Genomic DNA, 57671 nt, shown 5'->3' on the forward strand with positions numbered 1-57671 from the left:
CCGCCAGCGATAAAGGCCGCGTCCCCCGCCAGCTCTCCTGCACAAGGTCCCCACCTGGCGGAGACCGCGCTTGTGCCGGACGCTGCCCTGACGCTCGACCTCGCTGCCGCGCGCATGAGCGCGACCCTCGTGAATGCCTCGCTTTCCTATCGGCTGGTGCTGTCCGCCTCTGCGCAAGCGCGCGACGTGGTGATCGTTGGCGGAATGACGGCGGCGCACGCCTCGCGGCCAGCGCAGGACCAGCTCGACCCGCGCAATGCGCCCGAGTTGCATACGATTCGGTCAATAGGCGCTGGCGAGATCATCGAAGTTGCGGGCGAAATACGCCTGCCCCTCGCCGAAATCACACCGATTCGTCATGGCAATGCCGCCTTGTTCGTGCCACTCGTCAGACTTGAAATGACGGCCACCGTCGACGGACGACCGTTCACCATGCGCGCGGCCTTCGTCGTCGGCCTGGAAGAAGGTGCAGCGGGGCAAAGGCTGCAGCCCTTCCGGCTTGACCTCGGCCCGCGCATCTACCCGAACATCAGCCAGCGCGCTCTCACCGTTCCCGCCTTTGCGTGAGTTCATCGGGAAAGGTCGCGCGGCTGTCCGTTTTTGTGGTCGACGCACCCGATTGCCGCGTCTAGTCTTGGCCTAACGAACCCGCGCCAGACGGGTCGCACAGCAGGCAGGAGCACGATTAACCATGGACTCACTGGTTTCGACCCAGTGGCTCGCGGACGAAATGGGCGCGAGCGATCTACGTATTGTCGACGCTACGGCATTCTTGCCAGAGCATGGTCGCGTGCCGCGCCTCGAATATGAGGCATGCCACATTCCCGGTGCAGTCTTCATGGATCTGGCCGAACTGGTCGATGCGGCCTCGCCCGTACCCAACACACTTCCGTCGGCCGAAAAGTTCGCCAGCCGAATGCAGACGCTCGGCCTTGGCGACGGCAGCCGCATCGTGATTTATGACGACAGCCCGGTGAAGACATCGACCCGTGCCTGGTTCATGCTGACCAAGTTCGGTGCCCAGAACGTGGCGCTGCTCGATGGCGGGATCGCCAAGTGGAAGGCGGAGGGCCGCAAGTGCGCGCAAGGTGTTGAAACCTTGAGGCAACGCCACTTCACGGTGTGGTCTGACGAGAGCCATGTGCGTTCGAAAGCCGATGTGCTGGCCAATCTCGACAGCAACGCCGAGCAGGTCATCGACGCGCGTGGCGCCGGGCGCTTTACTGGCGAAGTGCCGGAGACCAACCCTGCGCTGGCGAGCGGCCATATACCCGGCGCGCGGAACCTTCCTTATTCGAGCCTGTTCAATCCCGATGGCACGTGGAAATCGCCTGACGCGATCCGCAGCCTGTTCGAGGCAGCCGGCATCGACCTTTCGCGCCCGCTGATCTCCTCGTGCGGCTCGGGAATGACGGCCAACGTGCTGATTTTCGCGGCACATCTGATCGGCAAGGAAGATGTCTCGCTCTACGACGGATCGTGGAGCGAATGGGGGATGGACCCGGCAACCCCCAAGGCAACCGGCGCGGCCTGAGGTTCCTGTCAGCGATCATTGCTGCTATCGCCCGAGGCCATGAGCAGTTCTGACGATTTCGAGAATTATGGGGCGGCGACGCGGGGCGTGCTGGCTGGACGGCGCGAGGAGTGGACCGGGACGCCGGGGCATCCCGGGGCCGTCGTCAACCCCGCCGTCTGGCGCGCTTCGACGCATCTTTATCCTGATATGTCAGCACTCAGGGCCCATCCAGCCAACGAGGACGGGCGGTTCTATTATGGGCGCAGGGGATCTCCAACTCAGTGGGGACTCTCCGAGGCATTGACCCAACTCGAGGGGGACTCTGCGGGAACTGTGCTCTATCCCTCAGGCGTCGCGGCAATAGCCGGAGCGCTGCTCACGGTGCTGCGTCCCGGCGATGTGCTGCTGATGACGGACAATGCCTACGAACCCTCGCGCATCATGGGACGGGGGCTGCTGAAGGACTTCGGGATCGAGACGCGCTGGTTCGATCCGACCGACCTTGCCTCCTTCGAAGCGGCATGTTGCGAACGGACGCGCTGCGTGCTGCTGGAAAGCCCGGGCAGCCTGACCATGGAGGTGCAGGACGTGCCCGCCATCGCAGCGGCGGCCAAGGCACGCGGGATCGTCAGCGTACTCGACAATACCTGGGCCTCGCCGCTCGGCTTTCAGGGACTGCGCCATGGTGTGGACATCGTGGTGATGAGCCTGACCAAGCACGTTTCCGGCCATTCCGACTGCATGATGGGCAGCGCCAGCGCCGGGCCGGAGTGGTATCGCAAGCTGCGGCTGCGCTCGCAGGGCATGGGGACAGTGGTCTCGCCCGACGATGCCGCGCTGATGCTGCGCGGCCTTCGGACGATGAAGCACCGGCTCGAGGCGGAGACGGCATCGGCGCTGGGAATCGCACAGTGGCTGGAGGGGCGGCCGGAGGTGGCGCGGGTGCTGTGCCCGATGCTGCCGGGATCGCCCGGGCATGAGCTTTGGCGCCGGGACTTCACCGGCGGCTGCGGATTGTTCAGCTTTGTGCTGAAGGGCGGCACGAGCGCGGCGCGCGATGCGCTGATCGATGCGCTGACGCTGTTTGGCATCGGCTATTCATGGGGCGGTTTCGAGAGCCTGGCAACGCCGGTCGATCCGGCGGGCATCCGCACGGCAAGCCAGTGGCCGCTCAAGGGGATGGACGCCGAGGATCGTTTCGGCGTGCGACTTTCCATCGGGCTTGAAGATAGCACCGACCTGATTGCCGATCTCGAGCGTGGGCTTGCCGTGTGGGCAGGAGCGACCGCATGAACAGCTTCAGGCAGCAAGTGGCCGACGTGATCGGGGTGCTGAACGAGATCGGGTTCGATCTGGGGACCTACCACATCTCGGTCTGGGGCGCGCTGCGCATCGTGATCGTGATGCTGCTGGTGATCGTCGCGGCGCAGCTGATCGGCAAGCTGGCGCGGCGCACGTTCCGCCGGTTGACCAGCCTTGACCGCACGCAGCAACTGCTGGGCGAGAAGATCGCGACGATCGTGGTCTGGGGCATCTCGATCCTGGTCGGGATCGACGTGCTGGGCATCAGCCTGACCGCGCTGACGGTATTTTCCGGCGCGTTCGGCCTGGCCATCGGTTTCGGCCTGCAGAAAACCTTCGGCAACCTGATCGCCGGGATCATCCTGCTCATGGACCGCTCGATCAAGCCGGGCGACGTGATCGCGGTGAACGACGGCAAGGGCAATTCGTTCGGCGAGGTCAAGAAGATCGGCATCCGCGCGGTTTCGGTGACTACGCGCGACAATCGGGAATACCTGATTCCGAACGAAAACCTGATGACCAGCCAGGTCGAGAACTGGTCGTACTCCTCGCGCGAGGTGGCGATCAACATTCCCGTTGGCGTGGCCTATGGAAGCGATCTGGAGCAGGTGGAAAAGCTGATGCTCGATGCCGTGGCCGGCGTGCCGCGCGTGCTGAGCTTCCCCTCGCCCGGCGTGCTGCTGAGCGCGTTCGGGCCGAGCAGCATCGACATGACGATCGTGGTGTGGATCGACGATCCCGAGGGTGGCGTAGGTAACGTGCGGTCGGACATTCTCAAGGCGGTGTGGCGCCTGTTCCGGGACCACGGGGTTCAAATTCCGTTTCCGCAGCAGGATCTGAACCTTAAGGACAGCGAGGGTTTGCGGATGCTGGTAGAGGCTTTGCGGGGCGAAGGTTCCCCTCACTCTCCACCGTCACCCCGGACTTGACCCGGGGTGACGTTAGATCTTGGAGATCGTGTAACCAAGGTCCAGCGCAGCCGCTAAAGAACATCTAGGCGGGGGGAAAAGCATTCTCGCTGGTGACTTGGGCTCACCGCGCCCATCTGCCCCCCTATGAGCAATCCCTCTTCAAGAGTCGGAACCGTATTCCTTGTCGGCGCGGGGCCCGGTGATCCGGACCTGCTGACGCTGCGTGCGGCGCGGCTGGTGATGAATGCGCGCGTGCTGGTCCACGACGGGCTGGTCGATCCGGCGATCCTTGCCATGGCGCCCAAGGGCTGCCGGATGATTTCGGTGGCCAAGCAGCGTTCGCGCCACACCATGCGTCAGGAAGAGATCAACGCCCTGCTGGTGCGCGAGGCCCTGGCCGGGAATGACGTGGTGCGTCTCAAGGGCGGCGATCCTTTCGTGTTCGGGCGTGGTGGCGAGGAAGCGGAAGACTGCTTTGCCGCTGGTGTCCCGGTGCAGGTCGTGCCCGGAATCAGCGCCGCCATGGGCGCGGCTGCTTCGGCGATGATCCCCCTCACCCACCGCGACGCGGCAAGCATCGTCTCGTTCGTGGCAGGCCAGTGCAAGGGGCTGACCGATCAGAACTGGGCTGGCCTGGCCGGGGTTGGCAGGACGCTGGTGATCTATATGGGCGTGGCGACTTCGGAAGCGATTGCCGAAAAGCTCATGGCAGACGGGCTCGCGCCCGACATGCCGGTGGCAGTCATCGAGAACGCGGCGCGCCCGCAGATGCGCGTGCTGCGCGGAACGCTGGCGGCTCTCGGGCCGCTGGTATCGGAAAACAAGGTCAAGAGTCCTGCCCTGATCGTGATCGGCGAAGTGGCAGGCCGGGGAGACATGATGGAATTGAAGCAAGTTTTGGAGGCAGTGCAGTGAAGATCATCACTGGAAGTGATCTGCGCACCGGCGACGTGATCTGGTGGACCGGCGAAGGCTGGTCGCGCCATGTCAACGATGCGGTGGAAGCAGGCGAACATGCCGAGGCGATCATCGCCCGCGAGAACGCCAAGCAGATTGTCACCGACACGCAGGTGATCGAAGCGACGCTGACCGACGAAGGCGTGCGCCCGGCGCACATCAAGGACCGCATCCGCGCCCTCGGGCCGACGGTCCGCCTCGACCTTTCCCTCAAGCCTGCCGACCCCAATGCCGGCACCTGGGTGATCTGAGATGTATCAGTACGACCAATACGACCAGGCAATGGTCGATGCCCGCGTTGCGGAGTTCCGCGACCAGGTGGAGCGCCGCCTTGCGGGAGACATCACCGAGGACCAGTTCAAGCCGCTGCGCCTGAAGAACGGCCTTTACCTGCAGCTTCACGCCTACATGCTGCGCGTGGCCATTCCCTATGGCACGCTGAGCAGCCGCCAGATGCGCATGCTAGGCGATATCGCCGACAAGTATGACCGCGGCTATGGCCACTTCACCACGCGCCAGAACATCCAGTACAACTGGATCAAGCTGCAGGACGCGCCCGACATTCTCGCCGATCTGGCTTCGGTCGAGATGCATGCGATCCAGACCAGCGGCAACTGCATCCGCAATACTACCGCCGACCAGTTCGCCGGTGCCGCCGCGGACGAGCTGGTCGATCCGCGCCCCTATGCCGAACTCCTGCGCCAGTGGTCGACGTTCCATCCGGAGTTCGACTACCTGCCGCGCAAGTTCAAGATCGCGATCATCGGTTCGGAAACCGACCGCGCAGCGATGAAGCTGCACGATATCGGCATCCAGCTGGTGCAGAACGATGCCGGCGAGATCGGCTGCCGCTTCTACGTCGGCGGTGGCATGGGCCGTACGCCGATGATCGCTCCAGTGATCGGCGATTTCGTGCCGCCGCTGCAGATGATCTCGTACCTCGAAGCGTGCCTGCGCGTGTACAACCGCTATGGCCGCCGCGATAACAAGTACAAGGCGCGCATCAAGATCCTCGTCCACGAGATCGGCGCCGACGAATACCGCCGCCAGGTGGAAGAAGAGTTCAAGCACATCCTGACGCTGGGCCTCGAGCCGCCAGCGGCCGAGCTGGAGCGCATCAAGGTCTACTTCGAGCAGCCGGGCTTCGATGCGAATGCATCCGACGAACTCGACCTGTCCGATCCCGACTTCGCGCTGTGGGTGGACCAGAACGTCCATGCCCACAAGCAGCCGGGCTACGCCATCGTCAACATCAGCCTGAAGCCCGTTGGCGGCATTCCGGGCGATGCCACGGCTGACCAGATCCGCCTGATGGCCGACCTGGCGCTTGAGCATTCGTTCGACGAACTGCGCGTGACCCATGCGCAGAACATCGTGCTGCCGCATGTGAAGAAGGCTGACCTCTATGGCCTGTGGCAGAAGCTGGACGAAGCAGGCCTTGCCTCTGCCAACCTCGACCTGATCGGCGACATCATCGCCTGCCCGGGTCTGGATTACTGCGCGCTGGCCAATGCGCGGTCGATCCCGGTGGCGCAGAAGATCTCGGAGCGCTTTGCCGACCTCGGCCGTCAGCGCGAGCTGGGCGAGCTGAAGCTGAAGATTTCGGGCTGCATCAATGCCTGCGGGCATCACCACGCAGGCCACATCGGCATCCTCGGCGTCGACCGCAAGGGCGTGGAGAATTACCAGCTCCTGCTCGGCGGCTGCGAGGGCGCGGACACCTCGCTCGGCACGATCACCGGCCCCGGCTTCAACGAGGACGGCATCGTCGATGCAGTCGAGAAGGCAACCGATGTCTATCTCGCCCAGCGCGCCGAAGGGGAGCGTTTCGTCGACACCTTCCGCCGCATCGGCATGGCCCCGTTCAAGGAGGCGATCTACGCCAAGGAGACCGCCAATGGTTGAGCAGAACCTGCGTTTTCGCGATGACGAGCCGGTCGGCGATCCTGCGGTGACGGTCGACGCCTTTGCCGACCAGTCGAACGCAACTGCCGTGCGGATCGAACCGGGCGACGATGCCCGCGCGCTGCTGCCGCATCTCGATCGGCTGGCGCTCGTGGAAGTGAACTTCCCGGCCTACACCGACGGGCGCGGCTATTCGGCGGCGCGTATCCTGCGCGAGCATGGCTATCAGGGCGAACTGCGGGCCGTGGGCGATGTCCTGCTCGACCAGCTTTCGCACATGCGCCGCTGCGGGTTCGACAGCTTTGCGCCGAACCAGCCGATCAGCGTGGAGGCCGCCGAAAAGGCCTTCGCGACTTGGCCTGAAGTCTACCAGAAGACCGTCGACGGACGCCCGGCAATCTGGGCGAAGCGTCACCCCGCCTGAGCTGCGGGAAAAGGACTTAGAAGTATGGACAGCACCGTGAACCGCAAGATCGACCTGATCGATGTGCGCCCGCGCTTTACCGAGACGGACGCGATCCGCCTGAACAACCTGTTCCGGGGCACCGACACGCACGAGATGCTGCGTTCGGTGATCCGCGACGGGCTGGCGGGCGACCTTGCGGTGGTTTCGAGCTTCGGCGCGGAAAGTGCTGTCCTGCTTCACCTTATTGCCGAGGTCGATCCTTCGGTGCCAGTGCTGTTCCTTGAGACGGGCAAGCACTTCCCCGAGACGGTAGCCTATCGCGATGAGCTGATCGGGTTTCTGGGGATGACCAATCTCCAGATCATCGAGCCCGATCCGGAAGTGATCGCCAAGAAGGACGAGAACGGCCTTCGCTGGTCGTGGGATCCCGATGGCTGCTGCGAGATCCGCAAGGTCGAGCCGCTGGCCAAGGCGCTGCTGCATTTCGATGCCTCGCTGACCGGGCGCAAGGGCTTCCAGTCCAAGACCCGCGCCGGCCTGCCTCGCTTCGAGATCGACCACTCCGACGCGCAAGGGCGGCTCAAGATCAATCCGCTGGCATCGTGGGACAAGACCGCGCTCGAAGCCTACTTCGCGCAGCACGGCCTGCCGGCGCACCCACTGGTGGCCCAGGGCTATCCGTCGATCGGATGTGCGCCCTGCACCAGCAAGGTCGCCCCCGGTGAAGATCCCCGGTCTGGCCGGTGGAAGGGCTGGGACAAGACCGAATGCGGCATCCATTCGCCGACGGATGCCAGCAAGCCGGGCGACGAGCTGCCACCGGGCTACGATCCGATCTTCTGATCGGCATTTGCCAGTCGCGACAGTGCTCTGCTAGGTCCCTGCGCCGGGACATGGGGGAGTAGTCGGTTGGCAGTGGATGCGCGCAGGATCGGGTTCTGGGCCGGACCGCTGGGGTTTGCCGTAACGCAACTGGCGGCAGCACCGGCAGGCATGCCCGATGCGGCATGGAGTGCGGCGGGCCTTGTCTGGTGGATGGCAGCCTGGTGGATGACCGAGGCGATGCCGCTTTCGGCAACGGCATTCCTGCCTTTCCTCGTGCTGCCGCTGACCGGCGTGGCGGATGCCAACAAGACGGCTGCCGCCTACTACTCGCCGATCATGTTCCTTTTCGTAGGTGGCGCCTTTCTGGCGCTGGCAATCGAGCGGACCGGGCTCCACCGGCGGCTGGCGCTGTTCATAATGGGCCTGGCCGGTGCAAGGCCGGGGCAGTTGCTGCTGGGCGTGATGACCGCGACGGCAGTGCTTTCAAGCTTCATTTCCAACACATCGACGGCCCTCATCATGATGCCGATGGCGATTGCCATGCTGCGTGCGGGCGGCGTGCGCGAAGGGGAAACCGGGGGCATGGCCGGAGCGCTGCCGATGGGCATTGCCTTTGCCGCATCCATCGGCGGGCTGGCGACATTGATCGGCACGCCGACAAACGCCATCGCGGCAGGACTGATCGAGAAGGCGCTGGGGACCCGGGTCACGTTCCTGCAATGGGCGATGTACGGCGTGCCGATCGCCGTTGCCGCCGTGCCGATTGCCGCGTGGATCATCGCGCGGGTGCAGAAGCTGAAGGAGGATGCGTTCGATCCTGCGGCTGCACGCGATGCCATTGGCCATTCCGCGCAATGGAGCGTGGCCGAGCGGCGGTTGCTTCCGGTGGTGCTACTGGCCTTCCTGGCGTGGGTGTTCCAGCCGCTGATCGAAGGGGTGTTTCCGAAGGGTGGCTTCACCGATGGCACGGTGGCTGCGATCGCGGGGCTGGTCCTGTTTTTCCTGCCCGACGGCACCGGCCGCCCGATGCTGACCTGGCCCGAGGCCAATCGCGCACCGTGGGACGTGGTGCTGATGTTCGGCGGCGGCCTTGCCATGGCGATGGGCATGACCGAAAGCGGGCTGACCAAGTGGATGGGCGAGATGCTGCTGCCGCTTGCCCATGTGTCACTTCCGGTGGTTGCACTGGTCCTCGTCGGGTTCGTGATCGTGGTGACAGAATTTGCCAGCAACATCGCGGCGGCGAGCGGAATCATGCCGGTCGTGGCAGCGCTGGTGGCGGCGCTGGGGGCCGATCCGATCCTGCTGGCTCTTCCGGCAGCCTTCGCCGCGACCTGGGGCTTCATGCTGCCGGCAGGAACCGGCCCCAATGCGCTGGCCTGGGCAACCGGGCACTGTTCGATGCGCGCGATGGTCAAGGCAGGCTTCGCGCTCGACGTGGTCGGGGTGTTCCTGCTGGTCGGCGTAGTCTGGACCGTCGCCGCCTTTTCATGATTATGTTACGTAGTCTTGCTTGATTTGGGCTTCACCAATCGGTGCAAAATAGTCTAACATCGAACAAACAGGCCTCCCGCTGACTCCCTGTGAACCAGTTCACAGCAGACGGCGCAGAATGAGGCGAAAGAGTGGTCGCACGTTCTTTCGTCAGAATTCGCAGTGGGGAGATTCGCCGTGCGCCGCATTTTCAAGACATTGCTGGCGGGCAGCGCCGGGGCCGCCAGCCTCGCCGCGCTGATGCTGGTGCCGACCGGCGTCGCGACAAGCGCCGACCACCTCGATCCGCCGAGCCGCACCGACGGCGGCGTAGATCCCAACCCGGATATTCCGGCCGACATCGCCGACGTGTTTGCCTGGCATTCGAATGGCACGACCAAGATCGCGATGACCTTTGCAGGACCCGTCTCCGCCGCCGCGACGACGCCGCTCTATTATGACCGGGACGTGCTCTACAAAATCAACATTTCGACTGCGGCACCGGGCAATACTCCCGAGTTCACGATCAAGTATCGCTTCGGGCCGGGCCAAAATCCTGGCGAATGGGGAGTACGAATCGAAGGCGTGCCCGGCGTTAACGGCGTGATCGAAGGTCCGGTCGAGCAGAACCTCCAAAAGGATGGCGTGAAGGTCCGCGTCGGCCTGTTCGACGAACCTTTTTTCTTCGACCTAATCGGTTTCCGCGAGACGCGATCCACCGGCACATTGAAAATCCGCAACGACCGCAACTTCTTCGACACCCAGAACGATACCGCGATCGTGCTTGAAATTCCTGACGCGAACCTTGGCGCAGGGGTAACCAATCTTGGCGTCTGGGGACAGACCGCCCGCTTTGGGGGGAACATCTGATGAGCCTGCGCAAGATCATCCGGATCGCGACGCCGTTCGCTCTGGCCGTGACGCTGGTCGGGTGCGGCGATGATGGTGCTGGTAGCCAAGTCGTCGTCCCGGCCCCGCTACCGAGCTCGACATCGACCGCGACGCCGACCGCCACGGCAACCGCGGTTGCCTACGACTCGACCAAATGCTTCCTGCAGCCGATCCAGGGCCAGAACGGCGCGAACCTCAAGTCATTCATCATTCCGGATACATTGAAGCTCGACCTGACCCGACCGACCAAGTTTCCGAATGGACGCCATCCCGAAGATCAGGTCGTCGACATTCTGCTTGCAACCCTGCTGCTCGATATGAGCGTTACCGGCCAAGGACCATACACGCTGGCAGATGTGCCGCTGAATCCGCAGCGCAATGACAAGTTCTTCCTGCTGACCTTCCCGTTCCTGGCAACGCCGAACGGCACGCCGCAGGTAGCGACCGGCACCGGCACAAACTTCAATTTCCGCACCGACCCGGATTCGGCCTATGTCAGTGTGGACCGCATGGGCAATCCGGCTATCGCTACGGCGCTGGTTAGTTCTTCGATGAAACTGAGCTACAACGATGATACGCCGACCGGAGACGTCGCTGGCGACAAGTATCTGACCGAATACGAGCACGAACTCGACAAGCTGTTCGGGCTGATTGGCGACGATCTGGAAAGGCTGCAGTTGAAGATCTGCGCGACGAAGTCCTGACAGGCATGAGCGACAAGCGCGGCCCCAAGTGGCCGTGGATCCTGCTGGCGGCGGTTTTCCTGATAACCGCCGCCAGCATTGCCTTTGACAAGTACAAGGCTCGGCAAGGCCCGCCGGATCCGCTGCCTTCGGAAATCAAGCCATGGTTCGGACCACGCAACCAGCTCGGACTGGAGCAGGCAGCGCAAGTTGCAGTGGATGGCGCACGCGCGCGGTTGGCGCTGAATCCTGAGGAGTGGCTGCGGCAGGAGGTACTGGCACGAGCTCTCGTCAGGCGCTTCCGCGCGACAGGCGCATATGCAGATCTCGCCGAAGCGGACGGATTGCTGGACAAGGGGATGGCGGGTGCCCCCTTCCCCGCCGGGCCGAGCCTGTCTCGCGCCGAAGTTTCGGTCCTGGCACACCGCCTCGACGCTGCCGGAAAGGGGCTCAAACGGTTCTTCGCGCAAGTGGGGGAGCCGGACGACGGCGAATCTGCCGGCGCATGGAGCCTGAAGGGGGACATCGCCTTCCAGCGCGGCGACGTGAAGGCAGCGCGCCTCGCGTTCAGCCGCGCGGAGGAATACGACAACAACGCCGCCGTTGCTTTAAGGCAATCAATGCTCGCATTGCGCACGGGCGATCCTGATCTTGCCCGCCGCCGTATCAACGCAGTGCTGCGCGCCCCGAAGCTGAGCCGCTACGTCAAGTCGCAGGTCGGCTTGCAGCGGGTGACGATCGCATATGCCACGGGAGACTGGAAGGCGGCGGGCACATGGGCCCGGTTTTCCGAGCGCTTCTTCCCTGGCAGCCCGCTCGCCATGGCGCATGTCGCACAGCAGAAGGCTCTCGAAGGGGACGTGGCTGGAGCAGTTCGGCAATATGAAGCGATCTTGGCCAAGGCCCCCTTGCCGGAGATCATGGACGCGCTTGCTTTCACGCTGCGCCTGCAGGGCCGCGGCGCCGAAAGTCGGGCGTGGGCCGAGAAGGCCGGCGCGATCTGGACCGAGCGCTATAGCGTGATGCCAGAGGCGGCAGCGGCGCACGTGGTGGAGCACGAACTGGCCTTGGGCGATCCGGCCAAAGCCCTGCCAATCGCGAAGGCCGATGCACAGGCGCGTCCGCACGGGGCCAGCCTGATCTTGCTGGCGCGGGCGCAGCTTCTGACCGGCGATGCCAGAGGTGCACTTGCAACGCTTGAACGTGCCGAGAAGACCGGCTGGCGGACGGCAGGACTTTACCTTGCCATGGCAGACGTCCAGACCGTGCTTGGAGACACCGATGCCGCCGAAGATGCGCGGGAGGACGCGCTTGATCTCAATCCCAAGGCCACCGATCCGGCGGCGCGCTACATCTGGTTCGGTCACGATTAGGACGCTACTGACGGCGCTGGCCTGGCTTTGCCTCGCCAGCCCTGCCGCCGCGCATCTTACGCCCAACTCGGAAATCCGCCTCAATTTCGCACCGGGGCTGGTCAAGGCCGACATCGTCGTACCGCAGGCGGAATTCGGCTACGCCACGGGATTGCCGACGGACAACAGCACGGCCAGTCTTGCCAAGGCGCAGGCGCGCGTAGTGGCCGACATGGCCGTGCTCGACGCAAATGGAAAGCCGTGGCGCGTCGCTGTGGATCGCATCGCATTCGAACAGATTGCCGGGCCGCCTGACCTGCATCTGGAGCTGTCCTTGACACCCCCGCCCGGTTCTCCGGACAGGTCGTTGCTCTGGCGCTGGCATGTCGTGACGCGCGAAGCGCCGAACCACTTCGCCCTGTTGGTGGTGGACGGGGATCTGGCGGGAGGTGTGAGTGGGGAGCGCGAACTGATTGGCGCGCTCACTGCCGGTAAGTCAGAATTGCTGGTGGAGCGCGGAAAGGCGGGGCTGGGAGCGTTGTTCCTCAATGCCATGGCGCTTGGTGCCCGGCATATTGCCGAGGGCTATGATCATCTGCTGTTCCTGCTGGCGCTGCTTCTCCCTGCCCCGATGCTCGCGGCAGGCGGACGCTGGGGCGAGGCGCGGCCGCCAGCAGCCACGTTGCACAAACTGGCATGGATCGTCACGGCCTTCACGGTCGGTCATTCGACGACGCTTATCCTGGCCGCACTCTTCGGCGTTCGGCTACCACCACAGCCGGTTGAAGCGGGTATCGCGCTTTCGGTTCTCGTCTCGGCAATTCATGCGGCGCGGCCCGTGTTTCCCGGCAAGGAACCACTCGTTGCGGGGCTGTTTGGCCTCGTCCACGGGCTCGCCTTCGCCACGCTGGTCAGCAACTTCGGACTTGGCACGACCACGCGCATCGTCGCTATCCTTGGCTTCAATTTGGGCATCGAAGCCGTCCAACTGGGCGTCGTGGCGGTCACTCTGCCAGTCCTGCTGATGCTTGCCCGCTGGCGATACGGCAATCGCGCGAGGCTGGTTCTGGCGGTGCTGACCGGTATCGCTGCCCTTGTCTGGCTGTCGGAGCGACTGGGCCTTTCCTGATATGGACATATCGGCCCGCGCCACCCTATCAGAAGGCTGAGGGGGCTGTGAATGATACGCGATGATGACAGCTCTGCCTTGACGCAGGGGGCAAATTCGGTGCTGGGGTCGCCGCTGCGCCTGCTGACGGGGACGCTGATCTTTGTTCTCGCCGTCTATGTCGTGTCGACGTGCGGGTTCGTCTACGCGGGCTGGCCGTTCGGCGATGCCGCCTACATGGTGCTGCTGACCGTGTTCTCCGTCGGCTATGGCGAGATCCGCCCGGTCGACACCTTGTTCCTGCGCTGGTGGACGAGCGCGACGATCATGCTGGGGTGCACCGGAATGATCGTGCTGACCGGTGCGCTGGTTCAGGTGTTCACACTCTTCCAATTCCGCCGCCTGCTGGGTCTGGACAAGATGATGACCGAAATAGAAAAGCTGACCGGCCATGTGATCATCTGCGGTTACGGCCGCATCGGCGTGCAACTGGCCAAGGCGATGACCGAGGCAAAGAAGCCTTTCCTGATCCTTGAGCGAGACCATGCCAAGGCCGAGGATGCCAAGGCGCAAGGCTTCCTGTGCATGGTTGGCGAGGCCACGCACGAGGAGACGCTCAAGGCTGCGGGGATCGCGCGGGCGAAGGTGCTGGCATCGGTCCTGCCCGACGACGCGGCGAATGTGTTCATCACGTTATCGGCGCGCAATCTCAATCCCGCAATCGAGATCATCGCCCGCGGCGAGGCGCCGACGACCGAGAACAAGCTGTTCCACGCCGGCGCCGACAAGGTGGTGATGCCCACGCATATCGGCGCCGAGCGCATTGTCGAGATGATCCTCTACCCCGCCACCGGACAGCTGGACGACATCGGCGCGGTGCGGCGCAACCTGCACGATTTCGGGCTGGACATCGAGATGGTGGAGATGGGCGCGGACAGCGCCCTCACCGGCGAGACCGTCGGCGAGGCCGAGCGACGCGGCAACGGCGCATTCTTCGTGGTGCAGATCGATCGGGCGAGCGGCCAGTCGATCCAGCACCCTGGCGAGGACGTGACGCTGGAACAGGGCGACAAGGTCATGCTCGTTGTTCGCGGCAGCAGGCTGTCAGCCGGGGCGGTGTTCAGTGCCGCGAAGGCACCGGTGCGGCATGGGCGTTCGTTTGCGGGGTAATTGAACGCCCACCCCTTTCCCGCAGGCGGAAGGGGTCGGGGGTGGGCTTTTTCCTGTTACCCGTGGGCGCCGAAGTAGTTGGCGATGGCGACGGCGACGCGGATGTTGAGGGCGTGGGCGCGGTCGATCGGGTCGATGAAGCGGGCGCGGATGGCGCCGTAGTCCTCGCCGCGATGGTCCGGATAGTCGGTCGGCTCGTCCACCGGGAAATCGGTGATCTCGGGCTCGATCACCGGATAGGCGCGGCGCAACTGGGCCAGCGCATCGTCGACGCGCAGCGAGAGGACCATCTCCAGCACGTCCTCGCGGCTCACGTCGTTCGAACGGGCGAAGGGCGGAACCTGCACGGCGCGGATGAACATGTGCATCAGCAGCGCGAGACGCACCGATTGCAGCAGGCCGATGTTGCGGCGGTCAGCGTCCTGCGCAGCATCACGCCCGGCCTTCTGCCCCGGCACCAGCGAGAGCAGACGGTGGAGCTTCATCCAGTCTACCCGCAGGCGCGAGGTCAGGCGGCGGAATACCCCGGCCCTGTCATCCTTGGTAAGATATTCGGCAAGCGCGAGGCATGCGCCTTCCAGCGCGGTTTCGGTGCCGCGATAGGGGCGGCTGGCCCAGTAGGCGGAGTTGAACAGTTCACCGTACGCAGCCACGGTCTTGATCGAGGCGAGACCGTTGGCAGCGCGCAGCAGGCGGACCAGCTGGTTGCCGCGTTCAGACCGTCCGAGCAGTTCGGCGACCGATTCCATCTCCTCGCCAGCCGCAGTCCCCGCCCCGGCGACAACGTTCACCGGGTAGCCGATCTGCTGAAGGATGGCGTTGTGCGGGATCGCCCGGATCTGGCGCAGGCTCATCGTGCGGTCGGCGCCGATATCGGACTGGCGGCGCGAGACGCGGCTGCCGGTGCCCTTGAGCAGGCCGAGGCCGAAGGCGGTCAGAGCGCGCGAGTACGTGGCGCTTTCGAGATGTTCGCGCTGAACGCGGCGGATCGAGCGGTAGAAATCGAGGCTGAGATCGGTGCGATCGTAGAACGGGTCCTTGGCCGACAGGTCCTGATCGCGTGCCTCGTGCTCGGCAATGCGGGTGAGCGTGGCGAGGGCGAGATCATCGTTGCGGAAGAACAGGTAGCCGTCACCACCCTGGAAGCTGGCTTCCGGCTCGATCGTCACGCCTGCGCGGGCGAAGCGACGGCGGGCCCAGCCGGAGAGCGGCCACGTGAGACGGTCGGCAAAGCCCGAGGGATGCGCGCCGCGGCCCATGGATTCGCCATGAGTGTTAAAGATCAGCGCGGCGACGTCGGTCAGGCCATTGGCCTTCATCGCTTCGGCAAGGCGGCCCTGCAGGCGTTCGATGGCGAGCGCTGCGGGGATCTGGCCCATGAAGCGGCCAGCGTCGGAAAAGCCGGTCTGGATCGAAACGCGGCCGCGCAGGCGGGCGTAGCTGCGGTAGGATTCTTCCGAAAGCAGCGCTTCGAGGAAACGACCGCCATGTTCCAGCGCGGCCTCTGTCTCGAACAGGGGCGAGACATCGACCTTGCCTTCGATGCCGAACAGCTTGGCGAAATAGAGCGCGGCAAGCACTGTCTGCGGCTGCTCGCATTCGGCGATCAGCATGCGGATCGGCGCGTCGGCGTCGATGTGCTGGAGCATCTTCGCCATGACCAGGAACTGGCGCATCGCGGTGCTGGTTTCGATCGCCAAAGCAGCGAAGTTGACGCGCAGCGGCTTCACGTCGGCCAGGAGTTCGCGCAAACGCGACAGCGCGCTCTTGCTGCCGAGGTCCAGCGTGCCTTCGGGGTCGATCCGGCGGCGCAAGGCGTTGAGCAGCTGCGACGAGTTCACGCGGAAGTGGATCCAGCCGATGCCGAGGCCATCGGCGCGCATGGCAGCAGCGAGCGTGGCAAGCGGGATGGCCTTGGCCTCGTCCGCATTCCGTGCCTCGGTTTCCAGCGCCTCGATCAGCGGAGCAAGGCTGAGAAGCTTGGCCTCGTGGTCCGCGCTCAGGCGGTTGGCGGCAGCGGCAAGCGCTTCGGGGCTGTCGAGCGGCGAGGAGAACAGCTCGGCCATTTCCGCCGAATGGGCGTGCGCCGCATCGAGCGTGGCGAGGAGCGGGTGTGCCTCGTCGATGCCGCGCAGGGAGGCGGCGTAGCTGCCAAGGCGCAGCGCCTTTTCGCGCAGGCGGAAGGCGATGGAAGTGGTCCAGCCAATGTCGGTGCGGCCGTCCATGTCGTAGCCGACCCACGTGGCGAAGCGGAACGGCAAAGGCTTGAAATCCAGCCAGCGCCCGGGCCAGCGCTGGCGGGCGTGGCCGAGAAGCGTGGCGTTGATCGCGTCACGTGCCTTGGCGGCACGCTCGATCGCGTTGCACACCTCGACATGCTCGAATTCGAGCGTGATCTTCGGCCCCTCGTGCGGGACGGTGCAGACGGTCGAGGCCTGCGGATCGTCGGACAGGGCGGCCGTCGCCACCGCATCGGACTGTGCCGGGCTGAGCAGGAAAGTCGGGTGCGCTGTGAACACCGCGTGGAGCAGCGGCTTTTCCCAACGCTGGCGGAACTCGGAAAAGCCCGCCTCTTCCGGGTTCAGCGCCTCGATAGTGGCAAGGTTCTCGGTAGCCGCTGTGGGCGCGACGAGACGCTTGAGCCGGGCCGCGCGGCTCTTCAGCGCCTCGCATTCCAGTTCCGCGACAAGGGCATCGATGTCTGACAGCGAAAGGTCGCCACCCTCCAGCGACCGCGAAAGATCGTGGCTGAGCTGGAAGACCGGGTTGAACAGCGGCGTTTCCGCCGTCCGCTCATGGAGTTTCTGCAACCTGGCCTTGAGCTTGGCGACCGTCTTCATGGCCCTTGTATTCCCTTGAATTCGTTACTTCCCCAAAGCCGAGGCTTCGCGCGCTGCGGCTTCGATCGCTGCTTCATCGGGCGTGCCCTTGCCGACCACCCAGCTGCCACCGACGCACAGGACCGGGTCGAAACCCAGCCAATCAGGCGCGGTGGCGGCGGTAATGCCGCCGGTGGGGCAGAATTTGCACTGATAGAACGGCGCAGCGAGCGCCTTGAGCGCGGGAAGTCCACCCGACGTGGAAGCCGGGAAGAACTTGAAGTGGTTCAGGCCGAGGTCGAGACCGCGCATGATGTCGCCCGCAGAGGAAATGCCGGGCAGGAAGGGGATGCCCGATGCCACGGCGGCCTTGCCAAGATTCTCGGTCAGGCCGGGGGAGACGATGAATTCCGCGCCTGCGTCGATCGCGGCCTTCAACTCATCGGGGTTGGTGACGGTGCCCGCCCCGACGATGGCGCCTTCAACCGCCTTCATCGCATGGATGACGTCGAGAGCGGCGGGCGTGCGCAAGGTAACCTCGAGCACGCGCAGGCCGCCCTTCACGAGCGCGCGGGCGACAGGAAGCGCGTGGTCGACGTCCTCGATCACCAGAACCGGGATGACCGGCGCGGTGCGCATGATGGATTCGATCGGCTTCATGGCGTCTCCCCTGGCGCAGAACGGTTGCGCGCTTCGTTTGGTGAAGCGGACTTAACGCGACTCAGCCGGATTGTGCACCTGCTAAGGGCAGGCGCATAGCTATTCTTGGGGAACGCAGAACAACTGGAACTTCACACTGCCGAGCTGAATTGCCGCTCACCGGTGCGATAGGCGTCGAACACCGAGGCGATCGAACGGGCGTAGGGCTCGTTGCCCGACAACAGGCTCAGCACGTTGCCTTCGAGACGGGCGAGGCCGCGTGCGATAAATGGCTCCAGCCGGCTGCGGTTCATGGCCAGAAGATCGGAGTCGATCTGCGCCCTGCCCCGGCAGAGGATGTCGTTGATGATCGCGCCGCGGCGGCGATCCTCGGCCGTGCGGACCACGCCCTTCCGTCCCGGCAACTGATCGGCGCCGACCAGCATGCGATAGCGGCCGGCGTTCTTCTCGGTCTGCACGTAAAGCTCGGGGAATTCGCTGATCGATGATGCGCCAAGGCCGATGAGCACTTCGGACTGGTCTTCGGTGAAGCCCTGGAAATTGCGGCGCAGGGTGCCCGCGCGCGAGGCGATGGCAAGGTCATCGTCCGGCAGGGCGAAGTGATCGAAGCCGACGGCCTGGTACCCGGCACTGATCAGGCGCTGATAGCCTTCGGCGGCCATGCGGAAGCGCGCGCGCTGGTCTGGCAGTTCGCTGGCATCGATCCGCTGCTGGCGCGGGATCATGTGGGGCACATGGGCATAGCCAAACAAGGCGAAGCGATCGGCACCCATGGCGATCGACTGGTCCAGCGTCTGGCTGAGGATATCGTCGTTCTGGAACGGCAGGCCGTACATGAGGTCAAAATTGATGGAATCGACGCCGGCCTTGCGCAAGCCTGCAACCGCGCGATCGATATCGTCACGCGGCTGGACGCGGCCAATCGCCTGCTGGACGCGGGCATCGAGCGTCTGCACGCCGAGGCTGGCCTTGATCACGCCGATCCCGCGGATCGCCATGAACCAGCCGGGCTCGAGCGTGCGGGGATCGAGCTCGATCGACAGCACCGGATTGGCGAGGCGGAAGCTGAGGGTCAACTTGTCGACGAGGCGGACGAAATCGGTCGGCTTGATGGCGTTGGGGCTGCCGCCGCCGAAGGCGATGCGCGAAACCTTGACCGACGGGTGCAGCAAGCGCGAGACCAGGTCGATCTCGTGATGCAGCGCTTCCATGTAGGAGGCGAGGCGCTGGGTCTTGTTGGCTGCGCCAGTGTTGCAGCCACAGTACCAGCATATCTCACGGCAATAAGGGATGTGGAGATAGAGCGAGACCGTGCCGCGCAGGGCCTTCAACGCTTCACGCTGCCGGTCCTCGAAGCTCTCCTCGACGAACTCGGCAGCGGTGGGATAGCTGGTGTAACGCGGAACCGGGCGTTCGAGCAGCTCTGGCCAGTAGGTCCATTGGCCGAAGACTTCAGGCCCCGTCATCATGTCAGCAGCCATCGCCTTCACCTTCTCCGTCGTCTCCATTTCCGCAACAGCTATCGGTGCCCGTGCGCTTGCGCATTGAGATATGACAAACCTTGCAGCAGGGCAGATTTTTGCTGCCATCATCCTTGGCGGGGATGCGGATCGGTATCGGTGCGCCGGTTCCGCCGCACGACGCAACCATCATGACGCTGGCGTGGCCGGGCGACGGCATGGCCATCTGCAGCACGGCCAATGGCGCGAACAGGCGCATGAGGCGGTTCATGGCTGATCCTCTTCCTCGATCAGGATGCGCGCGGCGGCGCCATCGAGATCGCTGAACTGCCCGCGCTTCAAGGCCCAGAAGAACCCGGCCAGTCCGAACAGCCCCATGCCGAGTGCGATGGGGAGCATGAAGGCGATGCCGTTCATTTCGTCTCTCCGGCAAGGCGCAGCGAATTGGCGACGACGATCAGCGAGCTGGTCGACATGGCGACGGCGGCGATCAGCGGGGTGACGTGGCCGAGAATGGCCAGCGGCACAGCCAGCACATTGTAGCCGATGGCGAGCGCGAAGTTCTGCCGGACCACGCGCATGGTCGCCCGCGAGACGCGGATCGCGCGAGGGACGGCGAGGAGCGAGTCTCCGGTGAACACCATGTCCGCTGCCTGCCGCCCGACATCGCTGGCGGAACCCGGCGCGATCGAGGCGTTTGCTGCCGCGAGCGCCGGGCCGTCGTTCAGGCCGTCGCCCGCCATCATCACCTTCCAGCCGACGCGTTGCAGGCGCTGGAGAGCCTCCTGCTTGTCGGCAGGAGAAGCTGCGGCTTGCGCCGTCAGACCGGTGGCGCGGGCTACTGCTGCCACTGCCGGGACCGAATCTCCGGAAAGGATCGAAGGATCGACATTCAGAGCCTTCAACTGCGCCAGAGCCTCATCTGCATCGGGGCGAAGACGGTCAGCAAAGGGAATGACGCGGACGGCATCGCCTTCGATGCGGAACGCCGTGGCCATTCCCTGCGACGAGGCAGGACGGCCCAGCGCGACCGCCAGACCGTTCCAGCGGGCGGTGATGCCCTGCCCTGCTTCCTCGCGCACATCTTCGACAACTGCGGCCCGCACGCCGCGGGCACCAAGGGCTTGCACCAGGCCGAGCGACAGCGGGTGGCGGCTATGGCTGGCAAGGGCCATGACGACCGAGCCTTGCGCTTCCGTCAATGCGCCGAGCGCGACTTCGTCCGGCACGGGGCGTCCGAGCGTGAGCGTACCGGTCTTGTCGAGCAGGATACGGTTGACCTCGGCCATGCGTTCGAGCGCGGAGCCGTCCTTGACCAGAATGCCGCGCTTGAGCAGCGCGCCTGCCGCTACGACTTGCGCTACCGGGACGGCAAGGCCGAGCGCGCAGGGGCAGGTGATGATCAGCACCGCAATGGCGATGACCAGCGACTGGTAGACGCCAGCGCCCGCGATCATCCATCCGGCAAAGGTGAGCGCCGCCAGCGTGTGGACAGCAGGGGCATAGAGGCGCGAGGCGCGATCGGCGATGCGCACGAACTTCGAGCGCGATTGCCCGGCCGCCTCCATCAGGCGGGCGATCTCCGACAGCGCGGTGTCCTGTCCGATGGCGGTGACGCGCACGTCGACCGGTGCATCGACGTTCAGTGTCCCGGCGTGAACGACCGTGCCGGGCGCGGCCTCGACCGGTGCGCTTTCGCCAGTCAGCAGCGACTGGTCGAAGCGCGTCGTGCCGCGCAGGACTTCGCCATCGGCGGCGAGGCGTTCGCCCGCCGCGACGCGCATGAGCATGCCGGGCTGCAGCGATTTCGTGTCGAGCCAGCGGGTTGCGCCGTCCGCCTCGACAACCATCGTGCCACTGGCCACCTGGCGCAACAGGGCATCGACGCCCGAACGCGCGCGATCGCGCATCATCGCATCGAGCACGCGCCCTGCCAGCAGGAACATCAGCAGCATGAGCACGCCGTCGAACCAGGCCTCTGCCCCGCCGGTCAGGGTTTCGTAGAACGACAATCCGGTGGCGATGGTCACGCCGATGGAGATCGGCACTTCCATGTTGGTCCTGCCATGGCGCAGCACCTTCCAGGCCGAAGCGAAGAACGGGCGGCCGGCATAGACGATGGCGGGCACCCCGATCATCGCCGAGACCCAGTGGAACAGCGATCGCGTCGTCCCGTCGGCGCCTGACCAGACACTGACCGACATGAGCATGACGTTCATGCAGGCAAAGGCGGCGACGCCGAGTGGGGCGAGAAGTGGCCTGACGGCCGAAACGGGTTCGGCCTCGATCTCGCGCGGCTGCGCATCGAAACCGGTAGCTGCGAGCGTCGCCACGAGCGTTGGCGGCTCGACCTCCGGGGCGTGGATGACTTCCACCGTCCGTGCGGTCAGGTTGGTTCTTGCGCTGGCCACCCCGTCGAGCGCGGCGAGCGCGCGCTCGACCTTGCCCATGCAGCCGGCGCAGTGCATGCCCGGCACGGCGAGGACAGTGTGGACTGCATCGTCAGGGACAGCGCGAAGGCGGGCGGCGACGGTCACAGCACTTCACCTACGGCGCGCCAAACCTTGCCTTCGGCCTGGACCATGACCCGCAAGCGCCAGCGACCGGCTTCGAGCGGGGCGGCGTAAGTGCCCGGTGCAAGTTCGTGCAAGGTCAGGTCGGTCTCCGGACGCTGGCCGAGCGGATGTTCGGCAACGGCAGAGACCTTGGCGGCAGCGATGGCGCTGCCCTTGCTGTCGCGCAATGTGATCGCCGCCCTGCCCTGCTCGTCGCGGGCGATGTCGGCTTTCCAGCCGAGCGCCTGCTCAGCGCTGGCTTCCTTGAGCCAGCCGTTGAACTGCTGGCTGGCAACGTAGGAATTCTCGACCACCACCCCGCCGAAAGTGTCCGTGGCAAGCCGCGCCATGAGGACGTTGACCGCGATGACCACGCCGAAGAAGCTGACGAGGATCAGGGTGATGTGCTTGCCAGTGAACGGGCGAGCGGTACGGCTGTTCTTGGTCATTCGCCGTGTCCTTCAGGGAGGGTGAAGCTGGTTTCGCTGCGGTCCATGCCGCCTTCGTCATCGGGGGCCGTGAGGACGAAGGCGAATTCGCCGTGGCCCCTGTCATGATGGCCTTCACCGTGGCCGTCGCGGCGGTGTTCGCCATGTTCACCACGGCGCCGGGCAACGACGTAGATGCGCAGGCGCTGCGTGGTGTCGGCGGGGACGCGGAAGGTGAGATCGCGCTTGGCAGCGGCTGCGTCCATCTCGTCGGTGAACATGGCAGCGCCTTCAAGGCCTTCCAACGCGACGCGGAAGGTGCGCGGGCGCTCTTCCATGTTGCGCAGCTTGATCGTGTAGGCGTTGCGGATTGTCCCGTCAGACAGCGTCACGAACTCGGGATTGCGGTCCTTGGCCACCGAAATGTCGAGACGGGCGCGCTGGCCAAGGGCGAAGAGCATTGCCGCGCCGATCGCCGACCACACCCCGAGATAGATCAGCGTGCGCGGACGGAAGATGGTCTTGAGGACCGGGGTGGGCTCCTCGCCCTTCTTCTCCTTTTCGGCATCGACCAGCGTGCAGTAGTCGATCAGTCCGCGCGCGCGACCGACGTCGGCCATGGCCTTGTCGCAGGCGTCGATGCACAGCGCGCAAGTGATGCAGCCGATCTGCGGCCCCTCGCGGATGTCTATGCCGGTCGGGCATACGGCGACGCACTGCATGCAGTCGATGCAGTCACCCAGCGGAGTGGCAGCCTTGACCGCGCTCTTGACCGAGCCGCGCGGCTCACCGCGCCAGTCCTTGTAGGTGACGATCAGGCTCTTCTCGTCGAGCATCGCGGTCTGGATGCGCGGCCAGGGGCACATGTATACGCAGACCTGTTCGCGCATGAAGCCGCCGAAGATGAAGGTCGTCATCGTCAGGACGAATGTGGTGGCATAGGCGACAGGAGCGGCAGTGCCGGTCCAGAATTCGTATTGCAGCGTCGGTGCGTCGGCGAAGTAGAAGATCCAGGCCCCGCCCGTGGCGAAGCTGATGGCGAGGTAGATGGTCCACTTCAGCGCGCGCTTGCCGATCTTTCCGGCTGTCCACGGCGCCTTCTGCAGGCGCAGCTGGGCGTTGCGGTCGCCATCGATGAAGCGATCGACGTGCTGGAACAGGTCGGTCCACACCGTCTGCGGGCAGGCATAGCCGCACCAGGCGCGACCCACCGCCGAGGTGACGAGGAACAGGCCGATCCCGGCCATGATCAGCAGGCCTGCCACGAAGTAGAATTCATGCGGCCAGATTTCGATATCGAACATGAAGAACCGGCGGTGCGCCAGATCGATCAGCACCGCCTGGTCGGGGGCATAGGGGCCGCGGTCCCACCGGATCCACGGCGTGCCCCAGTAAATGCCCAGGCACACGATCATGACCAGCCACTTGAAGCGGCGGAATGGTCCGTTGATAGCCTTCGGGAAAACGCCTTTCCGCTTTTCGTAGAGGCCGATTTCGTTCGAGTGGTCCGCGCGGAGTTTGGGATCGTGCGCAGTCATGACCGTGCTGTCCTGTGTTCGGGTTATTTGGCCGCAGCGGGGGCTGCTGCGGGTTCGGGAGCGGCAGGAGCGGGTGCTTCCTCGCCGCCGCCCAGCGAATGGACGTAAGTGGCCAGCATCTTCACCGTCACCGGATCGAGACGCGTGCCCCACGATGGCATCACGCCGTACCGGGCGTTCGTCACCGTCTGGGTCAGCGCCTTGCGGTCACCACCGTAGAGCCAGATCGCATCGCTGAGCTTGGGCGCGCCAAAAGCCCGATCGCCTTCACCGCTGGCGCCATGACAAGCGACGCAGTTTGCGGCGTAGATCTCGGCGCCGCGCTGCGAGGAGCCACTCGGCTTCTCCTGGGCGCTGATCACGCGGACATGGCTGACCACGTCCTGCACTTGGGCCGAGGTCAGGATGCCATCGCGGCCGAATGCCGGCATCTGGCTCATGCGGGTGGCGTCGTCGCCGGGCTGGCGCACGCCGTGGACGAGCGTCTGGTGGACCGTGGCGACATCGCCGCCCCACAGCCAGTCGTCGTCATTGAGGTTGGGATAGCCCGCACTGCCAGCGGCGCCATTGCCGTGACACTGGATGCAGTTGACCTTGAACGCGGCGCGTCCACCGTCGATCGCGGCGCGGCGAAGGCGCGGATCAGCGGCGATCTGTTCGATCGAGGCCTTGTCGAGTTCGGCCAAGAGCCCCGCCTTGCGCGCGGCCTCTGCCTTCATCTCCTGGTCGAGCTGGCCGCGGCTGGTCCAGCCGAATGTTCCCGCCGTCGCCTTGTCGATCATCGGCCAGGCCGGGTAGACCACGCAGTAGGCGATGGAGAAGATGATCGTGGCGTAGAAGGACCACAGCCACCAGCGCGGCAGGGGATTGTTCAGTTCCTCGATGCCGTCCCATTCGTGGCCGACGGTTTCGACGCCGGTTGCGTCGTCGATGCGCCCTCCGGCGGAGGCCGGAATCTTGTTAGACTCAGACATCGGTTTCGTCCTTGAAGATCGAGTTCGCAGCCTCGCGGTTCAGCGGCTTGGCGCCGGGGCGGAACGGCCATGCGCTCAACCCCACGAAAATGGCCGTCATCACCAGCAGGCCCCAGCTGTCAGCGAGATGCCGCAGCATGTCGTAAGTGGAGTGGGTGCTCATCGGCCCTTCTCCTTGGCGAGCTTCTCCTGCGCGGCAGGGGCGTTCACGTCGACAAGCGTGCCCAGCATCTGGAGATAGGCGACAAGCGCATCCATCTCGGTCAGACGCGTCGGATCGCCGTCAAAGTCGCGCGCCTGCGCCTTGGGGTAGCGCTTGAGCAGATCGGTCGCGTCTGCGTTCGGATCGGCCTGGGCCTTTAGGTCCTCGTTGGCCTTCTCGATGTCGGTCTTCGAATAGGGCACGCCGACCTGGTAGAGCGTGCGCAACTCTGCCGTCATGTCGCCCGGGTTCAGGTCATGCTCAGCAAGGTGCGCGTACGTCGGCATGATCGATTCCGGCACCACGGCGCGCGGATCCTTGAGGTGCTGCACGTGCCATTCATCGGAATAGCGATTGCCGACGCGGGCAAGGTCAGGCCCGGTACGCTTCGAGCCCCACTGGAACGGATGGTCGTACATCGATTCCGCTGCAAGGCTGTAGTGGCCGTAGCGTTCGACCTCGTCACGGAACGGACGGATCATCTGGCTGTGGCAGACATAGCAGCCTTCGCGGACATAGATGTCGCGTCCGGCCTGCTCGAGCGGGGTGTAGGGGCGCATGCCGTCCACCTTCTCGATCGTGTTGTCGATCCAGAACAGCGGGGCGATCTCGACGATGCCGCCCACGGTCACTGCCGCGAAGGCCGCGAGCCCGAGGAGCGTCACGTTGCGCTCCAGTTTCTTGTGCTTTTCCACGATTGTCGTCATGGGATTTTCTCCGGATGCGTCTGATCAGGCTGCGGCATGCGCGGCGAGGATCGGACGGTCCTTTTCGGGATCGTAGGGGGCGTCGCTCATCGGTGCTTCGTCACGCAGCGCCCCAAGGATCGTGCGCCAGACGTTGACGGTCATGACCACGGCTCCTGCGAGATAAAGCAGGCCACCGAAGGCGCGCAGGAAGAACATCGGCTTCAGCGCAAGGACGGTTTCGGCAAAGCTGTTCACCAGGTAGCCGTCGGCACCATATTCGCGCCACATCAGGCCCTGGGTGATGCCTGCCACCCACATCGAGGCGGCGTAGAAGACGATGCCCACGGTCGCGAGCCAGAAGTGCCAGTTGACCATGCGCAGCGAGTAGAGCCGTTCACGGTTCCACAGGCGCGGCACGAGGTAATAGACCGCCGCGAAAGTGATCATGCCGTTCCAGCCCAGCGCGCCGGAGTGGACGTGGCCGATGGTCCAGTCGGTATAGTGCGACAGGCTGTTCACCGACTTGATCGACATCATCGGGCCTTCGAAGGTGCTCATGCCATAGAAGGCGAGCGCCATGACCATCATGCGGATGATCGGATCGGTCCGGACCTTGTCCCAGGCGCCGTTGAGCGTCATCAGGCCGTTGATCATGCCGCCCCAGCTCGGCATCCACAGCATGACCGAGAAGACCATGCCCAGCGTCTGCGCCCAGTCGGGCAGCGCGGTGTAGTGAAGGTGGTGCGGACCCGCCCAGATGTAGAGGAAGATCAGCGCCCAGAAGTGGATGATCGACAGGCGGTAGGAATAGACCGGGCGTTCGGCCTGCTTCGGAACAAAGTAGTACATCATCGCCAGGAAGCCGGCGGTGAGGAAGAAGCCGACCGCGTTGTGGCCGTACCACCACTGCACCAGCGCGCCCTGCACACCGGCAAAGATCGGGTAGCTGCGGCTGCCGACGAAGCTGACCGGCCAGTTCAGGTTGTTGACGATGTGCAGCATCGCCACGGTCACGATGAACGACAGGTAGAACCAGTTGGCGACATAGATATGCGGTTCGGTGCGCTTGACGATCGTACCGACGAAGACCGCGAGGTAGGCCACCCAGACGATGGTAAGCCACAGGTCGACGTACCATTCGGGCTCGGCATATTCCTTGCCCTGCGTGATGCCGAGCAGATAGCCGGTTGCCGCCAGCACGATGAACAGCTGGTATCCCCAGAACACGAAACGGGCGAGGCCGGGGAAGGCCAGCCTCGCCCGGCAAGTACGCTGCACGACGTAGAACGACGTGGCGATCAGCGCGTTGCCTCCGAAAGCGAAGATGACCGCAGAGGTGTGCAGCGGGCGCAGGCGGCCGAACGCGGTCCATTCAAGACCGAGGTTCAGGACCGGCAGCGCCAGCTGCAGTGCGATGTAGAGCCCTGCCAGGAACCCTGCCATGCCCCAGAAGACGGTCGCGATCACGCCCCAGCGGATCACGTCGTCGTCGTAGCGGCCCTGATCAGGTGCGAGGATGGCCTTCGACAGATCCACCCCGCGCAGCGTGACGATCAGCCCGATGATGCAGGCCAGTGCCACGATGCCCATGTGGATCGCGAAACCCGTGTCGACGGCTGCAGCGCAGGCGGCGACGGCGATAAAGAGCGCAACGAGCCAGAGGCCCGAGCGCGATAGTGCCGATTCCATGGAGCCTTCCCTTCCATGAGTGATGTGCATGCCGCGCTGCACCCAAGGGCGGGGAGGAACATTGACCAGAGTCAAATCGCGCAAAATCAGCCTTATACTTTGGTCGTAGATCGCGTTTTCGCATTTTTGCGCTTCGTCAATGTCTCGTGATTCGGTGCGGTGCATCAGGCTGTCCAAGCCACGGACGATCTGGGGCCAGCGAGGGGCTGGCCATCCGTGGTGCAGGACAAGACCGATGAAGAAGCTGATTACCGCCGCCCTGCCCCTGGCCTTCGCAGCCGCCGCTCTTGCACCGGCACCGGCCCTTGCCGGCTCGGCCGAAGGCAAGCTGCAGGTCAAGGTGCTCGGCACTGGCGTGCTTCCGGACGGCAAGATCGTGGAAGTGAAGAAAGACCCCCTGGGCCTGACCACCGGCGCGCAGACCAAGGCCAACGACAACTATGTGCCGACCCTTGCGGTCGAGTATTTTCTGACGCCCAACATCTCGGCCGAGACGATCTGCTGCTTCACCCAGCACCATGTCAGCGGCGTGGGCGCCCTGGCCCCAGCCACCAACATCGTCGACCACGTGCTGGTGCTGCCGGCCACGCTGACGCTGAAGTATCACCTGCCGATGGGCGGCGGGATCAAGCCATATGTGGGCGCCGGTCCGTCGATGTTTCTGATCTTCGGTGAAAAGCCTGGTTCGAGCATCACTGGCCTGGGCGTGACCAAGGTCAAGATGTCCAACGAAGTGGGCTTTGCCCTTCAGGCGGGGGTGGACATTCCGGTCAACGACAAGGGCCTTGGTGTCAGCATCGATGCCAAGAAGTATTTCCAGGACACGACCGCCCACTTCTATGCCGGAAATGCCGAAGTCCTGACCACCAAGCACTCGCTTGACCCGTGGGTCGTGAGCGCGGGACTCGCATACCGCTTCTGACGAAATCCCCTTCCCGTCCGGCGCCCCCCACGCGCGCCGGATCAGGGGACGGCGGGCAGGAAATCACGAGGTTCTGGGATCGCCTCGCTGGTTTTCTGCCCGCCACTTTTTTGTTTGTTCAACTTACAAATCCCAACATTTCCGGGCATTTCGGGCCTGTTGCGCCGCAGACACAGGTGTGGCTGAATAGGCGGAACTTCCCCAAAGCCTGATTGCGCCGAACCGTTGCTCTAGCGCATGGGAACTCCAGCACTTGTCAACGAACAAGTTGCCATCGCAACTACAGTTGCGCCATTTCGGGAGGATACAACAATGGCTAACCCAGCCCGCATTCGCAGGATTCTGCTCTCGTCCGTCGCCTCGCTGGTGATCGCGACGCCCGCCCTCGCCCAGTCCGCCGATGAAGCACAGGCTGAAGACGGCAGCACCGGCAACGAAATCGTCGTCACTGCAACCAAGCGCGCCCAGACGATCCAGGAAGTGCCGTTCTCGGTGAACGCGCAGACCGCAGCCGACATCGAGAAGACCGGCGCCAGCTCGATCGAAGACATCTCGCGCTCGGTCGCCGGCCTCACTGTCCAGAACCTCGGGCCCGGCCAGAGCCAGGTTTCCGTGCGCGGCGTATCGGCAGGCCAGATCGTCCGCGACCAGCCGGGCGTGAAGGAACAGGTCGGCATCTATCTCGACGAATCCGTCACCTCGCTGTCGCTGTTCACCCCCGATTTCGACCTGTTCGACCTCAACCGCGTGGAAACGCTGCGCGGGCCGCAGGGCACGCTGTTCGGTTCGGGTTCGGTGGGCGGTACCGTCCGCTACATCACCAACCAGCCCAAGCTGGGCCAGACCGAAGGCCAGGTCGCCGCTGACGTCAACGTGCTCGACGGCGGCGATGTCGGCTATTCGGCCAAGGGCGCCGTCAACGTGCCGCTGGGCGAGAACGCCGCGCTGCGCGTGGTCGGCTATGGCGAGCACTTTGCCGGCTTTATCAACGCAGTCGGCCCGGCGGCCGGCAAGAACATCAACGACGGCGAACGCTACGGCGTTCGCGCAGCAGTGCTGTTCGAGCCTGTTGCTGGCGTGAAGATCACGCCGCGCATCGTCTACCAGGACATCAAGACCAACGGCTTCAACCGCGCGGACGTGTACCACTTCTACCAGAGCCCGCTGGCTGGCGCTCCCGCGCTGCCGGAAAACACGCAGTATCTGAAGCTGCGCGAAGGCTTCCGCGACAAGACCACCTTGGCTGACCTCACGATCTCGGCTCCAGTTTCGGATTCGATCGAGGTCACCAGCGTCACGACCTATATCAACCGCGATATTCTGGTTAGCCGCGATGCTTCGGCCCTGACCGGCTCGGTCTCGGTCTCGTTCGCCGGTTTGGAACCGCTTGTGGCGCCGGGCGCAAACCTGCCTTCGAACCTGCGCGATGGCACCAAGCTGAAGACCTGGACCCAGGAAGTGCGCCTGGCCTCGTCAGGCAAGGGCCCACTCCAGTGGGTACTTGGCGGGTTCTACAGCAAGATCGACCGAAAATACGCCCAGCGTCTGCCCACCCCGGGTTACGACGCCTTCGGCAACCTGTTCCTTGCCGCCCTGTGCCAAGCCGAAAACACGTGCCGCGTTCCCAACGCCAATCCGGCGTTGCGGACCCCGTTCGTGTCGACCGACGCTGCGATCGCCAACGGGTTCCCCGCGAACTCGCCTTACAATGCCGATATCCCATACGACATCGAGCAGTTCGCGATCTTCGGTGAAGCCAGCTACAAGATCGGCGACTTCAAGATGACCGCAGGCGGGCGCTACTACGACTTCAAGGAATCGCGCGATTTCATCTCGGGCGGCGTCTTCGCCAACGGTGACCGCCGGATTGCCGACAAGACCAAGAGCGACGGGTTCAATCCCCGCTTCATCGTCAGCTATCAACCGAGCCGGGATCTTTCGATCAACCTGCAGGCTTCGAAAGGCTTCCGCCTTGGTGGCGTGAACGACCCGCTGAACCTGCCGCTCTGCTCGGCCAACGACAAGGTCATCTTCGGTAACAGCCAGACCTACAAGGACGAGACCCTTTGGAACTACGAGGCCGGAGTGAAGCTCGCCAGCGGCCCCGTCACCTTCAATGCGGCAGCGTTCTACAACGATATCCGCAACCTGCAGGTCACGGCCGACGCCGGAAGCTGCTCGTCGCGCGTGGTGTTCAACGTGCCAAAGGCGCACACCACCGGTGTCGAAATGGAACTCGCTGCCGACCTCGGCATGGGCTTCTCGCTCGCAGTCAACGGCTCGGTGATCGAATCGCAGTTCGACAGCAGCGTCAAGGACGGCACTGGCGCGATCATCGCGGGCATCCGTGACGGCAACCGCCTGCCGACCGTGCCGAAGTTCCAGATGTCGGCAACAGCCGGTTACACCACTGAAGTGTCTAGCGGCATGGAGTTGTCGGCCAATGCCAGCTTCCAGCATGTCGGCAACCGCTTCACCCAGCCCTCGGATCAAGAGGCCGGCGCAGGCGTGTTCGGCAACTCGCTGTTCTTCAATCCGGCAACCGGCGCCTACGGCAGCGGCGCCTACAACTTCGGATCGTATCAGCTGCCAAGCTACAACCTCGTCAACATCTCGGCGGGTCTGAACTGGGAGAACGGCCTGTCGGTTCTGGTCTATGCCAACAACCTGTTCAACGAAACGCCGCTGCTCTCGCTCGACCGCGAACGCGGTGGCCGCGCACGCCTCGGCTACAACGTCGGCACGCCGCGCAAGATCGGCATGACCGTGCGCAAGTCGTTCTGATCCTTCGGGGATCGGACAAGAGAATGGCCGGTCCCGCAAGGGGCCGGCCTTTTCCATTTCCAACGCTGGAGCCGGATTCAACCGGCCAGCGAGACCAACGCCTGCCGGTTCAGTATCTCCACCTCGCGACGCGAGGGAAGTTCGATCACGCCTTCATTCTTGAGCTTGGTGAACTGACGGCTGACCGTTTCGATCGTCAGTCCCAGAACGTCAGCAACTTGCTGGCGGGAAAACGGCAGTGAAAAACGGCGTGCAGGCCCGAAAGCGGGAGTGCATCCCGTTTCCGCCAGGCGATCGGACATTTCCAGCAGGAATGTCGCGATCTTTTCCGATGCGTTCTTGCGCCCGAGGAGCATCATCCACGAACGCGTGCGGTCGAGTTCCGCGAGAGTGCGCTCCAGCAGCTTGTGCTCAAGCTCGGGATGTTCGCGGGCGAAGCGGTCAAAATCGTTGCGCGAGAACACGCAGACACGCGCATCCGTCAGCGCGACCACGCTGGCGCTGCTGGTCTGTCCGAACGGACGGCCGATGAAATCCGATGGATAGGCAACGCCGACGATCTGCTCGCGCCCGTCCTCCGTGCTGGTGGTCAGCTTGAGGACGCCTTCGATCACATTGGCGACGAGCAGCGAATCATCGTCTTCCCAGATCAGCGGTTCGCCCGCCGTCACTACTCTGCGTCGACCGATCTGATTGAGCGCTTCAATCTCACGGTTGTCGAGTCCGGCGCAAATGGCACGATTGCGGACGACACAGGTATCACAGGAAGACATGGCGCTTCGTTATCATTCCGAACCATTTCCGGCAATTGGCGAAAAGGATCGGTCTTCGGGCTCTCCGAAGCACGAAAAAATTGGGCGGTCCGTTTCTGCCGGGCCGCCCGAGTTGGGGAGAAATCGCCGAAGCGGGGCGGAGGCCGGTGGGGTGCATCCACCCCGCTTCGTCGAAGTCATGACTATCCGCGCGCGCCCGAGCCCGCGTTGACGGAAGTCAAAAACACCAACAATTTTTAGGATTGCTGCAGAATTCAGAGCGCGGGAAGCTGCGTCACGTCGTGATACTGGCCCCGGAAGAACAGCAGCGGTGTGCCGTCTTCGCGACGGTCCAGCGCCTCGACTGCGCCAACCACCAGAAAGTGATCGCCGATGTCCTCGACCCGCTCGACCGTGCAGTCGATCCAGGCAATCGCGTCCTCGAGAAGCGGCATGCCGGACGGCGTGTGATCGTGCGCAAGCTCGGCAAACTTGTCCTCAGCCTTCGCTGCAAAGCGCTTGCACAGCTCCAACTGGTCAGCGCCCAGCACATTCACGCAAAACCGGCCCGTCTCCGCGATCTTGGGCCATGTGCTCGATCGCTTGTCCGGGAAAAATCCCACAAGCGGCGGATCGAGCGAGATCGAACTGAACGAGCCCACGACCAGACCGTGCCGCGTTCCATCCGGCTCGACCGAAGTGATGACGCAGACACCTGTCGGCCAGGTACCGAGGACGTTACGGAAATGGCGGGGATCGATCATGCGCGCCTGCCTGTCGCCATTTCGCGCGGGCGTCAACCGTCCCTGAAGGTCTGGCGGGCTATTCGAAGTACGCGATACAGCGCACTTCGATGCTTTCCCGGATCTTCGCATCGGGCAGGCTGGTATCGTGAAACGCGGTGTGCGGGCAGCGCCAGGTGACCGAGTGATCGCTGTCCTGAAATTTGAACAGCAGCACGTCGTCTGCCTGCATGTTCGAGAAGTACCACCAGCGGTGGCGCTCGCGATGGCGGAAGATCGTCGCGGCGATCATCTGGTCCTCCCCTTCGACAGGAGCGGTCAGGGCGTCGCCGGTCGGGAATTCATCGACCACGAACAGGGTGTTCGAGGCGGTTTCCTCATCACTCACCGTGCGTCCGTCGCATACTGCCAGCGGCCAGTCCTGCGGCCCGGGCGAAAACGTCCGCCACAGCGAAAAGCAGATATAGCGCTTGTACCCCGGACCATCGGCAAACCGATCGGCATAGACCCGCGCGGCGGCGCGTTGCCCGGTAATCTCGTTATAATCGACGTGCGCTTCGCCTGCCGGTGGCTGGATTCCGCCGGAGTGCTGATAACCCTCGACCTTCTGTTTCGCCCTGGCCGACAGATCAGCCGACGTCCGGATCATCCACCCTTGAGCAGCGGTTCGGCTTGCCCCGGAAAGGCGCGTCACCAGGTTCTCGACTTCAGCCAGATAGGCGGCGTCGACCGCGGGCTTATCGTGGAAATCGGCAATGGCAGAGCGATGCTTGCCGAGCACGAAGCCATGCGTGTCGAGCGTGAAGTGATCGCGGATGGTCATCCCGTCGCGCACTTCGCAAGCGTAATCGAAATAGTCGCCGGTGTTCATCTCGGCGCCCTGCGAGACATAACGCCGCGTGACGTAGTCCCCCTCGCCCAGATACCGGATCAGCGCGGGAGCGCGGCGGACAGATTCCTCGATCGGCTCAAGCTGCGCAGTGACGTTCATCTGCCTCTCCCAAGGCCTTGTTTCTGATCCGGCCGACCTTCACATATGTTAGCCTGCCTAATCAAGTGGTGCCTTGAAAAGAAATGCAAGCCAAACGCGTAAAAGGCGTGTAGGGGCCGCCGCACAGGTATCGCCGTGCACTGTGTGGGAACGGGCTGAGGCGATTCGTGCCGGGGAAGTACCCCGGCCACCCAGCCGATATTGGCCCAACACATATGCGAATGTCGCTTCGGCGGCAGGAATGGCGATTTTGACGATGACTTTTGCACACCTCCCCAGCCCGCTCGCGCAGGCACTCGAAGCGCATGGCTATACGGCGCTTACGCCCGTCCAGGCTGCCGTTACCGAACCCGAAGCTTCGGGGCGCGACCTTGTCGTGTCGGCGCAGACGGGCTCGGGCAAGACCGTGGCTTTCGGCCTTGCCATGGCGCCGGAACTGATCGGCGACGAAAGCGCCCTCCCCTTCGCCACCGCGCCGCTGGCCCTGGTCGTGGCGCCAACCCGCGAACTCGCTCTGCAGGTCAGCCGCGAACTGCAGTGGCTCTATGCGCCGACCCACGCGCGCATCGCCACCTGCGTCGGCGGCATGGACCCTTCTCGCGAACGCCGCACGCTGCAGGGCGGAGCGCATATCGTCGTCGGCACGCCGGGCCGCCTGCGTGACCACCTCGAACGCGGCGCGCTCGACCTCTCCGCGCTCGCCTGCGTCGTGCTCGACGAAGCCGACGAGATGCTCGACATGGGCTTCCGCGAAGACCTCGAGGAACTGCTTGACGCAACGCCGGAAAACCGCCGCACGCTGCTGTTCTCGGCGACGATGCCAAAGCCGATCGAGGCATTGGCAAAGCGCTACCAGAAGAACTCGCTGCGCATCTCCACCGTTGGCGAAAATCGTGGCCATGGCGATATCGCCTACCGCGCCGTCGCCGTTGCTCCTGCCGAGATCGAAGCCGCCGTGGTCAATCTGCTGCGCTTCCACGAGGCCGAAACCGCGATGCTGTTCTGCGCCACGCGCGACAACGTCCGCCGCCTCCATGCCACGCTGGTTGAACGCGGCTTCACCGCCGTCGCCCTTTCGGGCGAGCACAGCCAGTCCGAGCGCAACAACGCGCTGCAGGCCCTTCGCGACCGCCGCGCTCGCGTTTGCGTTGCCACCGACGTGGCCGCGCGCGGCATCGACCTGCCTTCGCTGAGCCTCGTCATTCACGTCGAGATTCCGCGCGATGCCGAAACGCTGCAGCATCGTTCGGGCCGGACCGGTCGCGCCGGCAAGAAGGGCACGGCCGTGCTCATCGTGCCGTTCCCGCGCCGCCGCCGCGTCGAGATGATGCTGCGCGGGGCCAAGATCAACGCCGAGTGGGCCGAAGTGCCGACGCCGGAAGCGATCCGCGCGCAGGACCGCGAACGCCTGCTCGAGACGATCCTCGCACCGGTGGAGCCGGACGAGGCCGATCTCGAAATCGCCCGCACCCTGCTCGAACAGCGCAGCGCCGAGGAACTGGCCGCCGCTCTGGTTCGCGCGCATCGCGCCGCCCTGCCCCAGCCCGAAGAGCTGCTCTCCGGCACCGACGAAGGTCGCAAGCAGGCCGCGCACCGCCCCGGCTTTGACGATGTGGTGTGGTTCCGCATGGACGTGGGCCGTCGCCAGAACGCTGATCCGCGCTGGATCCTGCCGACGCTGTGCCGTCGCGGTCACGTCTCGCGCCAGGAAATCGGCGCGATCCGTATCGCGCCGAACGATACCTGGTTCCAGGTCCCTCGCGCCATTGCCGACCGCTTTGCAGATGCCGTGCGCCGCACCGCCGATCCCAAGGGCGAGGACGAGAACGGCATCCACATCGAAGCCGCGCCCGATGGTCCGCGCGAAATGGCGCGCGACAATCGCCGCGGCGCCAATGACGGCCCGCGCAAGTTCCAGCGCAACGACGACCGTCGCGGCGACGACCATCGCGGCCCACGCCGCCCTCACCCGGCCGGCCAGCGTCCGCAAGGCAAGCCGCATCGCAAGGGCCCTGCGCAGCCACGCTGATCAACCTCGTGGAACGGAATCGCCTGCTCCGGCTTGGACATGATGTTCGAGCCGGAGTTTTCACATGTCCCTGATGCCCAAGCCTGCCACCTTCCGCCTGATCGGGGCGCTGGCCCTGCCCTTCGCACTGATGCTCGGCGCGTGCGACGCGGCGGACACGCCGACACAGCCCATGGACGCCAAGGATATTCCTGAGAACCAGGGCATGGGCGGCGCCTATGACGGAAACCCGACGGAGACTCCGTCAGGCACCGGCGCGGACACGCCTGTGAACGCACCAGCCGAGGACCGCTCCTCGGCTGACGGCACAACGCCAATGCAGTCGCAACCGCAGTAAGGCGGTTTATTCCTCGCCCATCCGCAGGGCGGCGATAAAGGCTTCCTGCGGGATCGAGACGTTGCCGTACTCGCGCATGCGGGCCTTGCCCTTCTTCTGCTTTTCCAAAAGCTTCTTCTTGCGGGTGATGTCGCCGCCATAGCACTTGGCGGTAACGTCCTTGCGCATCGCCGCGATCGTCTCGCGGGCAACAACCTTGCCGCCGATGGCTGCCTGCACCGGGATCTTGAACAGGTGGCGCGGGATCAGGTCCTTGAGGCGCTCGCACATGTGACGTCCGCGCGCTTCGGCCGCGCTGCGGTGGACAATCATCGACAGCGCATCGACTGGCTCGTTGTTGACGAGAATGCTCATCTTGACGAGATCGCCCTCGCGCAAGCCGATCTGCTCGTAGTCGAACGAGGCATAGCCACGGCTGATCGACTTGAGACGGTCGTAGAAATCGAACACGACTTCGTTCAACGGCAGTTCGTAGGTCACCTGCGCACGCCCGCCGACATAAGTCAGCCCGGTCTGCACGCCGCGCCGGTCCTGGCACAGCTTGAGCACCGAGCCGAGGTACTCGTCCGGCGTATAGATGGTGCCCTTGATCCACGGTTCGTCGATCTGTTCGATGCGGCTTGGATCGGGATAGTCGGCCGGATTGTGCAGCAGGATCTCGCGCGCATCATCGTTGCGGCTGGCGCGCAGCTGGATGCGGTAAACCACTGATGGTGCAGTGGTAATCAAGTCGAGATCATACTCGCGGCTGAGACGCTCCTGAATGATCTCGAGGTGCAGCAATCCCAGGAAGCCGCAACGGAAACCGAAGCCCAATGCTGCGCTCGATTCCATCTCGAAGCTGAACGATGCGTCATTCAAGCGCAGCTTGGCGATGCTTTCGCGCAGCTTTTCGAACTCTGCAGCATCGACCGGGAAGATGCCGCAGAACACGACCGGCTGCACTTCCTTGAAGCCCGGCAGTGCTTCCTTGGCGCCCTGCTTTACCGTGGTGATCGTGTCACCCACGCGGGCCTGCGCCACTTCCTTGATCTGCGCGGTGATGAAGCCGATCTCGCCCGGACCCAGTTCGTCGAGCGTCTCGATCTTTGGCCGCATGCAGCCGACGCGGTCGATCAGGTGTTCGGTCCCCCCGGCCATGAACTTGACCTGCAGGCCCTTCCTGATCACGCCATCGATCACGCGAACGAGGATGACGACGCCGAGGTACGGGTCGTACCACGAGTCCACCAGCATGGCCTTGAGCGGTGCGCTGCGATCGCCCTTCGGCGGGGGAATGCGCTCGACCACGGAGTCCAGCACTTCCTCGATGCCGATGCCCGACTTTGCGCTGGTCATCACGGCGTTGCTGGCGTCGAGGCCGATCACGTCCTCGATCTCGGCCTTGACCTTTTCGGGCTCGGCGGCGGGCAAGTCGATCTTGTTGATCACCGGCACGATCTCGTGATCGTGCTCGATCGACTGATAGACGTTGGCCAGCGTCTGCGCTTCCACGCCCTGCGCCGCGTCCACGACCAGCAGCGCGCCTTCACAGGCGGCAAGGCTGCGGCTGACTTCATAGGCAAAGTCGACGTGGCCCGGCGTGTCCATCAGGTTGAGCTGATAGGTCTTTCCGTCCTTGGCCTTGTAATCAAGGCGCACGGTCTGCGCCTTGATCGTGATGCCGCGCTCCTTCTCGATATCCATGTTGTCGAGCACCTGCTCAGACATCTCACGCTCGGAAAGGCCCCCGGTGTACTGGATAAGACGATCCGCCAGCGTCGACTTGCCGTGGTCGATATGGGCGATGATGGAGAAATTGCGGATCAGCGAAAGGTCGGTCATGTCGGTCTTTGAATGAAAGCGGTGCGGTGCGCACCGGAGCGCCGTTAGCAGGTGTGATCCAGCGAGTCACGATGGCCCGAGTCTGCATCGGTGAAAGCCCCGAGACGCGATTCTTTTCAGATGTGCGTCAGTTTCTCGACATCGGACACAAAGCCGAAATATTATTTTTCCATTGAAAATCATATGGATAAATCGAATTCTACGAAGCGGAATCTGCCATTGCGTCAACTGGCTGTCACAAACTCGTCATTTTCAGCGCCTAGCGGCACCGGCAACACAGCGAACGGAGAAGCAAAGTGTCGGCAAGCAAGGCGTTCAAGGCGGCGTTGGCAGCAACCGTCTTCCTGTCTGCGCCGCAGATCGCGGCAGCGGCCGAAGATCAGGACGCAAAGATCGCCGATCTTCAGCGCCAGGTCGATGAACTGAAGGCCATCGTCAAGGCAATGCAGGCGGCCCAGGCGGCTCCGCAGATCGCGGCCGCGCCGGCCACCACCACGCCTCTTGCCCCGGCGGCGCCTGTTGCGACCAATCCTGCTGCGACGGCGCCGACGGCCACGCCAGTTGCCTTGGCCAGCGCCGCACCGGTTGAGAAGAAGAAGAAGGCCTGGCACGAGAAGCTGATGATCCGGGGCTACACCCAGATGCGCCTAAACGAGATCGTCAGCGGGCCGAAGAACGCGCCTGCAGGAGTATCAAGGCTGCGCTCGGTGCAGGACAGCGGGATCAGCGAGAATGGGAACTTCACGCTGCGCCGTGCTCGCCTTGTCGTGCAGGGTGACATCTCCGACCGCGTCTCGCTCTATATGCAAGGCGATATGGCGGCTGCGGTCAGCAACCAGTCGGCAAATGAATCGCGCCAGCATTTCTTTCAGATGCGCGATGCCTATGCAGACGTGTTCCTCGACAAGGCTAAGACATTGAAGGTGCGTCTCGGCCAGTCGAAGGTGCCCTATGGCTGGGAGAACCTCCAGAGCTCCTCGAACCGTGTGCCGCTGGATCGTACCGATGCGATCAACGCGCCCGTTCCCGGTGAACGCGATCTTGGCGCCGTCCTCTATTACACCCCGCCGAAGATCCAGAAGATCTGGGACGAGCTTACCCAGGATGGCCAGAAGCTGTTTGGCAATTACGGTGCCTTCGCCATTGCCGCGTACAACGGCCAGGGCATCAACAAGGTTGAACGCAACGGCGGTCTGATGACGGTCGCCATGGCGACGGTGCCGTTCCGGCTCGACGGCATCGGCCTCGACGGCCAGGTCGCGGAATTCGGCGTAACCGCAATGCGCAACCAGTTCCGACCCGAAGTCCGCACGGGCGGCGTCTCGACGATCTCCTATGACGACAACCACGTGAACTTCCACGGCATGATCTATCCCAAGCCCTTTGGCATCCAGGCCGAATGGACCTTCGGGACGGCACCGCAATGGGACCGCACGCTTGGCGCCATCCGTTCGCAGCGGGCGTCTGGCGGCTATGTCATGGCCATGTACCGCATGCCGGAAACCCCGATCGGCCAGCTCATTCCGTTTGCGCGCTGGCAGAAGTATCGCGGCGGCTGGAAGAGCGCGATCAACGCGCCACGGCTCGAAACGGACGAGTACGAGGTGGGCGTCGAGTGGCTCCCGTTGAAGGAACTGGAAGTCACGCTCAACTATGCCAACGTCTCGCGTACCGAAGCAGACGAGAGACGGACCGGGCAGGCCAAGGGCGATGTCATCCGCGCGCAGGTGCAGTGGAACTATTGATCATGTGGGCCTGAATGGTGCCGGTCGGTCCGGCACCGCGAAAATGCCTGTCCTTGGGCGTCCGCTTATCGCAGGCAAGAGGCGGATCGTCGCTTGCCGCGGTGATGCCGTGCCTGTTCATCCGACGTTGTGGATCGTGTCGCAAGGATCGCCGTTGTCGCAGCAAATCGGATCAACCGAACTGCAAGCATCGTTTCGACTACGGGAGCATCCCATGAGAAAGACCATTCTGGCCGCAACCCTGGCAGCCATCGCTCTTCCCGCCGCACCGGCGCTGGCAGATCCCCCGCACTGGGCTCCCGCCCACGGTCACCGGGCAAAGCACGACCGCATCTATGACAGCCGTGGCCGCTACCTTGAGCCGCGTCGCATCAGCAGCCGCGATACCGTGTGGCGCGGTCGTGACGGACGCTACTACTGCCGTCGCAACAACGGCACGACCGGGCTGATCATCGGCGCTGCAGGCGGCGCGCTGCTGGGCCGCACCATTGATACCCGGGGCGATCGCGCTCTGGGTACGATCCTCGGCGCAGCGGGCGGCGCACTGCTCGGGCGCGAGATCGAACGGAGCGGTGGTCGCTGCCGTTAAGCGATTTTCAGCTTCATGCATCGGGGCGGCTCGCAAGGGCCGCCCTTTTGCTATTTGCGCGCCAGTTCCTTGACCAGCGCGGGCGCAGGGTAGATCACGTCCAACGCATGCTGGATCGCTGCGGTGCTGACGACGACGGTCCGGTTGACTTCACCTTGATAGCCGTAGTTGCCGCCGATCGAATGGATATTACCGTCGAACGCCGCGCCGATCACGCTGCCGTCGCGGTCGATTACCGGCGATCCCGAATTGCCACCGATGATGTCGTTGGTCGTGACGAAATCGAACGGCAAGGACTTGTCGATCTTCGCCTCGTTCGCCGCAAATGCACTGGCCAGATCGAACGGTTCGGCACCGGTCGCCCGGTCGAAGGCACCTCCGATGGTGGTGACCGGCGCAACGTCCTGCCCGCGCTCCTTCCAGCCCTCGACCTTCCCATAGCTGATGCGCAGCGTGAACGTGGCGTCGGGATAGACACTGTTGCCATAGGCCATGAACCGCGCATCGGCGAGCCGGGCTCCTGCTTCGGCCAGAGGTCCGGCATAGCGTTCGTCCACCAGCTTCTTCAGTTCCCGCTCTCGGGCGTCGATCTTGCGGGCATAGACGATCATCGGGTCGGATGACGCCTCGATAGCCTTGCGGCCGCCTTCCCACAGCGCCTTGCGAACCGCCGGATCGGCCAGCGTCGTCCCGCCAACCAGTCGCTCGGCCAAAGCCTCCGGCGACTCCTTACCCAGCAACAGCCGGGTGTCAGCATCGTCGGCACCAAGATACTCGCGCGCCTTCGACAGGCTCCATGCCAGTTCCAGCTGCTCCATCCACGGATAGACCGGTGCATCGTCGAGCAGCGTCTTGGCCGTGAGTTCGAGGCTGGAATCGCGGAATTCCGGCAGGCGCTCGGCATTGGGCTTTTCCCGCTCTGCCGCGCCCTGCACCAGCTTCATGGCCTGATCCATCAATGCGGAGTGCGGCACGATGAAGCGCCACGGCACATAGATGTCGCGATAGGACTGGACTGCCTTCGCCGTGTCCGTCCAGGGATCGCCGATCCCCGGTTTGCCCTTGGTCTTCGCCTTCAGGTCCGCCTCGGCATCGCCAAGCATCTTGAGGAATGCCGGATCGTTCAACGCCTTCTGCCGCCCGATATAGACCTTGAGGCTGTTCTCGATCCCGAACAGTTCGTCAGCGCCCTCGCGCTTCTGCTGCGGGCTCTTGTCCATTGCCGCAATAAGGCGCCCGCGCAGTTCGGACAGGATGGTCGTTGTCAGCGGAAGTCCGACTTCGCGCTGGAAGGCGATCTGGTCAGTGGTGAAAAGCCTCTGCGTTGCCCCCGGATTGCCAACCACGAACGTCGCTTCGCCTACCTTCGGCCCGCGAGAGTTCCATGAGAGATGGGCAGGAGTTGGAACCGGTTTGCCATTCTCGTAGGCCCGCAGGAACGCGGCATCGAGCGCATAGCGCGGGTAGTTGAAGTTGTCCGGATCGCCCCCGAAGAACGCCGCCTGAAACTGTGGCGCCCAGGCCAGGCGCACGTCGGAATACTTTCGATAGGTATAGAGCTTGTACTGGCCGCCGCCGAACAGCGTTACAACCTCGCATCGCGTGGTCTTGCCGTCCTTGCACCCGTCTTTCTCGATCCGTGCAACTTCGGCATCGCGCGCCTTGACCAGCGCTTCGCCGGTGGAATTGCCGATCGCCGCCTTGACCCGTGCGGTCACGTCGGAAATTGCGGTCACGACCTCGGCCTGCTGGCCGGGGCACTTGAGTTCGTCTTCGCGCCGGGTGGGCACGAAGCCGTCCTTCAGAAGATCACGCTGGTCGGTCGAGTTGTCCTGCGCGCATTCGACGACGCAATGGTGGTTCGTAAGGATCAGCCCTTCGGACGAGACGAAGCTGGCCGAACAGCCGCCGGTCAGGCGCACTGCTGCTGCCTGCACGCGGGCCAGCCACTTCGCATCGGGTGCCCACCCGTAGTCCTTCTGCATCCTGGCCGTCGGGAATGCATCGAAAGTCCACATGCCCTCGTCAGCCAGAGCCTGCGCAGAATGGAATGACAACGACAGCAGCGCGGCGGAAGCGGCAAGACGGAATTTGGCCATGGCACCCGGTCCTGAAAGTTACAATTGCAATCGCATTAACCATCGCACGACATGGACGGATTTTAAAGTGACAATGTTACATGCAATCTTCGTCAATAAATCCTTGCGACAGGATCGGCTTCGCATAACCTGTGGGCATGTGGCTGCTAGACCAGATGCTCAAGAGGCTGATCCGCAAGGGTAAGCTTGTCGTAATCGATCACGATGGCAAGGAGTACGCCTACGGCGAGCCAACCGCCCCGCCCCTGAAGATCCGATTCACGGACAAGGGCGCGGCCATGCATGTCGCCAAGGACCCGCGAGTCGGCGCGGGCGAAGCGTACATGGACGGACGCATGGTCATCGAACCACCGCATGACGTGCGTGATTTCGTCCTGTTCGTCATGGGCAATGCCAGCAACGCGGGCGGCATCGACCGCAAGGGTCCGGTCCGCAAGGCGCTGTCCAGGGTCGTCTCGCGCATCGACCAGATCAACCAGCGGGCGCAGGCCTCGAAGAACGTCGTTCACCACTACGACCTGACCCGCCAGTTTTACGAGCTGTTCCTCGACGAGGACCGGCAATACACCATGGCCTACTTCCGCGATCCTCAGAACACGCTGGAGCGCGCTCAGGTCGACAAGAAGGCGCTGATCGCCTCCAAGCTCCGGCTGGTGCCGGGGCAGAGTTCAGGGATGCGCGTGCTGGACATCGGCTGCGGCTGGGGCGGTCTTGCGCTCTATCTCAACCGCCACTTCGGCTGCGAAGTGCTTGGCGTAAGCCTTGCGCCCGATCAGGTGAAATTCGCGCAGGAGCGCGCCGAAGAAGCTGGCGTCGCCGACAAGGTCAAGTTCCAGCTGATCGACTATCGCGATGTGCAAGGCCAGTTCGACCGCATCACCAGCGTCGGCATGATCGAGCACGTCGGCGCACCCAACTTTGGCGAATACTTCGCGAAGACGAACGAGCTGCTCGATCCCGATGGGATCATGCTGACCCACACGATCGGCCGCAAGGGCGCGCCCGGCACGACCGACAAGTGGACGCGCAAGTACATCTTCCCCGGCGGCTACATCCCGGCGATGAGCGAACTGGTCTCGGCGCTGGAGAGGACCGGCTGGGAAGTGGGCGACATCGAAGTCCTGCGCTACCACTATGCCTACACGCTCGCCGAATGGTACCGTCGTGCCACGATGCACCGGGACGAAATCGTCGCGCTGTATGACGAGCGCCTGTTCCGCATGTGGCAGTTCTACCTTGCCGGAGCCGAGCAGAGCTTCCGCCACGGCGGCATGGTCAACTTCCACATCCAGAGCGTGAAGCGTCGCAGCGCCCTGCCCATGACCCGCGACTACATGCAGCAGGAATGGGCGCGGCTGTCAGCTCTGGACGAGGCGCCGGAGTGGCATCTGGAGCGCAAGGCGGCGGAGTGACTTTTCGGCCCCTTACGTAGCCATGGGATAATGGCGCCGCCCGCAGGATCGGCTCACACCGATGGGGCGGTGCCTGCGCGTCCCCTCGCAACCCTTGCTCCGGCCGCAATACCAGGCTTTTCGATTGCCGCGTACGTGGCCAGTGAGCCGAGATAGGTAAGGACGATCGTGCCCACCGCGATGGCAGCTTGCGCCAGCGTGCCAGCAAGCCCGAAAGCGGCACAGAGATAGGCGATGCCATAGAGCGGTATCATGTGAAGCAGATAAATCGAGTACGAGATATCGCCCATGTGGCTTGGAATTCGGGCACCAAGCAGCCGTGCTGGCAGGTGAAACACACTCTTGGTCGGCTGGCGCGAAGAGAAAACCACGGCAGCCCAGAGCAAGAGCGGGATGAGCTGCGCAAACCCGTCAACGGCAATGGCTCCGAGCGCGCAGATCAAACCGATGACAGCAGAGGCCCCGGACGCGCCGGGCTTAGTGGAGACGTGCGTGGCAATGCCAATCGCAAACAGGAGGATCTTCGCACCGAGGAAAGCGCCCGTAAACAGCGGGGCGAGCGCAAGAAGGCCTCCTACAATGGCGGCAGCGACCAGCCACCGCTGCCTTAACATGGCGCCAACGAGAAAGGGGGCCAAAAGGTAGAATTGCCATTCGAGCGAAATGCTCCAGGCCTGCCCCACGATCGTATAGGCCGGGTTGTCGGCAAAAGAGAGCGGGACCAGTCCCTGCAGCAGCGGTATGTGGATGAACAGGTGGGATGGCAGTGCCTTGATAGCTTGCTCCGCCAGGGCCATGCGATTGAGATTGGCATCCGTGGGCGGAAGACTGGCCCAAGCCTCGGCCTGAACCCCGAGAAGCAGTGTCGATATCGCCAGAACCGGAAGATACAGCGGGAAAAGTCGAAACGCCCGCCGGACGATATACGCCGGATAGGCTTCATCCTTGCGATCAATGAGCATGGCGATCACAAAGCCGGACAGGAGAATGAAGACATCGACCGCCAGCGTGTTGCGATCGATCAGCGGCAGCTTCCATGCCAGGGCGAGAGAAACGTGCCCCGCCACCACCCACCACGCCATGATCCCGCGCAGTCCATGGAAGGACTGAATTCTGCTGGTTTCGCCACTTTTGCCCATATCGGGGAGGTGTCGCACTCGAGACGGCGTGTCAACAGAGGCTTGAACCGGGCGCCCCCCTTCTTGGGCCTGCGCAGTGCGCGTACCGTCTCGGCTCCCACTTTCACTGCGTGGAAAGAAGGTGCCCACGACATGCTTGATCTTGGCGTTCGGCGATTGCCACCCGGCGACTAACTTGTTAGCCACACTAACGAACAAATCTCAGCAGGGTGCCTTTTGATGACCGCTCCTACCGCCGCCGACCTTTCCGCCGACATCCAGCGCGTGTTCGCGCTCCAGCAAGCGCATATGTGGGAAGCCAAGGCCTCGAGCGCCGATGTGCGCAAGGAAAAGCTCGCGCGCCTCAAGGCTGCGGTCGAAGCCCATGCCGACGACATCGTGGCAGCCGTGCTGGAGGACACCCGCAAGCCGGTGGGTGAAATCCGCGTTACCGAAGTGCTCAACGTCACCGCCAACATCCAGCGCAACATCGACAATCTCGATGAGTGGATGAAGCCGACGGAAGTCCAGACCTCGCTCAACCCGGCAGACCGCGCCCAGATCGCCTATGAAGCGCGGGGCGTCTGCCTCATCCTCGGGCCGTGGAACTTCCCGCTCGGTCTTGCGCTCGGGCCGGTCGCCGCTGCGATTGCGGCGGGCAACACCTGCATCGTCAAGCTTACCGACCTGTGCCCTGCCACCGCGAAGATCGCTGCGGTGATCATCAAGGAGGCCTTCGACGAGAAGGACGTCGCCCTGTTCGAAGGCGATGTTTCCGTGGCAACTGCGCTGCTGGACCTGCCCTTCCACCACATCTTCTTCACCGGAAGCCCGCGCGTCGGCAAGATCGTGATGGCGGCAGCGGCCAAGCACCTCACCAGCGTGACGCTGGAGCTTGGCGGCAAGTCTCCGGTGATCGTCGACGACAGCGCCGATATCGACCAGATTGCGGCACAACTTGCCGCTGCCAAGCAGTTCAACGGCGGACAGGCCTGCATCAGCCCTGACTACGTGTTCGTGAAGGAAGACAAGAAGGCCGCGCTGGTCGAAGGCTTCCGCGCCAACGTCGCCAGGAACCTTTATGACGAAAGCGGCGCGCTGAAGAAGGACAGCATCGCTCAGGTCGTCAACAAGGCAAACTTCGACCGGGTGAAGGCGATGTTCGACGACGCCGTTGCCAAGGGCGCAACCGTCGCCGTGGGCGGCACCTTCGACGCGGATGACCTCACCGTCCACCCAACGATGCTGACCGACGTCACCCCGCAGATGACGATCCTGCAGGACGAGATCTTTGCCCCGGTCATCCCGGTGATGACCTACGACACTCTCGACCAGGCCATCGGCTACATCGAGGCCCGCGACAAGCCGCTGGCGCTCTACGTCTACAGCAAGGACGAGGACAACATCGAGAAGGTCCTCGCCCGCACCTCTTCAGGCGGCGTCACCGTGAACGGGGTGTTCTCGCACTACCTTGAGAACAACCTGCCGTTCGGCGGCGTCAACACCAGCGGCATGGGCAGCTATCACGGCTATTTCGGCTTCAAGTGCTTCAGCCACGAACGGGCGATCTACCGGCACATGTAAGGCGCACTCTGCGTCGTTCGGCCTATTCCTGATCGCCCGGTGGCTTCCTAGCCTGTCTGAAACAGGCATGAGGGACGACATGGCGATCAGGAGAGCACTTGCGGCAATCGGGCTCTTGCTCGCGACGGTGACGACTGTTCACGCGGGCGAAGTCCGCGTCGTGCCAATCAACGATCACCTCATCGCCTTCTATGACGGTCGTCCGGAAGAGAAAGGCGTCGATCTGTCGAAGGCCACCTGGGCGGACCATGGCGCGAACTTTGTCGGCGTCGCTACCTTTGCCGTGTTGGACGGCGCCGAGGCGCTGGTCTACGACACCTACCCGAGCATCGAGCAGGCGCAGCAGGTGCGCGCCTGGCTTGAAAAGCGCGGCGTGAAGCACTTCATCGTCGTCAACAGCCACTGGCATCTCGATCACGTCGGCGGCAATGCGCTTTATGCGGACAGCACGGTGATCGCGACGGAGAAGGCCCGGGCACAGCTGATCCGGCACAAGGCGCAGATCGAGGATGGCACCTTGCAAGGCCCGCCAGCCATATCGCCGTTGAAGGTGCCCGAAGTTGGCATCACTGAACCGACAATGGTCAGTGTCGGGCGTTACACGGTTAAACTGCGCCCGGTGAACATCCACTCCGCCGACGGCCTCGTCGCGTGGCTCCCGCAGGACAGGCTGCTGCTGGCGGGAGATACGCTTGAAGATACCCTGACCTTCATTGCCGAACCGGAAAGCCTTGCGGAACAGTACCGCAACCTCGGCGCGATGAAAGAATGGGCGCCGGTGGGCATCCTGCCCAACCATGGCGATCCGGCGATCATCGCCAAAGGCGGCTATCACACCGACCTGATCGACATGACTCGCAACTACATTCGGAGCATGGCCGAACACGCGCACGACAAGGATCTTGCCAACCAGCCCATCGAGCGGTTCATCCCGGCCGAACTGAAGGCAGGCACTGTCAGCCTGTGGTGGGCCTATCGCGAGGCGCACCACGAGAACCTGCAGAAACTGGCAAGCTACTACAAGGACAGGCCCCTGCCCGCCTTTGCGCCCTGATCGTCAGGCAGCCACATCCCGGCAAACCTTGCACCCCCGCCCCCTCCCTGTTAGGCGCGCGGCGCGTATTTCACGGGAGTCGTAGCGCTCATGTCCGATATCAAGAAGGTCGTCCTCGCCTATTCCGGTGGCCTCGACACCTCCGTCATCCTCAAGTGGCTGCAGGTCACCTACAACTGCGAAGTGGTGACCTTCACCGCCGACCTCGGCCAGGGCGAGGAGCTGGAACCTGCGCGCGCCAAGGCCAAGCTGATGGGCGTGCCCGACCATCACATCTACATCGACGACCTGCGCGAGGAATTCGTGCGCGATTTCGTCTTCCCGATGATGCGCGCCAATGCCCGTTACGAGGGCGACTATCTTCTCGGCACTTCGATCGCCCGCCCGCTGATTTCCAAGCGCCTGATCGAGATCGCGCGCGAGACCGGCGCTGATGCCGTCGCCCACGGCGCGACCGGCAAGGGCAATGACCAGGTCCGCTTCGAGCTCTCGGCCTATGCTCTTGAACCCGGCATCAAGGTCATCGCACCGTGGCGCGAATGGGACCTCACCAGCCGCACCGCGCTGATCGCCTGGGCCGAAGCGCACCAGATCCCGGTGCCGAAGGACAAGCGCGGGGAAAGCCCGTTCTCGACCGACGCCAACCTCCTCCACACCTCCTCCGAGGGCAAGGTTCTGGAAGATCCGTGGGAAGAGACCCCGGACTACGTCTACTCCCGCACGGTCAATCCCGAGGATGCGCCGGACGCGCCCGAGTACATCACCATCGACTTCGAGAAGGGCGATGGCGTTGCCCTCAATGGTCAAGCCATGTCACCGGCGACCCTGCTGACTGCACTCAACGAACTTGGGCGCAAGCATGGTATCGGCCGTCTTGACCTCGTCGAGAACCGCTTCGTCGGCATGAAGAGCCGCGGCATGTATGAAACGCCGGGCGGCGAGATCTACGCTCGTGCCCATCGCGGGATCGAAAGCATCACGCTCGATCGCGGTGCCGCGCACCTCAAGGACGAGCTCATGCCCAAGTACGCTGAGCTCATCTACAACGGCTTCTGGTTCGCGCCTGAGCGCGAGATGCTGCAGGCAGCGATCGACCACAGCCAGGCTCGCGTCAACGGCACGGTCCGGCTCAAGCTCTACAAGGGCAATGCTTCGGTCGTCGGCCGCAAGTCGCCTGACAGCCTCTACTCCGAACGCCACGTAACGTTCGAGGACGATGCAGGCGCCTATGACCAGAAGGATGCGGCCGGCTTCATCAAGCTGAACGCGCTCCGGTTGCGCCTTCTGGCGCAGAGAAACCAGTAAACGCTTGCGGTTGCTGGCACAGCAGGGCCGCTGATTGCTGCGCTTCGGCGCTGCACAATAGCTATCCACCGAAAGGTGCGGGGGTTGTGGATAACTCCCGCACTTTTTGCTTGCGCGACTCGGGCAAGAGGCGCAGCTTTTGTGTGTCGAGAGCGCGGAAGCCTCAGAATTCAAGGCCCAAACCTCTGAATTCAAAGGACTAAGCGCAAAGCGATACGACCACGTATAGTTTGCAGCGTAACCAACCGGCAGGCACCCTCGGGCTGATCTGCGGATGTGCAAAACTGCGGCCTTCGTGATCGGAAACGGAGTGCGGAACGGCATCGTTTTCCACGGTGCAGCGCGCGGGCAGGCTTCGGTCTCCATCCAGCGCGATGCGGCGAAGACAAGGATGGCGGACAGCATTTCACCCCGACGAACGGCGGCGTTCGTCCGGCCAGGTGCAAGCCCGGTCGGGAGCGAGCCACCCGACCAAGGGGAAACGCCCACGGACGGCTTTTTCCGGATCGCTTGAAAGAGCACCCGGAACAGTCGCGGTAAACCGGAGCGACGGAGGAGTGCCTCGCACTCGGCCGGCGCGGATAGGCGAAAGGACGGATAGCGGCGCGACCTTGTGCGAAAGCACGGATCGGCAGCAGCCCAGGGGCTCCGCGCCCCGGACGGCATCCAACCACACGCCCACTACGCGCAAAGCGCGCTCCGCCGAGCAAAGCCACAAGGCGCATGGACGTCAGCAGTGACGGACGAGCGCGAAACGGCCGAAGCGAAACGCGACGAGACAAGCCCGAGCGGACGTAGAGTGGGGGCCGGCAGCAATGCTGGCCCCCATTTGCTGTTTGAGGTTACGCTTACGAAGCCTGCTCGTCCTGAGCCTGTCGAAGGACGCCTTGCGCTGGATGCTTCGACAAACTCAGCATGAGCGGACTTCTGCGGTTGGTTGGTTGCTGCAGTTCAGCATTTCGTGAAAAATGCTGCAGTGCTGGATACGATCCCATTGCGGACATCTATCCTGAACCATAAAGTTTGGAAATGAGACCACCGCTTCCGACTGCTAGCCACGCAAGATTGGCGTTGACGATCGAAGACTTGTATCGGGTGTTCTCTGCCGAGACTCCTTCGGCCATTGAAGGCTGTCCTTGTTGTATCAACACTCGCAATGTCGATGTGCTGCTCGCCACGCCGCTGCGGGAACTACGCGGGGATCAACTTTGGCGATACATCTCAGGCGCTTATCTGACATTGGGAGGCGACCGAGATTTTCGTTACCTGATGCCTCGCATATTCGAGTTGGCGGCGCTTAGCTCTTCTGAAATTCCGGACACGGAAATCGTGCTCAGCAAGCTCGCCCGCGCGCAGTGGGGCAATTGGCTGGAGGACGAGAGAGATGCGGTTCAACGCTTTATCGATGCGTGGTTTGCAGTCGCAAGCGAACAAGATCTCCTTCATGCAAGAGATGGTTGGATCGGCAACCGAACCGAGAGCCTGTTGTGCGGCTTAGCGTACGCACGACTACCGATTGCCCAGTGGCTCAATCGATTGACCGAACCTACCACCGCACCGTTATTAGACGACCTTCTTCAGCGATATCCTCAAAACCTTTCGGCGTTTTGGCGGGACGTTCCAGACGGTTTCGCGCAATTATCAGCGTTTCTTGCGGAACGTCCGACGTGACGGCGACAATCCACGCGGATTCCGCCGCTTAAGCTTCTGGCTTACTTCACCTCAAGCTGCCCCCGCACCGCGCCCTTCGGGAAATCCGCCGTATGGACGTTGACGTAATAGCCTCCCGGAGCGGCGATGATCTTCTTCAGCAGTTCGGGTTCCATCGCGATGCAATTGTCGCTGTCCTTACCGGTGACCTCGATCGTGGCAACCGGCTTGCCGTCGCTTCCGGCACTGCCTTCGTGGACGTGGGCCATGGTCGGTTTTTCGGTTTTCTCGACCCACAGGGTGAAGCAGAAGTCGCCGGTTTCGTCATCGCCATCGGCCTTGAAGCCGCCAATGCCATCAGGGTCGCCGCCAGCCGTCTCGGCTGCGCCACCGAGCGTGGCGACAAGCGTTACTGGCTTGGCCATGGCTGGTCCGGTCGCGCCAGTGACAAGAGCAACCATTCCGGCAATCGCTGCAAGATTCGCATGCTTCATCAGGTCTCTCCTGTTCAGCCCGCTCGCCATCGACTCAGCATGGCTTCAGGGCACCTTCAGGAGACTACACCCTCCCACCGCTTGCGGAAATTCATTGCGCGCAAGCCGTCAGTCCACGCTCCAGTCAGCCACAGGGATAGGCCCCGCCTGTGCCGGTAACCCCCGGCGTGAGGTTGCGGTTGTCGCGGATAAGGAAAGCTCCCTCCTTGCGCATCACGGGATTGTCGACAAACAGATCTCCCATAAGCCCATGGTGCTGATAGTAGACTTCGACGAACATCACCGCGCTGTTGGCCGACGCGGTGATCTTGGTCGGCCCACTTCCCATTCCGGCCAGCGCCGCACCGTTAAGCCCGTTTTGCGTACTGTCATTGCCATAAGCGGATTGCCGCGAGAGCTGCCCGTAGCAGCGCTGCCAGCGAATGTACTGCTTGCCCGTCGCGGCGTCGCGTTCAAGGCTCGAGAGAATAATCCTGCCTCGGGTTGCGAAATCAAGCCCTGCCGCCTGCTCCTGCGCGCCACGCATGACCTCGTTGATGTCGGCCTCGCTCACTGTCGGCGTGACCACGCTGTTGTCAGTCTGCCCGATGCGCGAAGCGTTGTCCGCAAGCGAGAGCGCTATCTCGCTGATCTTCATGTCGACAGAGTTCATGTAGGCCACTTCAAGCCCGTAGAGCGCAATCGACAGGATGAACGGCGTGATGATCGCAAATTCGACAACCGAAACGCCTGAGCGATCCCGGGCGAGGCCCTTGGCGCAATGGCCAAATCTGGCGGCAAATGTCTTCAGCATACGCGCGGTGTCGATCCGTAACTGCCGTCCTGCAGAGCGAAAGGCTGGTTGCGTTTTACTGCCGTTGCGGAGATCTCGCGGCGGCTCCAGTCAAGCGGCAGGAGAGGAACGGCAAAAACGGGATCGTATTGCACCCGCACCGTGTAGACGATCACATCGTTAGCGCCGCCATTGCCCCACCGCCCCAGGTCTTCGTCCCACGATCCGTTGCCGTTCTCGTCCGTATACCCCTCGCCCGGTGAGCACGACCCATCGCCGTTCTTGTCGTCTAGCGGCTCGCCCTTGTTGGTGCGAGCAAAGTCGTAATAGCTCTTGCGGGTGGAAGTCACCTGCGCACCGGGCACGATCGGGCGCATGGCGCTGACGACCTTGGCGTCGGCGACGGAAGTGTCGCCGGTCTCCAACGTGGAATCGCGTGCGGCCTTCTCGACCGCGCCATCGAGAACGCCTTTGGCGTAAACCATCTGGCCCAGGTCAAGGCAGCCCACCAGCGCCAGCAGGAACGCCGGGACCACAATTGCAAATTCGATGGTGGTAACGCCGGCGTCCTCGCCGCGCAGGGTACGAAGGTTCTTCATTGGTACACCCGCAATTCGCCCACGTTCTTCGCGATTTCCTGGAAGGCACTGTTCAGCTGTGTAGCGTTGGTGGCCAGAAACGAGCTGTTGCTCGATGCGCAATAGGTCAGATCGGAAGTGAGGCTCGAAGCAAATGCGATCATCCACACGCGGAACCCCTTGTCCTTGGCGTTGTCGCATAGGGCGCGGAAGCGCAGCGTGTGGCGCGCAGCCTGGTTGCTCGAGCCATCGTCGGTTATCCGGCGATCATGCCATTCTATGCCATAGCTCGATTGGATCGTGGTGCTTGGCTCCATCTGCCCGTCGGTCATGAAGATGATGTGGCGCGAAACCTTGCCACCGTTGGTCGGCGCGATGTTTACGGTGTCGGCCCATGGTCCCTGCGGCGAACTCAACCGCAGCCCCCACAGCATGCCCAGATCGTGGTAGGTCGAACCGGCAGCAGCAAGGGCATCGGCATAGCTGTAGAACGCCGACTGGTTCATGGTGGACAGCAGTTGCGCCTGATGGGGGCAATAGGACGAGGCCTTGCTCCCTTGCGAGGTCTGCACGGCATCGGTGAGATATGTTGTGCCCCATACCGTCGTCGTTCGATAGTAGGCCAGTTCAGGCCACATCGGACCCCACTTGGTTTCAGGATTGCCATCCGGAACTAGATCGACGTCAAGGTCCAGCGCCGTCGAAGGCGACATGCCCGTGACGCTGGAGTAGCTGATGCTGCTCGTGGCATCGCTTTCGCGCTCCTCGATGCAGCCTCCCCAGGTGTAGCTGGCTGCTGTCCCGTTGCTGCCGTTGGGTTTGCTGACCGCCGTGAATGTCTTGTAAACGCTGGTATCGACGTTGCTGACTTGCCGGTAAGCCCAGTTCGAGAATTCCTGCCGGGTGCGCGTCTCGTAGATCGGATCCGAAGTGGCATAATTGCGCGTAATGAAGTTGCGGGTCGTATGATAGTAGAACACGCGCCAGCGGTTGCTGCTCTGTAGCTGGCAGACATATGTGGTCTTGCGCTGAGGTTGGGTGGTTGTGGTGGTGACGACCTGCTGCCCCGCCCCATTCGTCGTCGTGCTGGACGAACTTGTCGCGCTGCCGTTGTTGGCCCAGGCAACATCGGCAGGGCGCGCGTTGTTGCAGGTGGCCTGCGAATTGTAATTGGTCGAACTGTGCTGCGATGTGCTGCCGATGGTCTCGGTGGAGTATGTCTGCTCGCTGGTATTGACCGCTGCAGACCAGCCGGTGAACACCCGCTCGGTAATCGTGTTGAATACCGGCTCGCGCGTCTGGATCGGCCACGTGTCGGCCAGATATGCCGGGTTGAGATTGTAGATCAGGCGCCCGACGTTTACCGACGAGCTGTAGGGAACAAACGAATAGCGAGTTCGCGCGTTGGAGCCTTGCGTGGCGGTGGCAACCGTATCGTAGAAGTTCTTCATTGCCACGCGCAGCGCCTGAATGCGGGTCTGGCTGGTGCCGGAAAGCGTGTTGCCCATGGAGCCGGTGGTATCGAGCACCATGGTAATGTCGCTGTTGCCCACACCCATCGTGGCGCTGCAGGCCACGCTGACAGGGATCGTGTCCACGCCGAGCAGATTCATTACTGCCGTCTGGACCGTCGTCGCAGCCGTTCCCGAGATCAGATTGCCGCCATTGGTCGACGCCGTGGTAAACGTCGTCCCGGTCGCGCCAAGCTCACCTTCCACGAAGTTGGTATTGAAGTAGGCATTCGCCTGGTTCCGGGCGGCAGCGTCATAGCCATTGGTCGTAACGGCGCGGCGGCCAGCAAGCGTGCCGGCATCACAGGCTGACTGCAACCGGTTGCGCGCCTTGTAGACGCGGTTGATATCAAGCCCGCCGCCGATCAACGCGACGATGACCGGCACGCTGGCAGCGGCGATCGGCAGCACGCTGCCGACATTGCTCGCAAAAAGCCTTTCGATGAACCTTGCCATGCCGTCCCGCTTGCCCCTGCCATTTCTGACATTGGCTAAAACGGCGCTCGACGGTTTCCAGAACCTTACCTTTATCGGGAATTCATAGGAGCTTTAGTCGGATTTAATCCGTAGTTTTATCAATAGAAACAAACAGATATCTTAACCATCTTTTGTGCCTGGAAAGGCCTGCCATCCGTAAGCTCTGATCTCTTCACTATCGGCGCCAGCCAAGGGAGGGAAAGAGACAGATTTACCAATTTCGGAAACCTCGAAGCGTACAGGCGCGGCCTGCTCGAAATAGGCGCCCTCAACCGGGTGCTCGCGTCGGCGGAAGAAGCCCGTCTCCTGAAGATGGGGATCATTCATCACGTCTGCCAGATCGCGTACGGCTTGCGCAGGGATCTGGGCAGCATGACACCGCGCCAGTAACTCCGCAGTCGGCAAGGCCGGCGTGAAACGCGCTATCGCCTGGTACAATTCCGGCTGCGCCTTGAGCCGAAGCTGCGGCGTCGAGAGATGCTCCTGATCGAGGAAGTCCGGCTGCCCCAGCAGCGTGAAGATGCGTATCCACGCATCGTCGGTATAGGCAACGATGCTGATCCAGCCATCGGCTGTCGGGAAAGGCTGGCGATCGGGATCGACCTGCCGTGGGTATCCTGCGGGTCCATTGGGCGGATCGAATGTCAGGCCACCAAGGTGTTCAAGCAGCATGAAGCTTGAAAACACCTCGAACATCGGCACTTCAACCCGTTGTCCTTCGCCCGTCCGCTGCTTGTGCACGATGGCAGCCATTGCGGCATAGGCGGCATGCAGTCCTGCCACCTTGTCAGCGATCAGCGACGGAAGATAGCGCGGGCGCGGGTTGCCGTCGACCCGAGGCAACAGCGTGGCGGTGCCGGTGGCCGCCTGGATCACGTCATCATAGGCCTGCAGGTCTGCATAAGGACCATCGTGGCCAAAGCCGACGCAGTGGACATAGATCAAACCGGGATTGATCGCCTTGAGCGCCTCGTAATCCAGCCCGATCCGCTCGAGCGCCTTGCCCCGCACGTTCACCACGAACACGTCTGCATCGCGCAGCAGGTCGAGCATCACGGCCCGGTCGCCCTCGTCCTTCAGGTCGAGCGCAACGGACTTCTTGCCACGGTTGAGCGCCATCCACGCCGGTGCCATGCCCGGCGTGACAGCCGCTCTTGCCGACCAGCGAAACGCATCGCCAATGCCTGGCGCTTCGACCTTGATCACGTCCGCACCCAGATCCGCCATGATCTGCGTGGCGTATGGGCCGAAGACCACGGTTGTCAGGTCAACAACACGGATGCCCTCGAGGAGAACCGGATTTTCCGCCACCTGCCCTGTCCCTTCAGTCGAACGCAAAGCTGTTTGCCTTTTCACCCGTCGTAATGACCACGGGTCTGCCAAGCGGATCGCGCTCCAGCATCGCTGCAACGGTGGTGGCATCGCGTGTGGTGGCAACGAAGCGTCCGCCAGTGTCGAGTTCACCGATCACGATGGCCTGCTCCGGCACGCCTTTGGCGAAGGTCACCGTATATGTGCCGATGCGGCCGTTCCCTTGCGGCGCGAGCGCCATGGCGGCCTTGGGGACTGCATCGAGTTCAGCTTGCAGTTCCGCACTCAGGCACCCCGGCCATTCACGCGGGTCGCTGGACAGCACCGCTGCGCCGTACTTGGACTGGAAGCCGCCGTTCATGCCTACCAGGCCCTTGGCTCCAGGCTTGCCTCGCAAGATTTCGACCATGCTTGCCAACGCATGCGTGGAGTAGTTGTTGCCGGCTCCGCCGAAGTAGGGGAGACCGCCAGTAACCGTCAAACTACGCGGGTCATCTGCAGCAAGGCCAAGGCCGTCGATCGCGGCATTGAACACCGGGACGGGGAAGCAGGAATAAAAGTCGAAAGCGGCGATTGCATCGGCCGTCACGTTCGCCTGCGACAAGGCGGCGGCAATGGCGGCATTTGCAGCGGGATAGGCCCCGATATCCGGCCGCTCCAGCAGTTCCCGCTCGTTGGCCAGGGCAGCCCCGTGAAGATATATCCACCTGGTCTCAGGCACCCTCGCCGCGCGGGCGGCCTTGATTGACATCAGCACGAGCGCTGCCGCCTGATTGACCTGGTCGCGCGAGACCAGCTTGAGAGGATAGGGATCGCAGATCATCCGATTGCGCTCGCCGGGAGTGGCGATTTCATGCGCACTCATCGGCTTGACCGCGGCTGCGCTGTAACGGTTTGCTGCCGCAACTTTCGTGAACGGCGCGAACAGTTTCCCCATCGCCTCGGCATAGGCCTCGCGCGATAGGCCAAGACGGGCTCTCCGGGCATTCTCGCACAATGCGTAAGCCGTTACCGGCGCGCGAATGCCATGGGCAATGCTGGCTGCCGAAAGGGTGCCCTCAAAGCCCCTGCCCTTGTCGATCCACTCGACGCCGGTGGCATCGGGATCATCGCTCTCGGCCCAATCACGCGTCTCGCCCTTGGCCACGAGATGGCGCACGGTCGAGATCGCCTCGCTGCCGAACATCAAGGCTGCCGACACGGCACCTGTCGCGATGCGGTTCCCAAGATCAGCCAGCAAGGCCAGCGGAGACTGTCCCCCCACCTTCTCGAGGATGGCGACTTCCGGCTTGATGCCCAGCCTTCGCGCAACTGCCAGTGGCAGCTTGTCCGCCCGCCCGAACGGGACTTGCATCGCTCCGGATTCCTCGAACGTCCGGATTGAACCGACCGCCTGCACCTGCGCTGCAACTGCCGCACCTGCCTGCGTGTCGGCAAGAGCCTCCCGGGCGGCCGCAGCGGCCAGATCGGCAAACGACAGGCCGACATATCCAGGATTGTCGACCCGTTCGACGAACTGGCCGACACCGACAATGACCGGGGTATTCTCCGACAGGGGCATGGCATCCTTTCGCTTTTTCCCGCCAAGCTAAAAGCGCCGGACCGCACCGTCCAATCGATTTAATCTTTCGATTTATAGGGTATTCGAATATATCGAGCTCATGCAGCCCGATGTCGATCTGAAAGCTATCCGGTGCTTCCTCGCTCTTGCGCAGGAATTGAGCTTCGGCCGTGCGGCGAAGCGCATGAACCTGACGCAGCCCAGCCTTTCGGCACAGATCCGCAAGCTCGAGGAACAGATCGGCCAGCGCCTGTTCGACCGGACTACGCGCGCGGTCCAGCTATCGCCCGTTGGCACGGCACTGCTCGACCAGGCCGGTACCTTCGTCGCCCAAGCCGATGCCTTCGCCGCCCAACTTGCCGCTTGGCGGGATCGCCCTGATCGCCGGATCGTCCTCGGCGCGCCAAGCTATACGTTCGAACTGCCTCAGCACGGAGCGCTGCTATCGGCGATCGCGCGCGAGCTTCCGGACATATCGCTGCGGGTGGACAACGATTTTGCCTATTCGCTTTGCGA

The 57671-nt window shown here is 63.4% G+C and carries 51 protein-coding genes (2 of these 51 cut by a window edge); 27 read left to right on the plus strand and 24 right to left on the minus strand.

Annotated elements, in window-relative coordinates:
• The 15 genes from NJ75_RS12800 to NJ75_RS12870 all read left to right on the plus strand — a co-directional run.
• Positions 1 to 567: the 3' portion of a hypothetical protein gene (locus tag NJ75_RS12800; RefSeq protein WP_039335114.1), read on the plus strand. Its footprint begins 165 nt before the window's first position; 567 of the gene's 732 nt are visible here — the last part of the coding sequence; the start codon falls outside the window, past its left edge; it ends in the stop codon at positions 565 to 567.
• Positions 568 to 691: 124 nt separating this feature from the next.
• Positions 692 to 1534 carry a 3-mercaptopyruvate sulfurtransferase gene (sseA, locus tag NJ75_RS12805; RefSeq protein ID WP_039335116.1) on the plus strand — a complete coding sequence of 281 codons (843 nt, stop codon included), beginning with the start codon at positions 692 to 694 and terminating at the stop codon, positions 1532 to 1534.
• A gap of 39 nt (positions 1535 to 1573) precedes the next feature.
• Positions 1574 to 2809, plus strand: a complete 1236-nt coding sequence (gene metC / locus NJ75_RS12810) for a cystathionine beta-lyase (protein ID WP_039335118.1) — start codon at positions 1574 to 1576, stop codon at positions 2807 to 2809.
• Positions 2806 to 3747 carry a mechanosensitive ion channel family protein gene (locus tag NJ75_RS12815; protein WP_052242457.1) on the plus strand — a complete coding sequence of 314 codons (942 nt, stop codon included), beginning with the start codon at positions 2806 to 2808 and terminating at the stop codon, positions 3745 to 3747. The genes metC and NJ75_RS12815 overlap by 4 nt, the downstream gene beginning before the upstream one ends.
• A gap of 126 nt (positions 3748 to 3873) precedes the next feature.
• Positions 3874 to 4644, plus strand: a complete 771-nt coding sequence (cobA, locus tag NJ75_RS12820) for a uroporphyrinogen-III C-methyltransferase (RefSeq protein ID WP_062343642.1) — start codon at positions 3874 to 3876, stop codon at positions 4642 to 4644.
• The gene (locus NJ75_RS12825; protein ID WP_039335120.1) at positions 4641 to 4937 is read left to right on the plus strand and encodes a DUF2849 domain-containing protein; all 297 of its coding nucleotides are present in this window, start codon (positions 4641 to 4643) and stop codon (positions 4935 to 4937) included. The genes cobA and NJ75_RS12825 overlap by 4 nt, the downstream gene beginning before the upstream one ends.
• 1 nt (position 4938) lies before the next feature.
• On the plus strand, positions 4939 to 6591 hold the full coding sequence (locus tag NJ75_RS12830; RefSeq protein WP_039335122.1) for a nitrite/sulfite reductase: 1653 nt from the start codon (positions 4939 to 4941) through the stop codon (positions 6589 to 6591).
• Positions 6584 to 7015, plus strand: a complete 432-nt coding sequence (locus tag NJ75_RS12835; protein ID WP_039335124.1) for a DUF934 domain-containing protein — start codon at positions 6584 to 6586, stop codon at positions 7013 to 7015. The genes NJ75_RS12830 and NJ75_RS12835 overlap by 8 nt, the downstream gene beginning before the upstream one ends.
• A gap of 24 nt (positions 7016 to 7039) precedes the next feature.
• Positions 7040 to 7840: a phosphoadenylyl-sulfate reductase gene (locus tag NJ75_RS12840; RefSeq protein WP_039335126.1), complete on the plus strand. Its 801-nt coding sequence runs from the start codon at positions 7040 to 7042 to the stop codon at positions 7838 to 7840.
• A gap of 72 nt (positions 7841 to 7912) precedes the next feature.
• Positions 7913 to 9316 (plus strand): SLC13 family permease, encoded by a 1404-nt coding sequence (locus NJ75_RS12845; RefSeq protein ID WP_082013373.1) that lies wholly within the window; start codon positions 7913 to 7915, stop codon positions 9314 to 9316.
• A gap of 177 nt (positions 9317 to 9493) precedes the next feature.
• The gene (locus NJ75_RS12850; RefSeq protein ID WP_039335130.1) at positions 9494 to 10165 is read left to right on the plus strand and encodes a hypothetical protein; all 672 of its coding nucleotides are present in this window, start codon (positions 9494 to 9496) and stop codon (positions 10163 to 10165) included.
• Positions 10165 to 10890: a DUF4331 family protein gene (locus tag NJ75_RS12855; RefSeq protein ID WP_039335132.1), complete on the plus strand. Its 726-nt coding sequence runs from the start codon at positions 10165 to 10167 to the stop codon at positions 10888 to 10890. The genes NJ75_RS12850 and NJ75_RS12855 overlap by 1 nt, the downstream gene beginning before the upstream one ends.
• A gap of 5 nt (positions 10891 to 10895) precedes the next feature.
• On the plus strand, positions 10896 to 12242 hold the full coding sequence (locus NJ75_RS24755; protein WP_039335134.1) for a tetratricopeptide repeat protein: 1347 nt from the start codon (positions 10896 to 10898) through the stop codon (positions 12240 to 12242).
• Positions 12181 to 13350: a HupE/UreJ family protein gene (locus NJ75_RS23375; RefSeq protein ID WP_169745719.1), complete on the plus strand. Its 1170-nt coding sequence runs from the start codon at positions 12181 to 12183 to the stop codon at positions 13348 to 13350. The genes NJ75_RS24755 and NJ75_RS23375 overlap by 62 nt, the downstream gene beginning before the upstream one ends.
• Positions 13351 to 13401: 51 nt before the next feature.
• On the plus strand, positions 13402 to 14499 hold the full coding sequence (locus tag NJ75_RS12870) for a potassium channel family protein (RefSeq protein WP_039335135.1): 1098 nt from the start codon (positions 13402 to 13404) through the stop codon (positions 14497 to 14499).
• A gap of 56 nt (positions 14500 to 14555) precedes the next feature.
• Here the strand turns inward: NJ75_RS12870 and NJ75_RS12875 are convergent, their stop codons facing one another.
• From NJ75_RS12875 to ccoN, 12 genes are all read right to left on the minus strand, one after another.
• Positions 14556 to 17339, minus strand: a complete 2784-nt coding sequence (locus NJ75_RS12875) for a phosphoenolpyruvate carboxylase (protein ID WP_039335136.1) — start codon at positions 17337 to 17339, stop codon at positions 14556 to 14558.
• Positions 17340 to 17363: 24 nt separating this feature from the next.
• Positions 17364 to 17978 carry a bifunctional 4-hydroxy-2-oxoglutarate aldolase/2-dehydro-3-deoxy-phosphogluconate aldolase gene (gene eda / locus NJ75_RS12880; protein ID WP_039335137.1) on the minus strand — a complete coding sequence of 205 codons (615 nt, stop codon included), beginning with the start codon at positions 17976 to 17978 and terminating at the stop codon, positions 17364 to 17366.
• 131 nt (positions 17979 to 18109) lie between these two features.
• On the minus strand, positions 18110 to 19459 hold the full coding sequence (gene hemN, locus NJ75_RS12885) for an oxygen-independent coproporphyrinogen III oxidase (protein ID WP_082013375.1): 1350 nt from the start codon (positions 19457 to 19459) through the stop codon (positions 18110 to 18112).
• Positions 19449 to 19709, minus strand: coding sequence for a hypothetical protein (locus tag NJ75_RS12890; protein WP_039335139.1), 261 nt, complete (start codon positions 19707 to 19709; stop codon positions 19449 to 19451). Before NJ75_RS12890 ends, hemN begins: the two co-directional genes overlap by 11 nt.
• Positions 19706 to 19855: a cbb3-type cytochrome oxidase assembly protein CcoS gene (gene ccoS / locus NJ75_RS12895; protein WP_039335141.1), complete on the minus strand. Its 150-nt coding sequence runs from the start codon at positions 19853 to 19855 to the stop codon at positions 19706 to 19708. The genes NJ75_RS12890 and ccoS overlap by 4 nt, the downstream gene beginning before the upstream one ends.
• Complete coding sequence (locus tag NJ75_RS12900) at positions 19852 to 21975, minus strand: heavy metal translocating P-type ATPase (protein WP_039335143.1); 2124 nt, start codon at positions 21973 to 21975, stop codon at positions 19852 to 19854. The genes ccoS and NJ75_RS12900 overlap by 4 nt, the downstream gene beginning before the upstream one ends.
• Positions 21972 to 22442, minus strand: coding sequence for a FixH family protein (locus tag NJ75_RS12905; RefSeq protein WP_039335145.1), 471 nt, complete (start codon positions 22440 to 22442; stop codon positions 21972 to 21974). Before NJ75_RS12905 ends, NJ75_RS12900 begins: the two co-directional genes overlap by 4 nt.
• On the minus strand, positions 22439 to 23959 hold the full coding sequence (gene ccoG / locus NJ75_RS12910) for a cytochrome c oxidase accessory protein CcoG (RefSeq protein ID WP_039335147.1): 1521 nt from the start codon (positions 23957 to 23959) through the stop codon (positions 22439 to 22441). The genes NJ75_RS12905 and ccoG overlap by 4 nt, the downstream gene beginning before the upstream one ends.
• Before the next feature lie 23 nt (positions 23960 to 23982).
• The gene (gene ccoP, locus NJ75_RS12915) at positions 23983 to 24933 is read right to left on the minus strand and encodes a cytochrome-c oxidase, cbb3-type subunit III (protein WP_039335148.1); all 951 of its coding nucleotides are present in this window, start codon (positions 24931 to 24933) and stop codon (positions 23983 to 23985) included.
• Complete coding sequence (locus NJ75_RS12920) at positions 24926 to 25096, minus strand: cbb3-type cytochrome c oxidase subunit 3 (protein ID WP_039335150.1); 171 nt, start codon at positions 25094 to 25096, stop codon at positions 24926 to 24928. Before NJ75_RS12920 ends, ccoP begins: the two co-directional genes overlap by 8 nt.
• Complete coding sequence (gene ccoO / locus NJ75_RS12925) at positions 25093 to 25842, minus strand: cytochrome-c oxidase, cbb3-type subunit II (RefSeq protein WP_039335152.1); 750 nt, start codon at positions 25840 to 25842, stop codon at positions 25093 to 25095. Before ccoO ends, NJ75_RS12920 begins: the two co-directional genes overlap by 4 nt.
• 24 nt (positions 25843 to 25866) lie before the next feature.
• Complete coding sequence (gene ccoN / locus NJ75_RS12930) at positions 25867 to 27513, minus strand: cytochrome-c oxidase, cbb3-type subunit I (protein ID WP_039335153.1); 1647 nt, start codon at positions 27511 to 27513, stop codon at positions 25867 to 25869.
• A 235-nt stretch (positions 27514 to 27748) separates the two neighbouring features.
• Here ccoN and NJ75_RS12935 point away from each other — a divergent pair, with 235 nt between their 5' ends.
• The gene (locus NJ75_RS12935) at positions 27749 to 28435 is read left to right on the plus strand and encodes an OmpW/AlkL family protein (RefSeq protein ID WP_039335154.1); all 687 of its coding nucleotides are present in this window, start codon (positions 27749 to 27751) and stop codon (positions 28433 to 28435) included.
• Positions 28436 to 28747: 312 nt separating this feature from the next.
• A complete protein-coding gene (locus NJ75_RS12940; protein WP_039335155.1) occupies positions 28748 to 31219 on the plus strand; it encodes a TonB-dependent receptor in 2472 nt (823 codons plus the stop codon).
• 77 nt (positions 31220 to 31296) lie between these two features.
• Here NJ75_RS12940 and NJ75_RS12945 read toward each other — a convergent pair whose 3' ends face one another.
• The 3 genes from NJ75_RS12945 to NJ75_RS12955 all read right to left on the minus strand — a co-directional run bounded on the left by NJ75_RS12945 (position 31297) and on the right by NJ75_RS12955 (position 33705).
• A complete protein-coding gene (locus tag NJ75_RS12945; protein ID WP_039335157.1) occupies positions 31297 to 31992 on the minus strand; it encodes a Crp/Fnr family transcriptional regulator in 696 nt (231 codons plus the stop codon).
• A 254-nt stretch (positions 31993 to 32246) separates the two neighbouring features.
• Entirely contained in the window at positions 32247 to 32735 is a 489-nt protein-coding gene (locus tag NJ75_RS12950; RefSeq protein WP_039335159.1) for a flavin reductase family protein, read from the minus strand.
• 58 nt (positions 32736 to 32793) lie between these two features.
• On the minus strand, positions 32794 to 33705 hold the full coding sequence (locus tag NJ75_RS12955; RefSeq protein WP_039335161.1) for a CmcJ/NvfI family oxidoreductase: 912 nt from the start codon (positions 33703 to 33705) through the stop codon (positions 32794 to 32796).
• Positions 33706 to 33961: 256 nt separating this feature from the next.
• Here NJ75_RS12955 and NJ75_RS12960 point away from each other — a divergent pair, with 256 nt between their 5' ends.
• Both NJ75_RS12960 and NJ75_RS12965 read left to right on the plus strand, forming a co-directional pair.
• On the plus strand, positions 33962 to 35734 hold the full coding sequence (locus NJ75_RS12960; RefSeq protein WP_039335263.1) for a DEAD/DEAH box helicase: 1773 nt from the start codon (positions 33962 to 33964) through the stop codon (positions 35732 to 35734).
• A gap of 64 nt (positions 35735 to 35798) precedes the next feature.
• Positions 35799 to 36071 carry a hypothetical protein gene (locus tag NJ75_RS12965; protein WP_039335163.1) on the plus strand — a complete coding sequence of 91 codons (273 nt, stop codon included), beginning with the start codon at positions 35799 to 35801 and terminating at the stop codon, positions 36069 to 36071.
• Between the two features lie 6 nt (positions 36072 to 36077).
• Here NJ75_RS12965 and lepA read toward each other — a convergent pair whose 3' ends face one another.
• Entirely contained in the window at positions 36078 to 37895 is a 1818-nt protein-coding gene (gene lepA, locus NJ75_RS12970; RefSeq protein WP_039335165.1) for a translation elongation factor 4, read from the minus strand.
• A 296-nt stretch (positions 37896 to 38191) separates the two neighbouring features.
• Here lepA and NJ75_RS12975 point away from each other — a divergent pair, with 296 nt between their 5' ends.
• Both NJ75_RS12975 and NJ75_RS12980 read left to right on the plus strand, forming a co-directional pair.
• A complete protein-coding gene (locus tag NJ75_RS12975) occupies positions 38192 to 39640 on the plus strand; it encodes a porin (protein WP_052242461.1) in 1449 nt (482 codons plus the stop codon).
• Between the two features lie 214 nt (positions 39641 to 39854).
• Complete coding sequence (locus NJ75_RS12980; protein ID WP_039335167.1) at positions 39855 to 40229, plus strand: glycine zipper 2TM domain-containing protein; 375 nt, start codon at positions 39855 to 39857, stop codon at positions 40227 to 40229.
• 50 nt (positions 40230 to 40279) lie between these two features.
• On the opposite strand, the gene NJ75_RS12985 is transcribed toward NJ75_RS12980, so the two are convergent.
• Positions 40280 to 42328: a S46 family peptidase gene (locus NJ75_RS12985; RefSeq protein ID WP_039335169.1), complete on the minus strand. Its 2049-nt coding sequence runs from the start codon at positions 42326 to 42328 to the stop codon at positions 40280 to 40282.
• Between the two features lie 137 nt (positions 42329 to 42465).
• Here NJ75_RS12985 and NJ75_RS12990 point away from each other — a divergent pair, with 137 nt between their 5' ends.
• The gene (locus tag NJ75_RS12990; RefSeq protein ID WP_039335171.1) at positions 42466 to 43740 is read left to right on the plus strand and encodes an SAM-dependent methyltransferase; all 1275 of its coding nucleotides are present in this window, start codon (positions 42466 to 42468) and stop codon (positions 43738 to 43740) included.
• Positions 43741 to 43793: 53 nt separating this feature from the next.
• On the opposite strand, the gene NJ75_RS12995 is transcribed toward NJ75_RS12990, so the two are convergent.
• Entirely contained in the window at positions 43794 to 45077 is a 1284-nt protein-coding gene (locus tag NJ75_RS12995) for an acyltransferase family protein (protein ID WP_156135790.1), read from the minus strand.
• A gap of 21 nt (positions 45078 to 45098) precedes the next feature.
• Here NJ75_RS12995 and NJ75_RS13000 point away from each other — a divergent pair, with 21 nt between their 5' ends.
• The 4 genes from NJ75_RS13000 to NJ75_RS13015 all read left to right on the plus strand — a co-directional run bounded on the left by NJ75_RS13000 (position 45099) and on the right by NJ75_RS13015 (position 50472).
• Positions 45099 to 46442: an aldehyde dehydrogenase family protein gene (locus tag NJ75_RS13000; protein WP_039335174.1), complete on the plus strand. Its 1344-nt coding sequence runs from the start codon at positions 45099 to 45101 to the stop codon at positions 46440 to 46442.
• 79 nt (positions 46443 to 46521) lie between these two features.
• A complete protein-coding gene (locus NJ75_RS13005; protein WP_052242463.1) occupies positions 46522 to 47496 on the plus strand; it encodes an MBL fold metallo-hydrolase in 975 nt (324 codons plus the stop codon).
• Between the two features lie 90 nt (positions 47497 to 47586).
• Positions 47587 to 48801 carry an argininosuccinate synthase gene (locus NJ75_RS13010; protein ID WP_039335175.1) on the plus strand — a complete coding sequence of 405 codons (1215 nt, stop codon included), beginning with the start codon at positions 47587 to 47589 and terminating at the stop codon, positions 48799 to 48801.
• A 1071-nt stretch (positions 48802 to 49872) separates the two neighbouring features.
• Positions 49873 to 50472, plus strand: a complete 600-nt coding sequence (locus NJ75_RS13015) for a hypothetical protein (protein ID WP_156135791.1) — start codon at positions 49873 to 49875, stop codon at positions 50470 to 50472.
• A gap of 41 nt (positions 50473 to 50513) precedes the next feature.
• Here the strand turns inward: NJ75_RS13015 and NJ75_RS23380 are convergent, their stop codons facing one another.
• From NJ75_RS23380 to NJ75_RS13045, 6 genes are all read right to left on the minus strand, one after another.
• The gene (locus NJ75_RS23380) at positions 50514 to 50945 is read right to left on the minus strand and encodes a CHRD domain-containing protein (protein WP_052242465.1); all 432 of its coding nucleotides are present in this window, start codon (positions 50943 to 50945) and stop codon (positions 50514 to 50516) included.
• A gap of 124 nt (positions 50946 to 51069) precedes the next feature.
• Positions 51070 to 51738: a TadE/TadG family type IV pilus assembly protein gene (locus NJ75_RS13025; RefSeq protein ID WP_052242467.1), complete on the minus strand. Its 669-nt coding sequence runs from the start codon at positions 51736 to 51738 to the stop codon at positions 51070 to 51072.
• Positions 51732 to 52316 (minus strand): TadE/TadG family type IV pilus assembly protein, encoded by a 585-nt coding sequence (locus NJ75_RS13030; protein ID WP_039335177.1) that lies wholly within the window; start codon positions 52314 to 52316, stop codon positions 51732 to 51734. The genes NJ75_RS13025 and NJ75_RS13030 overlap by 7 nt, the downstream gene beginning before the upstream one ends.
• Positions 52313 to 54262 carry a pilus assembly protein gene (locus NJ75_RS13035; protein ID WP_052242468.1) on the minus strand — a complete coding sequence of 650 codons (1950 nt, stop codon included), beginning with the start codon at positions 54260 to 54262 and terminating at the stop codon, positions 52313 to 52315. The genes NJ75_RS13030 and NJ75_RS13035 overlap by 4 nt, the downstream gene beginning before the upstream one ends.
• 141 nt (positions 54263 to 54403) lie before the next feature.
• Complete coding sequence (locus tag NJ75_RS13040; RefSeq protein WP_236727142.1) at positions 54404 to 55621, minus strand: CaiB/BaiF CoA transferase family protein; 1218 nt, start codon at positions 55619 to 55621, stop codon at positions 54404 to 54406.
• Positions 55608 to 57155, minus strand: a complete 1548-nt coding sequence (locus NJ75_RS13045; RefSeq protein WP_039335179.1) for an acetyl-CoA acetyltransferase — start codon at positions 57153 to 57155, stop codon at positions 55608 to 55610. Before NJ75_RS13045 ends, NJ75_RS13040 begins: the two co-directional genes overlap by 14 nt.
• Positions 57156 to 57255: 100 nt before the next feature.
• On the opposite strand from NJ75_RS13045, the gene NJ75_RS13050 reads away from it, so the two are divergent.
• Positions 57256 to 57671 carry the 5' end (the start) of a LysR family transcriptional regulator gene (locus NJ75_RS13050; RefSeq protein ID WP_039335180.1) on the plus strand. 553 nt of this gene lie beyond the right edge of the window, so only the first 416 of its 969 coding nucleotides appear in the window; its start codon is at positions 57256 to 57258; its stop codon lies off the right edge, out of view.

Source organism: Novosphingobium subterraneum (assembly GCF_000807925.1).
Classification (GTDB): Bacteria; Pseudomonadota; Alphaproteobacteria; order Sphingomonadales; family Sphingomonadaceae; genus Novosphingobium; species Novosphingobium subterraneum.

What these genes read in the sequence shown, in the direction of transcription:
- ccoG (WP_039335147.1), bottom strand. Translation starts at nt 23,959, where the DNA reads ATGACTGCGCACGATCCCAAACTCCGCGCGGACCACTCGAACGAAATC.
- NJ75_RS12815 (WP_052242457.1), top strand. Translation starts at nt 2,806, where the DNA reads ATGAACAGCTTCAGGCAGCAAGTGGCCGACGTGATCGGGGTGCTGAAC.
- NJ75_RS13000 (WP_039335174.1), top strand. Translation starts at nt 45,099, where the DNA reads ATGACCGCTCCTACCGCCGCCGACCTTTCCGCCGACATCCAGCGCGTG.
- NJ75_RS13030 (WP_039335177.1), bottom strand. Translation starts at nt 52,316, where the DNA reads ATGAAGAACCTTCGTACCCTGCGCGGCGAGGACGCCGGCGTTACCACC.
- NJ75_RS12870 (WP_039335135.1), top strand. Translation starts at nt 13,402, where the DNA reads ATGATACGCGATGATGACAGCTCTGCCTTGACGCAGGGGGCAAATTCG.
- NJ75_RS12830 (WP_039335122.1), top strand. Translation starts at nt 4,939, where the DNA reads ATGTATCAGTACGACCAATACGACCAGGCAATGGTCGATGCCCGCGTT.
- NJ75_RS12905 (WP_039335145.1), bottom strand. Translation starts at nt 22,442, where the DNA reads ATGACCAAGAACAGCCGTACCGCTCGCCCGTTCACTGGCAAGCACATC.
- NJ75_RS12875 (WP_039335136.1), bottom strand. Translation starts at nt 17,339, where the DNA reads ATGAAGACGGTCGCCAAGCTCAAGGCCAGGTTGCAGAAACTCCATGAG.
- NJ75_RS13005 (WP_052242463.1), top strand. Translation starts at nt 46,522, where the DNA reads ATGGCGATCAGGAGAGCACTTGCGGCAATCGGGCTCTTGCTCGCGACG.
- NJ75_RS13045 (WP_039335179.1), bottom strand. Translation starts at nt 57,155, where the DNA reads ATGCCCCTGTCGGAGAATACCCCGGTCATTGTCGGTGTCGGCCAGTTC.
- NJ75_RS12940 (WP_039335155.1), top strand. Translation starts at nt 28,748, where the DNA reads ATGGCTAACCCAGCCCGCATTCGCAGGATTCTGCTCTCGTCCGTCGCC.
- NJ75_RS12985 (WP_039335169.1), bottom strand. Translation starts at nt 42,328, where the DNA reads ATGGCCAAATTCCGTCTTGCCGCTTCCGCCGCGCTGCTGTCGTTGTCA.
- ccoS (WP_039335141.1), bottom strand. Translation starts at nt 19,855, where the DNA reads ATGAACGGCATCGCCTTCATGCTCCCCATCGCACTCGGCATGGGGCTG.
- NJ75_RS12965 (WP_039335163.1), top strand. Translation starts at nt 35,799, where the DNA reads ATGTCCCTGATGCCCAAGCCTGCCACCTTCCGCCTGATCGGGGCGCTG.
- NJ75_RS13010 (WP_039335175.1), top strand. Translation starts at nt 47,587, where the DNA reads ATGTCCGATATCAAGAAGGTCGTCCTCGCCTATTCCGGTGGCCTCGAC.
- NJ75_RS24755 (WP_039335134.1), top strand. Translation starts at nt 10,896, where the DNA reads ATGAGCGACAAGCGCGGCCCCAAGTGGCCGTGGATCCTGCTGGCGGCG.
- NJ75_RS12990 (WP_039335171.1), top strand. Translation starts at nt 42,466, where the DNA reads ATGTGGCTGCTAGACCAGATGCTCAAGAGGCTGATCCGCAAGGGTAAG.
- hemN (WP_082013375.1), bottom strand. Translation starts at nt 19,459, where the DNA reads ATGGCTGCTGACATGATGACGGGGCCTGAAGTCTTCGGCCAATGGACC.
- ccoP (WP_039335148.1), bottom strand. Translation starts at nt 24,933, where the DNA reads ATGTCTGAGTCTAACAAGATTCCGGCCTCCGCCGGAGGGCGCATCGAC.
- ccoN (WP_039335153.1), bottom strand. Translation starts at nt 27,513, where the DNA reads ATGGAATCGGCACTATCGCGCTCGGGCCTCTGGCTCGTTGCGCTCTTT.
- NJ75_RS12920 (WP_039335150.1), bottom strand. Translation starts at nt 25,096, where the DNA reads ATGAGCACCCACTCCACTTACGACATGCTGCGGCATCTCGCTGACAGC.
- NJ75_RS12890 (WP_039335139.1), bottom strand. Translation starts at nt 19,709, where the DNA reads ATGAACCGCCTCATGCGCCTGTTCGCGCCATTGGCCGTGCTGCAGATG.
- NJ75_RS12935 (WP_039335154.1), top strand. Translation starts at nt 27,749, where the DNA reads ATGAAGAAGCTGATTACCGCCGCCCTGCCCCTGGCCTTCGCAGCCGCC.
- lepA (WP_039335165.1), bottom strand. Translation starts at nt 37,895, where the DNA reads ATGACCGACCTTTCGCTGATCCGCAATTTCTCCATCATCGCCCATATC.
- NJ75_RS12955 (WP_039335161.1), bottom strand. Translation starts at nt 33,705, where the DNA reads ATGAACGTCACTGCGCAGCTTGAGCCGATCGAGGAATCTGTCCGCCGC.
- sseA (WP_039335116.1), top strand. Translation starts at nt 692, where the DNA reads ATGGACTCACTGGTTTCGACCCAGTGGCTCGCGGACGAAATGGGCGCG.
- NJ75_RS23380 (WP_052242465.1), bottom strand. Translation starts at nt 50,945, where the DNA reads ATGAAGCATGCGAATCTTGCAGCGATTGCCGGAATGGTTGCTCTTGTC.
- NJ75_RS12840 (WP_039335126.1), top strand. Translation starts at nt 7,040, where the DNA reads ATGGACAGCACCGTGAACCGCAAGATCGACCTGATCGATGTGCGCCCG.
- NJ75_RS12945 (WP_039335157.1), bottom strand. Translation starts at nt 31,992, where the DNA reads ATGTCTTCCTGTGATACCTGTGTCGTCCGCAATCGTGCCATTTGCGCC.
- NJ75_RS13035 (WP_052242468.1), bottom strand. Translation starts at nt 54,262, where the DNA reads ATGGCAAGGTTCATCGAAAGGCTTTTTGCGAGCAATGTCGGCAGCGTG.
- metC (WP_039335118.1), top strand. Translation starts at nt 1,574, where the DNA reads ATGAGCAGTTCTGACGATTTCGAGAATTATGGGGCGGCGACGCGGGGC.
- eda (WP_039335137.1), bottom strand. Translation starts at nt 17,978, where the DNA reads ATGAAGCCGATCGAATCCATCATGCGCACCGCGCCGGTCATCCCGGTT.
- NJ75_RS12960 (WP_039335263.1), top strand. Translation starts at nt 33,962, where the DNA reads ATGACTTTTGCACACCTCCCCAGCCCGCTCGCGCAGGCACTCGAAGCG.
- cobA (WP_062343642.1), top strand. Translation starts at nt 3,874, where the DNA reads ATGAGCAATCCCTCTTCAAGAGTCGGAACCGTATTCCTTGTCGGCGCG.
- NJ75_RS12980 (WP_039335167.1), top strand. Translation starts at nt 39,855, where the DNA reads ATGAGAAAGACCATTCTGGCCGCAACCCTGGCAGCCATCGCTCTTCCC.
- NJ75_RS13025 (WP_052242467.1), bottom strand. Translation starts at nt 51,738, where the DNA reads ATGCTGAAGACATTTGCCGCCAGATTTGGCCATTGCGCCAAGGGCCTC.
- NJ75_RS12835 (WP_039335124.1), top strand. Translation starts at nt 6,584, where the DNA reads ATGGTTGAGCAGAACCTGCGTTTTCGCGATGACGAGCCGGTCGGCGAT.
- ccoO (WP_039335152.1), bottom strand. Translation starts at nt 25,842, where the DNA reads ATGACGACAATCGTGGAAAAGCACAAGAAACTGGAGCGCAACGTGACG.
- NJ75_RS12855 (WP_039335132.1), top strand. Translation starts at nt 10,165, where the DNA reads ATGAGCCTGCGCAAGATCATCCGGATCGCGACGCCGTTCGCTCTGGCC.
- NJ75_RS12950 (WP_039335159.1), bottom strand. Translation starts at nt 32,735, where the DNA reads ATGATCGATCCCCGCCATTTCCGTAACGTCCTCGGTACCTGGCCGACA.